This is a genomic window from Ruegeria sp. C12 (assembly GCF_056537745.1).
Genome location: NZ_JBQFSA010000002.1, coordinates 223,878 through 279,884, shown reverse-complemented (window position 1 = coordinate 279,884; position 56,007 = coordinate 223,878). Strand labels below are relative to the sequence as shown.

The 56,007-nt window shown below is 59.9% G+C and carries 52 protein-coding genes and 2 tRNA genes (2 of these 54 running past the window's edge); 28 read left to right on the top strand and 26 right to left on the bottom strand.

The genetic code is table 11. The features are described from left to right. Positions 1–1,007, bottom strand: the 5' portion of a protein-coding gene (trpD, locus tag ACR0C9_RS06570; protein WP_170734831.1) for an anthranilate phosphoribosyltransferase. The gene continues 13 nt to the left of window position 1, outside the view; only the first 1,007 of its 1,020 coding nucleotides appear in the window; its start codon is at positions 1,005–1,007; the stop codon falls past the left edge of the window. Beyond that, positions 1,004–1,585 (bottom strand): aminodeoxychorismate/anthranilate synthase component II, encoded by a 582-nt coding sequence (locus ACR0C9_RS06565; RefSeq protein WP_170450369.1) that lies wholly within the window; start codon positions 1,583–1,585, stop codon positions 1,004–1,006. The genes trpD and ACR0C9_RS06565 overlap by 4 nt, the downstream gene beginning before the upstream one ends. Before the next feature lie 160 nt (positions 1,586–1,745). Here ACR0C9_RS06565 and ACR0C9_RS06560 point away from each other — a divergent pair, with 160 nt between their 5' ends. Next, positions 1,746–3,215 carry a divergent polysaccharide deacetylase family protein gene (locus tag ACR0C9_RS06560; protein WP_480626050.1) on the top strand — a complete coding sequence of 490 codons (1,470 nt, stop codon included), beginning with the start codon at positions 1,746–1,748 and terminating at the stop codon, positions 3,213–3,215. Between the two features lie 42 nt (positions 3,216–3,257). Here ACR0C9_RS06560 and trpE read toward each other — a convergent pair whose 3' ends face one another. The 5 genes from trpE to fabI form a co-directional block, all read right to left on the bottom strand. Further along, the gene (gene trpE / locus ACR0C9_RS06555; RefSeq protein ID WP_480780631.1) at positions 3,258–4,766 is read right to left on the bottom strand and encodes an anthranilate synthase component I; all 1,509 of its coding nucleotides are present in this window, start codon (positions 4,764–4,766) and stop codon (positions 3,258–3,260) included. Positions 4,767–4,777: 11 nt separating this feature from the next. Then, positions 4,778–6,619 carry a peptidyl-prolyl cis-trans isomerase gene (locus ACR0C9_RS06550; RefSeq protein ID WP_480780630.1) on the bottom strand — a complete coding sequence of 614 codons (1,842 nt, stop codon included), beginning with the start codon at positions 6,617–6,619 and terminating at the stop codon, positions 4,778–4,780. An 81-nt stretch (positions 6,620–6,700) separates the two neighbouring features. Further along, positions 6,701–7,876, bottom strand: coding sequence for an aminotransferase (locus ACR0C9_RS06545; RefSeq protein WP_170621856.1), 1,176 nt, complete (start codon positions 7,874–7,876; stop codon positions 6,701–6,703). Positions 7,877–7,940: 64 nt separating this feature from the next. Then, positions 7,941–8,450 (bottom strand): xanthine phosphoribosyltransferase, encoded by a 510-nt coding sequence (gpt, locus tag ACR0C9_RS06540; protein WP_170450379.1) that lies wholly within the window; start codon positions 8,448–8,450, stop codon positions 7,941–7,943. A gap of 4 nt (positions 8,451–8,454) precedes the next feature. After that, on the bottom strand, positions 8,455–9,261 hold the full coding sequence (gene fabI / locus ACR0C9_RS06535; RefSeq protein ID WP_170450381.1) for an enoyl-ACP reductase FabI: 807 nt from the start codon (positions 9,259–9,261) through the stop codon (positions 8,455–8,457). Positions 9,262–9,396: 135 nt separating this feature from the next. Between fabI and pdxH the strand changes: the two genes are divergently transcribed. The 4 genes from pdxH to ACR0C9_RS06515 all read left to right on the top strand — a co-directional run bounded on the left by pdxH (position 9,397) and on the right by ACR0C9_RS06515 (position 11,246). Then, positions 9,397–10,002: a pyridoxamine 5'-phosphate oxidase gene (gene pdxH / locus ACR0C9_RS06530; protein WP_170450383.1), complete on the top strand. Its 606-nt coding sequence runs from the start codon at positions 9,397–9,399 to the stop codon at positions 10,000–10,002. Positions 10,003–10,144: 142 nt separating this feature from the next. Then, positions 10,145–10,651 (top strand): cold-shock protein, encoded by a 507-nt coding sequence (locus ACR0C9_RS06525; protein ID WP_480626273.1) that lies wholly within the window; start codon positions 10,145–10,147, stop codon positions 10,649–10,651. Positions 10,652–10,658: 7 nt separating this feature from the next. Then, on the top strand, positions 10,659–11,126 hold the full coding sequence (locus tag ACR0C9_RS06520; RefSeq protein ID WP_480708233.1) for a DUF192 domain-containing protein: 468 nt from the start codon (positions 10,659–10,661) through the stop codon (positions 11,124–11,126). Positions 11,127–11,169: 43 nt separating this feature from the next. After that, a tRNA-Pro gene (locus tag ACR0C9_RS06515) sits at positions 11,170–11,246 on the top strand. Between the two features lie 11 nt (positions 11,247–11,257). On the opposite strand, the gene ACR0C9_RS06510 is transcribed toward ACR0C9_RS06515, so the two are convergent. Next, positions 11,258–11,692: a hypothetical protein gene (locus ACR0C9_RS06510; RefSeq protein ID WP_170450388.1), complete on the bottom strand. Its 435-nt coding sequence runs from the start codon at positions 11,690–11,692 to the stop codon at positions 11,258–11,260. Positions 11,693–12,223: 531 nt separating this feature from the next. Here ACR0C9_RS06510 and ACR0C9_RS06505 point away from each other — a divergent pair. Continuing rightward, the gene (locus ACR0C9_RS06505) at positions 12,224–15,844 is read left to right on the top strand and encodes a vitamin B12-dependent ribonucleotide reductase (RefSeq protein WP_480780629.1); all 3,621 of its coding nucleotides are present in this window, start codon (positions 12,224–12,226) and stop codon (positions 15,842–15,844) included. Positions 15,845–16,385: 541 nt separating this feature from the next. Beyond that, positions 16,386–16,628: an EF-hand domain-containing protein gene (locus ACR0C9_RS06500; protein ID WP_170450391.1), complete on the top strand. Its 243-nt coding sequence runs from the start codon at positions 16,386–16,388 to the stop codon at positions 16,626–16,628. Positions 16,629–16,682: 54 nt separating this feature from the next. Here the strand turns inward: ACR0C9_RS06500 and ACR0C9_RS06495 are convergent, their stop codons facing one another. Further along, the gene (locus ACR0C9_RS06495; RefSeq protein WP_480780628.1) at positions 16,683–18,227 is read right to left on the bottom strand and encodes a trimethylamine methyltransferase family protein; all 1,545 of its coding nucleotides are present in this window, start codon (positions 18,225–18,227) and stop codon (positions 16,683–16,685) included. Between the two features lie 403 nt (positions 18,228–18,630). On the opposite strand from ACR0C9_RS06495, the gene ACR0C9_RS06490 reads away from it, so the two are divergent. Continuing rightward, the gene (locus ACR0C9_RS06490; RefSeq protein ID WP_480581036.1) at positions 18,631–19,158 is read left to right on the top strand and encodes an outer membrane protein; all 528 of its coding nucleotides are present in this window, start codon (positions 18,631–18,633) and stop codon (positions 19,156–19,158) included. 5 nt (positions 19,159–19,163) lie between these two features. On the opposite strand, the gene ACR0C9_RS06485 is transcribed toward ACR0C9_RS06490, so the two are convergent. Beyond that, complete coding sequence (locus tag ACR0C9_RS06485) at positions 19,164–20,351, bottom strand: pyridoxal phosphate-dependent aminotransferase (protein ID WP_170450394.1); 1,188 nt, start codon at positions 20,349–20,351, stop codon at positions 19,164–19,166. A gap of 56 nt (positions 20,352–20,407) precedes the next feature. Next, on the bottom strand, positions 20,408–20,752 hold the full coding sequence (locus tag ACR0C9_RS06480) for an MmcQ/YjbR family DNA-binding protein (RefSeq protein ID WP_170450396.1): 345 nt from the start codon (positions 20,750–20,752) through the stop codon (positions 20,408–20,410). Between the two features lie 207 nt (positions 20,753–20,959). On the opposite strand from ACR0C9_RS06480, the gene cysS reads away from it, so the two are divergent. From cysS to ACR0C9_RS06465, 3 genes are all read left to right on the top strand, one after another. Next, entirely contained in the window at positions 20,960–22,357 is a 1,398-nt protein-coding gene (gene cysS, locus ACR0C9_RS06475) for a cysteine--tRNA ligase (RefSeq protein ID WP_480780627.1), read from the top strand. 90 nt (positions 22,358–22,447) lie between these two features. Next, a complete protein-coding gene (gene cimA / locus ACR0C9_RS06470) occupies positions 22,448–24,082 on the top strand; it encodes a citramalate synthase (RefSeq protein WP_170450400.1) in 1,635 nt (544 codons plus the stop codon). After that, complete coding sequence (locus tag ACR0C9_RS06465; protein ID WP_170450402.1) at positions 24,079–24,861, top strand: squalene/phytoene synthase family protein; 783 nt, start codon at positions 24,079–24,081, stop codon at positions 24,859–24,861. Before cimA ends, ACR0C9_RS06465 begins: the two co-directional genes overlap by 4 nt. On the opposite strand, the gene ACR0C9_RS06460 is transcribed toward ACR0C9_RS06465, so the two are convergent. Next, positions 24,862–26,088: an MFS transporter gene (locus ACR0C9_RS06460; RefSeq protein WP_480780626.1), complete on the bottom strand. Its 1,227-nt coding sequence runs from the start codon at positions 26,086–26,088 to the stop codon at positions 24,862–24,864. Between the two features lie 97 nt (positions 26,089–26,185). On the opposite strand from ACR0C9_RS06460, the gene ACR0C9_RS06455 reads away from it, so the two are divergent. From ACR0C9_RS06455 to ACR0C9_RS06440, 4 genes are read left to right on the top strand one after another with little or no spacing between them, the layout of a single operon-like run. Then, positions 26,186–26,818 carry a DNA-3-methyladenine glycosylase family protein gene (locus ACR0C9_RS06455; protein WP_480581050.1) on the top strand — a complete coding sequence of 211 codons (633 nt, stop codon included), beginning with the start codon at positions 26,186–26,188 and terminating at the stop codon, positions 26,816–26,818. Then, entirely contained in the window at positions 26,815–27,480 is a 666-nt protein-coding gene (locus tag ACR0C9_RS06450; RefSeq protein WP_480780625.1) for an alpha/beta hydrolase, read from the top strand. Before ACR0C9_RS06455 ends, ACR0C9_RS06450 begins: the two co-directional genes overlap by 4 nt. Positions 27,481–27,482: 2 nt before the next feature. Then, on the top strand, positions 27,483–27,980 hold the full coding sequence (locus ACR0C9_RS06445) for a GNAT family N-acetyltransferase (protein WP_170518780.1): 498 nt from the start codon (positions 27,483–27,485) through the stop codon (positions 27,978–27,980). Beyond that, on the top strand, positions 27,980–28,282 hold the full coding sequence (locus tag ACR0C9_RS06440; RefSeq protein ID WP_170518777.1) for a putative quinol monooxygenase: 303 nt from the start codon (positions 27,980–27,982) through the stop codon (positions 28,280–28,282). Before ACR0C9_RS06445 ends, ACR0C9_RS06440 begins: the two co-directional genes overlap by 1 nt. Positions 28,283–28,288: 6 nt before the next feature. On the opposite strand, the gene ACR0C9_RS06435 is transcribed toward ACR0C9_RS06440, so the two are convergent. Together ACR0C9_RS06435 and ACR0C9_RS06430 are read right to left on the bottom strand one after the other, a co-directional pair. After that, complete coding sequence (locus ACR0C9_RS06435; RefSeq protein ID WP_170518774.1) at positions 28,289–28,714, bottom strand: VOC family protein; 426 nt, start codon at positions 28,712–28,714, stop codon at positions 28,289–28,291. Between the two features lie 32 nt (positions 28,715–28,746). Next, positions 28,747–29,352, bottom strand: a complete 606-nt coding sequence (locus tag ACR0C9_RS06430; RefSeq protein ID WP_170621846.1) for an rRNA large subunit pseudouridine synthase E — start codon at positions 29,350–29,352, stop codon at positions 28,747–28,749. Positions 29,353–29,565: 213 nt separating this feature from the next. On the opposite strand from ACR0C9_RS06430, the gene ACR0C9_RS06425 reads away from it, so the two are divergent. Next, on the top strand, positions 29,566–30,153 hold the full coding sequence (locus ACR0C9_RS06425) for an HNH endonuclease (protein ID WP_480780624.1): 588 nt from the start codon (positions 29,566–29,568) through the stop codon (positions 30,151–30,153). Here the strand turns inward: ACR0C9_RS06425 and ACR0C9_RS06420 are convergent. Together ACR0C9_RS06420 and ACR0C9_RS06415 are read right to left on the bottom strand one after the other, a co-directional pair. Continuing rightward, positions 30,150–30,617: a disulfide bond formation protein B gene (locus ACR0C9_RS06420; protein ID WP_480780623.1), complete on the bottom strand. Its 468-nt coding sequence runs from the start codon at positions 30,615–30,617 to the stop codon at positions 30,150–30,152. The two genes, ACR0C9_RS06425 and ACR0C9_RS06420, sit on opposite strands and share 4 nt — an antisense overlap. After that, on the bottom strand, positions 30,614–31,192 hold the full coding sequence (locus tag ACR0C9_RS06415) for a YqaA family protein (RefSeq protein ID WP_480780622.1): 579 nt from the start codon (positions 31,190–31,192) through the stop codon (positions 30,614–30,616). The genes ACR0C9_RS06420 and ACR0C9_RS06415 overlap by 4 nt, the downstream gene beginning before the upstream one ends. A 145-nt stretch (positions 31,193–31,337) precedes the next feature. On the opposite strand from ACR0C9_RS06415, the gene ACR0C9_RS06410 reads away from it, so the two are divergent. After that, positions 31,338–31,423: transfer RNA gene (locus tag ACR0C9_RS06410), tRNA-Leu, on the top strand. 5 nt (positions 31,424–31,428) lie between these two features. Here ACR0C9_RS06410 and ACR0C9_RS06405 read toward each other — a convergent pair. Continuing rightward, entirely contained in the window at positions 31,429–32,502 is a 1,074-nt protein-coding gene (locus ACR0C9_RS06405; protein WP_480780621.1) for a Hint domain-containing protein, read from the bottom strand. 340 nt (positions 32,503–32,842) lie between these two features. On the opposite strand from ACR0C9_RS06405, the gene ACR0C9_RS06400 reads away from it, so the two are divergent. From ACR0C9_RS06400 to ACR0C9_RS06390, 3 genes are all read left to right on the top strand, one after another. Next, the gene (locus tag ACR0C9_RS06400) at positions 32,843–33,811 is read left to right on the top strand and encodes a TAXI family TRAP transporter solute-binding subunit (protein ID WP_170450535.1); all 969 of its coding nucleotides are present in this window, start codon (positions 32,843–32,845) and stop codon (positions 33,809–33,811) included. Between the two features lie 103 nt (positions 33,812–33,914). Then, on the top strand, positions 33,915–36,527 hold the full coding sequence (locus ACR0C9_RS06395) for a TRAP transporter permease (RefSeq protein ID WP_480780620.1): 2,613 nt from the start codon (positions 33,915–33,917) through the stop codon (positions 36,525–36,527). Beyond that, positions 36,524–36,955 carry a universal stress protein gene (locus ACR0C9_RS06390; RefSeq protein ID WP_170450539.1) on the top strand — a complete coding sequence of 144 codons (432 nt, stop codon included), beginning with the start codon at positions 36,524–36,526 and terminating at the stop codon, positions 36,953–36,955. Before ACR0C9_RS06395 ends, ACR0C9_RS06390 begins: the two co-directional genes overlap by 4 nt. 105 nt (positions 36,956–37,060) lie before the next feature. On the opposite strand, the gene ACR0C9_RS06385 is transcribed toward ACR0C9_RS06390, so the two are convergent. The 3 genes from ACR0C9_RS06385 to ACR0C9_RS06375 are packed head-to-tail and all read right to left on the bottom strand — an operon-like array spanning position 37,061 to position 41,149. Beyond that, positions 37,061–38,101 (bottom strand): lipocalin-like domain-containing protein, encoded by a 1,041-nt coding sequence (locus ACR0C9_RS06385; RefSeq protein ID WP_480780619.1) that lies wholly within the window; start codon positions 38,099–38,101, stop codon positions 37,061–37,063. Beyond that, positions 38,091–40,505 (bottom strand): FtsX-like permease family protein, encoded by a 2,415-nt coding sequence (locus ACR0C9_RS06380; RefSeq protein ID WP_480780618.1) that lies wholly within the window; start codon positions 40,503–40,505, stop codon positions 38,091–38,093. The genes ACR0C9_RS06385 and ACR0C9_RS06380 overlap by 11 nt, the downstream gene beginning before the upstream one ends. Then, a complete protein-coding gene (locus tag ACR0C9_RS06375; protein ID WP_480780617.1) occupies positions 40,502–41,149 on the bottom strand; it encodes an ABC transporter ATP-binding protein in 648 nt (215 codons plus the stop codon). The genes ACR0C9_RS06380 and ACR0C9_RS06375 overlap by 4 nt, the downstream gene beginning before the upstream one ends. Before the next feature lie 175 nt (positions 41,150–41,324). Here ACR0C9_RS06375 and ACR0C9_RS06370 point away from each other — a divergent pair, with 175 nt between their 5' ends. Further along, positions 41,325–41,759 (top strand): potassium channel family protein, encoded by a 435-nt coding sequence (locus tag ACR0C9_RS06370; protein WP_170621838.1) that lies wholly within the window; start codon positions 41,325–41,327, stop codon positions 41,757–41,759. On the opposite strand, the gene cls is transcribed toward ACR0C9_RS06370, so the two are convergent. From cls to ACR0C9_RS06355, 3 genes are all read right to left on the bottom strand, one after another. Next, positions 41,756–43,168: a cardiolipin synthase gene (gene cls / locus ACR0C9_RS06365; protein ID WP_480780616.1), complete on the bottom strand. Its 1,413-nt coding sequence runs from the start codon at positions 43,166–43,168 to the stop codon at positions 41,756–41,758. The genes ACR0C9_RS06370 and cls overlap by 4 nt on opposite strands. 24 nt (positions 43,169–43,192) lie before the next feature. Next, the gene (locus ACR0C9_RS06360) at positions 43,193–44,167 is read right to left on the bottom strand and encodes an HAD family hydrolase (protein WP_480780615.1); all 975 of its coding nucleotides are present in this window, start codon (positions 44,165–44,167) and stop codon (positions 43,193–43,195) included. A gap of 66 nt (positions 44,168–44,233) precedes the next feature. Next, on the bottom strand, positions 44,234–45,844 hold the full coding sequence (locus ACR0C9_RS06355) for an arylsulfatase (protein WP_170450554.1): 1,611 nt from the start codon (positions 45,842–45,844) through the stop codon (positions 44,234–44,236). Between the two features lie 224 nt (positions 45,845–46,068). Between ACR0C9_RS06355 and ACR0C9_RS06350 the strand changes: the two genes are divergently transcribed. Beyond that, on the top strand, positions 46,069–46,719 hold the full coding sequence (locus ACR0C9_RS06350) for a Crp/Fnr family transcriptional regulator (protein ID WP_480581070.1): 651 nt from the start codon (positions 46,069–46,071) through the stop codon (positions 46,717–46,719). 2 nt (positions 46,720–46,721) lie between these two features. Here the strand turns inward: ACR0C9_RS06350 and ACR0C9_RS06345 are convergent, their stop codons facing one another. Continuing rightward, positions 46,722–47,792: an AI-2E family transporter gene (locus tag ACR0C9_RS06345; protein WP_170621836.1), complete on the bottom strand. Its 1,071-nt coding sequence runs from the start codon at positions 47,790–47,792 to the stop codon at positions 46,722–46,724. Between the two features lie 162 nt (positions 47,793–47,954). Between ACR0C9_RS06345 and ACR0C9_RS06340 the strand changes: the two genes are divergently transcribed. From ACR0C9_RS06340 to ACR0C9_RS06330, 3 genes are all read left to right on the top strand, one after another. Beyond that, entirely contained in the window at positions 47,955–48,815 is an 861-nt protein-coding gene (locus ACR0C9_RS06340; RefSeq protein ID WP_480780614.1) for a YihY/virulence factor BrkB family protein, read from the top strand. Then, entirely contained in the window at positions 48,812–50,713 is a 1,902-nt protein-coding gene (locus ACR0C9_RS06335; RefSeq protein WP_480780613.1) for a cytochrome c3 family protein, read from the top strand. Before ACR0C9_RS06340 ends, ACR0C9_RS06335 begins: the two co-directional genes overlap by 4 nt. A gap of 102 nt (positions 50,714–50,815) precedes the next feature. Next, entirely contained in the window at positions 50,816–51,004 is a 189-nt protein-coding gene (locus ACR0C9_RS06330; protein WP_170450564.1) for a hypothetical protein, read from the top strand. Positions 51,005–51,006: 2 nt separating this feature from the next. Here the strand turns inward: ACR0C9_RS06330 and ACR0C9_RS06325 are convergent, their stop codons facing one another. Together ACR0C9_RS06325 and ACR0C9_RS06320 are read right to left on the bottom strand one after the other, a co-directional pair. Next, on the bottom strand, positions 51,007–51,723 hold the full coding sequence (locus ACR0C9_RS06325) for an RlmE family RNA methyltransferase (protein WP_170450566.1): 717 nt from the start codon (positions 51,721–51,723) through the stop codon (positions 51,007–51,009). After that, a complete protein-coding gene (locus tag ACR0C9_RS06320; protein WP_170518736.1) occupies positions 51,723–52,835 on the bottom strand; it encodes a Ppx/GppA phosphatase family protein in 1,113 nt (370 codons plus the stop codon). Before ACR0C9_RS06320 ends, ACR0C9_RS06325 begins: the two co-directional genes overlap by 1 nt. Before the next feature lie 181 nt (positions 52,836–53,016). Here ACR0C9_RS06320 and ACR0C9_RS06315 point away from each other — a divergent pair, with 181 nt between their 5' ends. The 3 genes from ACR0C9_RS06315 to ACR0C9_RS06305 all read left to right on the top strand — a co-directional run. After that, a complete protein-coding gene (locus ACR0C9_RS06315) occupies positions 53,017–54,903 on the top strand; it encodes a PhoX family protein (RefSeq protein ID WP_480780612.1) in 1,887 nt (628 codons plus the stop codon). Between the two features lie 246 nt (positions 54,904–55,149). Further along, positions 55,150–55,446 carry a virulence factor gene (locus ACR0C9_RS06310; RefSeq protein ID WP_170373668.1) on the top strand — a complete coding sequence of 99 codons (297 nt, stop codon included), beginning with the start codon at positions 55,150–55,152 and terminating at the stop codon, positions 55,444–55,446. Between the two features lie 26 nt (positions 55,447–55,472). Then, positions 55,473–56,007, top strand: the 5' portion of a protein-coding gene (locus ACR0C9_RS06305) for a methylenetetrahydrofolate reductase (RefSeq protein ID WP_170450572.1). 392 nt of this gene lie beyond the right edge of the window; the window shows 535 of its 927 coding nt (coding positions 1–535); its start codon is at positions 55,473–55,475; its stop codon lies off the right edge, out of view.

The window sequence follows — 56,007 nt, the reverse complement described above, 5'->3', positions numbered from 1 at the left end:
TGTGTGATCCGCGCCAGGGCGGTTATTTTCTCTTTTGCTTTGCCACTGTCGATGCTTTCGGCAGCCTTTTCAACGCCTTCGCGCAGGTCCGAGGCCGCCTCGGCCACGACCAGAGCAGCCGCCGAATTCAGCAGAACGGCGTCGCGATAGGCCGACGGCGCGCCATCCAGCAAGGCGCGGAAGGCTGTGGCGTTTTCTTCGGGGGTGCCGCCGATGATGTCCTCGAACGGGTGCACAGGCAGGCCCGCGTCTTCGGGGTGCAGTTCGACCTCTTTGACGGTATCGTCTTCCAACGCGGCAACCCAGCTGACGCCGGTGATGGTCAATTCATCCGTGCCGTCCGAGCCATGGACCAGCCATGCACGGTCGGAGCCCAACAGACCCAGCGTTTCCGCCATCGGTCGGATCAACTCGCGCGAGAACGCGCCGGTCAACTGGCGCTTGACGCCCGCCGGGTTGGTCAGCGGGCCAAGAATGTTGAAGATCGTGCGCGTCCCAAGTTCCTGTCGCGAGGGCATGACATGGGCAATCGCCGGGTGGTGCATCGGAGCCATCATGAAGCAGATACCGGCCTCATTCAGCGCCTTTTCAACCACTTGCGGGCCGACCATCACGTTGATTCCCATCTGCCCCAATGCGTCCGCCGCGCCGGATTTGGAACTGAGGTTCCGGTTGCCGTGCTTGGCCACGGTGACACCGGCCCCCGCCACGACAAAGGCCGTCGCGGTCGAGATGTTCAGGGTTCCCTTACCATCACCACCCGTGCCTACAATATCCATTGCACCCGCAGGTGCGGATACGGCGTTGCACTTGGCGCGCATCACAGCGGCGGCGGCGGCGTATTCGTCCACGGTTTCGCCCCGCGTGCGCATCGCCATCAGCAGCCCGCCGATCTGGCTGGGGGTGGCTTCGCCGTCGAACAGAATGCCAAAGGCTTGTTCCGCCTCGGCACGGGTCAAAGGCCGATCAGCCGACGCGCCGATCAGCGGTTTCAATGCGTCGCTCATGCGGGGACTTTCAGTTCTTGCAGGAAGTTCTTGAGCAGGGCGTGGCCATGCTCGGATGCGATGGATTCCGGGTGGAACTGGACGCCGTGAATGGGCAGTTCCTTGTGTTGCAGCCCCATGATGGTGCCGTCTTCCAGTTCCGCCGTGATCTCAAGGCAGTCCGGCAGCGTCTCACGCTCGACGATCAGGGAATGGTAGCGGGTCGCTTCAAAGGGTGAGGGCAGTCCGGCAAAGACGCCTTTGCCGGTATGTTTCATCGTGCCCATCTTGCCGTGCACGATCTCATGGCAGCGCACGACCCTACCGCCAAAGACCTGTCCGATAGTCTGATGGCCCAGACACACACCCATAAGGGGTGTCTTTGTCTCGGCAGCGGCTTCGGTCAGGGCCAGGCAAATCCCGGCCTGATCCGGGTCGCAGGGGCCGGGGCTGAGCAGGATGCCGGCGGGGTTCATCGCCATGGCTTCCTGCACATCCAGCGCATCGTTGCGGCGAATGACCATTTCGGCCCCAAGTTCGCCCAGATAATGCACCAGGTTGTAGGTAAACGAGTCGTAGTTGTCGATCAGCAGCAGCATTTGGGCACTTATCTTCGCTTGGGCATTTCAGGCTGGCGATGCAGCCCCCGGCCACGGTATAATGTCGGGACATACATGCTCAGGCTTGTGCGGCAGCGTCAAGAGGACATCCCGTTCCCGGCGCGTCATCAGGCCAAGCGTCGCAGCAGACGGCGTCGGGATGGGCAAAGCAGTAAACAGGCGAAAGGCACTGGTCATGGGCGGATTTATCGGGGGAATGGTCGCGGGCGCGGTCGTTGTTTTGATTCTGGGCACGGTACTGTCGTTGCAGGCGCCGTTGGCTCAGCGAACCGCGGTCACGACCGAAGCGCCGCAACCCGAAGACGTGGCGACATCCGAGGCCCCGGAAGGTGTGGCCGAGACCGGATCGGATGCGGATCTGGTCGAAGTGCCCCCCGCTGCGCCAAATGTTGCCGAGTACCAAGAAGAGGACGCAGCCGATCTGTCAGGTCTTGAGGCCGAGGCAGATGCCCAACCTGTGATCACGGATCCGGCGCAACAGGCCGAACAGCCTGATCCTGCGGTGTCCGAGGACGTCGCGGTGCTGACGGATCCGCCCGCCGCGCCACAACTGCCGGGGGCAGCGCCGCAGGCCCCTCAGGACGATAGCCAACCGCTGGTGATCGATGAGACACCCGCGCCGCCTGCAAACGAAGATGTGGCTGGACTGGAACCCCAGCCAGAACCGGCGCAATTGCCGGGCACGTCCAACGAGGACACCGAAGAGAACCCGTTTGAAAACAGCCCGATTGCCGTTGAAGGCGATGAGGATGTTTTGCCCCGGACCTTGCCGCGTCTTGCAGCGCTGCCTCAGATCGGGGGGGAGGGTGAGACCAGCACCAGCTCAATCATTGGTAAACGCGTTGTTCCCCTGACTGAACGGGACGATCCGCCAGCGACGGATACACCAAGCACGGACGCGGCAGGTACGGATGGATCGATTGCCATCGCGGTCGGAAAGCCCATCGAGGCGTACGCCGCGTCGTTCGATAACCCCGAGGCCAAACCGCTGATGTCGATCATTCTGATCGATGACGAGGACGCATTTGGAGCCGAGGCGCTGCAGGATTTTCCCTATCCGATCAGCTTCGCCGTCAGCCCGTCCGACCCGAATGCAGCCGAGAAGATGGCCCGCCACCGAGCCGCCGGGTTCGAGGTGATGGCCTTGGTTGATCTGCATGAGGCGGCCAGCGCACAGGATGCCGAGGTTTCGATGGCCGTGTGGCTTGAAGCGCTGCCGGAAACCGTGGGTATTCTGGAAGGGGTCGATACCGGCATTCAGGGCAATCGCAAACTGGCCGATCAGGTGGCCGAGATTGCGGGTGTGACGGGCCGGGGGCTGATCACGCAGGATAACGGGTTGAACACGGTCCAGAAGATCGCGGCCCGCAACGGTGTGCCGTCGGGCGTGGTGTTCCGCGATATCGACGGGGCGCGTCAGGACCCCAAGATCATGCGTCGGTTCCTGGACCAGGCCGTGTTCCGCGCCGGACAGGAAGGCACGGTTGTGATGCTGGGTCGCGTGCGGCCCGAGACGATCTCGGCCCTGTTGCTTTGGGGATTGGAAGATCGCGGCAATCGGGTTGCGATGGCCCCGATCTCGGCCGTCATGATGCGCGAAGTGCAGTAAGATAAAGAAAGGCGGCTGATCCGGGATCGCCGCCTTTTCTTATTAGTTGCCGCTGCCGGTGAACCGGGCAGAATCTGCCGCAGCCCGTCGGATCGCATTGGATTTGTGGACTGTCTCCATATACTCAGCCTCTGGGTCGCTGTCGTAAACAACGCCGCCACCGGCCTGAATATAAAGCTTCTGATCCTTCACGATCGCTGTGCGCAGGGCGATGCACATATCCATATCGCCGCCCGCGCTGAAATAGCCGACACCGCCGCCATAGACGCCGCGCTTTTCCGGCTCCAGCTCGTCGATGATCTCCATCGCGCGGACCTTGGGCGCGCCCGAGACGGTCCCCGCAGGCATCCCGGCAAAGAAGGCATCCAGCGCGTCTTTGTCCTCGGCCAGTTCGCCAACCACGTTCGAGACGATGTGCATCACGTGGCTGTAGCGTTCGATGATGAACTCTTCGGTTGGACGTACGGTGCCGATCTTGGCAACGCGGCCTGTATCGTTGCGGCCCAGATCCAGCAGCATCAGATGCTCTGCCAGTTCTTTCTTGTCAGCCAGCAGATCGACCTCGTTTGCCTTGTCTTCTTCGGGCGTCGCGCCGCGTGGGCGGGTGCCTGCGATGGGGCGAATGGTGACTTCGTCGCCGAAGACGCGCACCAGAATCTCCGGGCTTGCGCCCACAACCTGAAAGCCGCCGAAGTTGAAGTAAAACATGAAGGGCGAGGGGTTGGTGCGGCGCAGCGAGCGATAAAGCGCAAAGGGCGGCTGGGGAAAATCCTGCGTCCAGCGCTGCGCCGGGACGACCTGAAAAATGTCGCCCGCGCGAATGTATTCCTTGGCCTTTTCAACGGCTTCCATATAGCCGGATTTGGTGAAGTTCGACACGGGCGGCGCAACCTCGGACGCGTCCCCCAGATCGCGGGTCTCGGCAGGCATGGCGCGTTCCAGATCGCGGACCGCGTCCATCACACGCTCAGCCGCTTGGGCATAGGCGGCCTTGGCGGATTGCCCCTCACTGACCCAGGCGGGCGAGACAACGGTGACCTCGCCCTTCACACCGTCCAGCACCGCGATGACCGACGGGCGCAGCATGATGGCGTCCGGCAGACCCAGCGGGTCGGGGTTCACGTCCGGCAGATATTCGACCAGACGCACCATGTCGTAACCCAGATAGCCGAACAGCCCGGCGGCGGCCTGCGGCAGATCGTCGGGCAGGGCGATACGGCTTTCCGCTAGCAACGCGCGCAGGTTGTCCATCGGGTTGCCGTCCTGAGGCGTAAACGACTCGGCATCGAATCGCGCCGAGCGGTTCAGTTCAGACACTTCACCCTGGCAGCGCCAGATCAGATCCGGCTTCATCCCGATGATCGAATAGCGCCCGCGCACCTCTCCGCCAGTGACGGATTCCAGCATGAACGCGTCTTTCTGCGCGCCGGTCAGTTTCAGCATCAGCGAGACCGGCGTATCCAGATCAGCGGCGAGCCGAGTGTAGACGACCTGGTTTTCGCCCGCTTCATAGGCGCGGGCGAAACTATCGAAATCGGGGGTCAATGCCATCTTGGTCTCGTTTAATAGCTTGCCTGCACGGCGTTCAGGGCTTGCTGATCGACCACAGGGCGGGCCCGTGTTTGCGCATCGCGCACATAGGCGTCAAAGATATTCTGGGCCAGTGCCTGATCCAGTTGAGCGGTCAGTGCTTCCTGCACCTGACGCAGTTCGTCGGTCTCGGCCGGGGGCAGAATCTCATCCAGACGCACGATCATGGCCGCTTCGTTGCCGCTGATCACGCGCAGCTCACCTGGTTCCATTTCGAACACTTCGGCCATGAAGCTGGGCGGCACATCGTCCAGAAACGCGGTGCGGGTCAGGGCGTTTTCGACGCGGAACGGCAAGCCGGTTGCAGTGAAATCGCCGTCGGTAGCCAATTCCACCAGGACCGAGGCCGCCTGATCCAGCAGTGCCTTGTTGGTTTCTGCAGCAGTCCAAGCAGCGGCGACGCGATCACGCGCGCTGTCCAGCGGTTCAGGGCGCGGCGGCAGTTCTTCATCCAATCGCAGGGCAAAGATCGAGCCGTCCTCAAGAAAGCCGATCTCGGGGAAGTCGCCTTCGCGCACGGCTTCGGCGGCGGTGCGGAACCCGTCATAGGCGGCAACGCTTTCGTCGCTGTCGCCGGTCCAGTTGATCTGGCCCAATTCCATCTCGGTCTCGGCAACCAGTTCTTCTAGTGTCGCACCACCGGCCAGCATGTCGTTGATGTCTTCCGACTGCGCCTCGATCAGACGGCGGGCGCGGTCCGAGGCGATTTCTTCGCGCAGGGCCGGTTCGGCGTCTTCAAACGGAGTGTTGTTTGCGGCCAGTGATCCGTTGATGCGGAACAGGGCAGGGCCGAAGACCGACGGCAACGGGCCGACAACCGCGTCCAGTTCGGCGGCAAACACCGCATCGGCGGCTTCGCCCAGATCATCGCGTGTGACGTCGCCCAGATCAATATCGCTCAGCTCCAACTCGCGGTCGCGAACCAGTTGTTCGAAAGTCGTACCGCCGACTTCAAGCTGCGCCTTGGCATCATTTGCGGCTTCTTCGCTGGGGAAGTTCAGACGCTCGACCAGACGGCGTTCGGGTTGCTGGAACTCGTCCGCGCGCTGATCGTAGAGGCGGCGCAGCGTGTCCTCGTCAACCTCGACCGTGTCCACCAGCATCTCGGGCGACAGGATGGCATAGGTCAGGCTTTTGGTACGAGGCAGGGTGAACTGATCCGTGTTCTCATCGTAGTAAGACTGAACCTGATCTTCGCTCGGCTCGGCGACCGGCGTGGTCAGCGTGTCAACGCCAAGCGTGGCCACGGTAAAGCTGCGGCGCGCGCCGATATAGTCGACCATGGTTTCGGTCAGGGTTGCGGGCATCTTCACGCCACCAGTCACAGCGGCTTGAATGATCGTGCGCGAGGACTCCTTGCGCAGATCGTCTTCGAACTCGGTATCGGTCATGCCGATCTGTTCCAGCTGGAACCGATAGGCTTCGCGGTCAAACGTGCCGTTCACGCCCTGAAAGGCCGGGATCGACACGATCTCTTCCTGCAGGTTTTCATCCCCGATCGAGATGCCAAGCTGAGCGACCTCGTTGTCCAAAGCGGCCAGCGCAGTCAGGCGCGACAGGGCCAGTTGGTCCAGCCCAAATTCACGGGCCTGAGACATTTGCAGCGGCTGACCGGTCTGCGCCTCGACGGCGCGGATTTCGCGCTGAAGCTCGCGCACATAAGCCTCGACCGAGACGCTTTCGTCGCCCACTTGCGCCACGGTCCGCACCGTACCGCTGAGATTGGTTGCGCCAAAGCCTGCGAGACCTACGAACAGAAGGCCCATCAGTATCCAGACAAAGGTTTTTGAAAAACTGTTCTTGCCTGCAGCCATAATGCCCTCTTGGTGTTTTTGGCAGGTCTCTGCCCTGTTGGTCGGGGCCCTGAATACGACGCGTGCCGCCGGGGGGCAAGCTTAGAAGGAAAGCGCCTGCAAACGATCGAACAACCGGCCGATTCCGGCCCGGTCCAGATTGGCAAAAGCCACACGGACCTGCCGTTCCCCGGCAGGGTCGCCTGCGGGCATGAACATGGTGCCCGGCAACAGCAGAATACCTGCTTCGGGGACCAGACGACGGGCCAATTCATCCGAGGGCATGTCGAACGGATGTTCGAGATAGGCGAAATAAGCGCCCAGCCCCAAAAGCCGCCAGCCTTTTGCCGTCAGTGCCTGCATCCCCTCAGCGATGGCAGCGCGGCGGTCGAGGATTTCGTCGCGCTCACCTGCCAGCCACTGGTTCAGGTTCTGCATCCCCCATAGGGCCGCAAACTGGCCGATCTGGCCGGGGCAAATCGCAACGGTGTCCAGAAATTTCTCGATCTCGGCCAGCAAGGCCGCGCTGGTCGCAATGGCGCCAACTCTGTGCCCGGTCAGGCGGTAGGCTTTCGAGAAGGAATAGAGATGCACCAGCGTCTCGTCCCAGCCGGTCTGTTGGAACAACTCATGCGGCGGGCCATTGCGGCTGTCGAAATCGCGATAGGTTTCGTCGACCAGAAGGTAGATGCCAGCCTCGCGCGCCAGATCATAGAAGGCGCGGACCAGATCAGCCGGGTACTCGACCCCGCCGGGATTGTTGGGCGTGACCAGGGAAATCGCGCGCGTCTTGTCGGTGATCAGAGCGCGCGCCTGATCCGGGTCGGGCAGCAGATCCTCACCGGTGGGCAGATCGATAGCTTGCACGCCTGCCATGTCCAGCCACATTTTGTGGTTGAAATACCAGGGGGTTGGCAGGATCACCTCATCCCCCTGATCGGTGATGGCCGAGATGACGGCTGAGAAGGCCTGATTGCAGCCCGAGGTGATCGCAACCTGTTCCGGCATCACAGTGGCGTCGTAATGATCTCCGATCTGGTTGGCCAGTTCGGTGCGCAGATCGTCATTGCCCAAAACGGGTCCGTAGAGATGCGCGCTGTCCTGCTGCACCGTGAAGTCGGCCATGGCCTGCCGCAGGGCCAGCGGCGGAGGATCCACCGGCGCGGCCTGGCTGACATTGATCAGAGGGTGATCATCGGGAAATGTGACGCCGTCCAGCCAACGCCGCGCCTCCATCACCGGGGGTGGGAAGGTGGCGCTGGTGCGGGTCTGGGTCATGGCGTGCCGATCTTTTGCGAGGCTCTGCCTCGCGCTCCGAGGTATTTTTAAACAGAAGAAGGGATCAGTCGGTGCCGCGATAGGGCTCGACATATTGCAGGGCCATATCCCACGGGAAGAAAATCCAGGTGTCCTGGCTGACCTCGGTGATGAACGTGTCCACCATTGGGCGGCCTTTGGGCTTGGCGTAAACGGTGGCGAAATGCGCCTTGGGATACATGGCGCGTACCAGTTCCAAGGTTTTGCCGCTGTCGACCAGATCGTCGATGATCAGAACACCTTCGCCATCTCCCATAAGCGCCGCATCTGGGGCTTTCAGAACTTCGGCCTCGCCCTGTTCCTGATGGTGGTACGAGCGGACGCTGATTGTATCGACGGTGCGAATATCAAGCTCGCGGCTGACGATCATTGCCGGGGCCATGCCGCCACGGGTGATCGCAACAACCGCGCGCCATGCGCCGTCATCGGGGCCTTGCCCGTCCAGCCGCCACGCCAAAGCGCGCGAATCGCGGTGGATCTGATCCCAGCTGATGTGAAATCCCTTTTCGTGGGGCAGGCGGTCCTTGGCGCTCATGTCTTTAGCCTTTCTCGACGTCCGGGGCATCGACGGCCTTCATGCCGACAATGTGATAACCCGAATCCACGTGCAGGTTTTCCCCGGTCACACCGCCGGACAGGTTCGACAGCAGATACAGCGCCGAATTGCCCACATCGTCGATGGTCACGTTGCGGCGCAGGGGCGAGTTATACTCGTTCCACTTCATGATATAGCGGAAGTCGCCGATGCCGCTGGCGGCCAGCGTCTTGATCGGACCGGCCGAGATCGAGTTCACGCGGATGCCGTCCTTGCCCAGATCTTCGGCCAGGTATTTGACCGATGCCTCAAGCGCCGCTTTGGCTACGCCCATCACGTTATAGTGTGGCATCACCTGTTCTGCGCCGTAATAGGTCAGCGTGATCGCGCTGCCGCCTTCGGACATCATCTTTTCGGCCCGTTGCATCACAGCGGTAAAGGAATAAACCGACACATCCATGGTCAGTTTGAAATTCGCCCGGCTGGTGTCGACATAGCGACCGCGCAATTCGTTCTTGTCGGAAAATCCGATGGCATGAACGACGAAATCCAGCTTGCCCCATTTTTCTTCCAGCGCGGTGAACAGCGCATCGATCGATGCTTCGTCACTTACGTCGCAGGGCAGGACAACCTCGCTTCCCAACTGAGCCGCCAATGGATCGACGCGCTTTTTCAGAGCATCGCCCTGATAGGAAAAGGCCAGCTCGGCCCCGGCGTCGGACAAGGCGCGGGCGATTCCCCATGCGATTGATTTGTCATTGGCCAGTCCCATGATGAGGCCGCGTTTTCCGGCCATCAACTGATTTGACATGTTTGGTTCTCCGCCTGTCTTCGCGATGTGTTGCGTTGGTTTATGCCATTGGGTGCGCTGCATCAAGGCCGTGCACCCTTGCCCGCAGCAGGTTCTCGCCTTAGGTTCGGGGACAATACTTTCCAGGGGATGGAAATGACCGAGCGTGATGGCATCTTTGCTGGCTCCGATCCGTTTGAAATAGCGGCTCGGTGGTTAGGCGAGGCTGAAAAGACTGAATCAAACGACCCCAATGCAATTGCCCTGGCAACTGTCGATGCGGATGGCATGCCCAACTCGCGCATGGTTCTGTTGAAAGATATTGAACCGAACGGTTTTGTTTTCTACACAAACTATGAAAGCAAAAAGGCGTCCGAGTTGGACGGTGCAGGGAAGGCCGCTTTTGTCATGCACTGGAAATCATTGCGGCGTCAGATCCGAGTTCGTGGTACAATCACCCGCGAAGATGGGCCGAAAGCGGATGAATATTATGCATCCAGGTCACTGAAAAGCCGGTTGGGGGCTTGGGCATCGCGGCAATCACAACCGCTCAGCAGTCGGGCCGCGCTGATGGCCGAGGTCGCCAAGGTGACGGCAAAGCACGGTCCTAATCCAGCAAGGCCACCGTTTTGGGGAGGGTACAGATTAGCGCCAACCGAAATCGAATTCTGGGCTGACGGGGCGTTTCGTCTGCACGACAGATTCAGGTGGCAACGGGAAAAGCCGGATTCGGCGTGGCATGTGGAAAGGTTGAATCCATGACGTTCACGTGTCGCGAAATGCAACAGTCAGAAAATAAACGACTTTTTCAGCTTGAAATTGTGGGTCATTCCCATAAACAACAAACCCTTAACGAACTGCTAAAATTCGCGATGGGAAAACAGTGCCAGAAGATCTGAACAACATGTATCGCGTCCGGGGACACGTAAAATGGTTCGATCCCGCAAAGGGATACGGATTTGTTGTGTCTGACGAAGGCGGTCCGGATATTCTGTTGCACGTGAACGTGTTGCGCAATTTCGGTCAAAGCTCGGTCGCGGACGGGGCAGGGATCGAGATCATGACCCATCGCACCGATCGCGGCGTTCAGGCGGTCGAGGTGATCAGTGTTGATCCGCCTGCACGCACGGACTCGATGCTGCTGGCTGATTTTGCCGAACTTGATCCTGACGTGATCTCTGACGCCCCGCTGGTGGCGGCGCGGGTCAAATGGTTCGACAAGGGCAAGGGCTTTGGTTTTGCCAATGTCTTTGGTCGCGGCGAAGATGTGTTCCTGCATATCGAGGTTCTGCGCCGCTCGGGCCTTGCGGATCTGCAGCCGGGCGAGGCGCTGGCCATGCGGGTGATCGATGGCAAGCGCGGGCGCATGGCGGCACAGGTCCTTGCCTGGGAAGCCGCGCTGGACGACTGACCCTTTCATGATGCGCTGCCTTACCGTTCCTGCCGTGATCCTTACGATGTGGGCCGGAAACGTGTTTGCCGAATGCCGGCCTGACCGAGTCGAATTGAAAAACGATCAGGCGCAGATTCGGTTCGACGTCGAGCTTGCCGTTACCCCGCAAGAACGATCCCGCGGCCTTATGTTCCGCGAACACCTTGCGAACCGGTCGGGCATGTTGTTCGTGTTCGATCCGCCGCAGCCGGTTGTGTTCTGGATGAAGAATACTCTGATACCGCTCGACATCATCTTTCTGGACAAGACCGGAGCCGTGACGCGCGTGCATCAAGGGGCCATTCCGGGCGATTTGACCCCGATTGAAGGGGGCGATGCCGTGTTTGCGGTGTTGGAAATCAACGCCGGTTTGTCCGCACGATACGGGATCGAGGCGGGAACCCAGATGCGGCACGAAATTTTTTCGCAGGGCCCCGCAATTTGGCCCTGTTAGGGCTTTTCAAATCAGATCGGCATCGTTAGGAAGGCGCACGGTCCGGGGCGTGGCGCAGTCTGGTAGCGCACCTGTTTTGGGTACAGGGGGTCGTAGGTTCGAATCCTGCCGCCCCGACCACTTTCTTCCGTTCAGGTCGGCGAGCCACCCAACGCGCGGTAAAGCGTGCTCATCGTCTTGTCCAATTCTTCGCTTTCCACCGGAACCTCAACTTTTGATCCGTTTTTCTGCGGCACTTCAAATACCAAGGACGCATCGACCCTGTAGCCGCCCGAGGTTTTGGTCGGGATCAGCCGCATGATGCTTTTGGGCAGGTCCTGAGGATCCCCGTCGTAGTTCAGAATCAGGAACGCGGTCGCTTCGGGCGGCAAAAACTCGCTGCACGCAAAACCGCGATCCCCGAGTTTTTGAAAGGTTTCGCCGGGGCCGGAACAGCTGGCTTCGAAGGTTTCGAACAGGCGCGTGGGGTAGGTTTCGAACTGCGCGCTGCGTGACGCATCGGGCACATCTTGTTGTGTGCAGGCCACGATCAGGGCCAGTGCCGGGAGAAAGCGAAACGGCTGCATCTTCTTGTAAGCCCTCAATCATTTGCGTTTTTGTCACGCGCCGGATTTGCCGGATTGCAAAGGCGCGGGATGATTCTGTTTCAACCTAGCCAGTCGGGCGTTGGTTGATCAAACGCTGATAACTGTGCTGGTAAAAACAACAATTCCATTTTGAGAGATTTGGGTTCGGCGGAATTTCGCCGTGGATCATTCTGTGGAGGAATCGCAGCACCGGGTCCCGAGGCCTTTGTCGGGGATCGGGTCAACACAAAAGATTTCAAAAATGACCCAAAAATGCCGTTGACGATCTATGGTGAGATACGTCAGATTGTATGAGCCGAACAAGACGCCACTACATCTGGTATGAAATCCGGGGACGGCGCGGGCGAGGGACGGAACGCACACCAAAGAAATGTGCAACCGCTAAGACGGTTATGTGTTGCCACGGGCAACGCCTGATCTTCTGCGTCTGTCAGGTTCGGCATGGTGGTGGGCCCGGTATTTCATGGGTCTGACGCTGGGTAGACGGTCATTAATTCGAAGGCAGCGGACATGAAAATTGAAAGAAAATTCACCAAACCGGGGCAGGACGCATACGCAGATCTTGATTTCGTGTCTGCAACATCAGAGATCCGGAACCCCGACGGAACCATCGTTTTTCGGTTGGACAACATCGAAGTTCCGTCAAGCTGGAGCCAGGTGGCCAGCGACGTCATTGCGCAGAAATACTTCCGCAAGGCCGGTGTTCCGTCCAAGTTGAAGAAAGTAAAAGAGAAAGACGTCCCCGAATTCCTGTGGCGCTCGGTTCCTGCCGATGGCGCTGAATTTGATGGTGAGACGTCCTCGAAGCAAGTGTTCGACCGTCTGGCAGGCGCGTGGGCCTATTGGGGCTGGAAGGGCGGCTATTTCTCGGATGAAGAGGATGCGCGCGCGTATTTCGACGAGATGCGCTATATGCTGGCGACCCAGCGTGCCGCGCCGAACTCGCCGCAGTGGTTCAACACCGGTCTGCACTGGGCCTATGGCATCGATGGCCCGGCGCAGGGGCACCATTATGTCGATTACAAAACCGGCAAGCTGACCAAATCGAAATCCGCTTATGAACACCCGCAGCCGCATGCCTGCTTCATCCAGTCCGTCGATGATGATCTGGTGAACGAAGGCGGCATCATGGATCTGTGGGTGCGTGAAGCGCGCTTGTTTAAATACGGCTCGGGCACCGGCACCAACTTCAGCCATCTGCGGGCCGAAGGCGAGGCGCTGTCGGGTGGCGGCAAATCCTCGGGCTTGATGGGCTTCCTCAAGATCGGCGACCGCGCTGCGGGTGCGATCAAATCAGGCGGGACAACCCGTCGGGCAGCGAAGATGGTGATCGTCGATGCGGATCACCCGGATATCGAGCAGTTTATCGAATGGAAGGTGATCGAAGAGCAGAAAGTGGCCTCGATCGTTGCCGGATCGAAGATGCACGAGAAGATGCTGAACGGCATTTTCGAGGCCATCCGGTCCTGGGACGGGGCTGCCGATGACGCCTATGATCCGAACGCAAACGACGCCCTGAAAAAGGCGGTGCGTGAGGCTAAAAAGGTCGCGATCCCCGAGACTTATATCAAGCGCGTGCTGGATTACGCCAAGCAGGGCCACGACAGTATCGAGTTCCCGACCTACGACACCGACTGGGATTCCGAAGCCTATAGCTCGGTCTCGGGCCAGAACTCGAACAACTCGATCCGCGTGACCAACGCGTTCCTGACCGCCGTTGAAAAAGACGCCGATTGGGAGTTGATCAACCGCACCGACGGCAAGGTCGCCCGAACCGTGAAAGCGCGTGATCTGTGGGAAAAGGTCGGCCATGCCGCATGGGCCTGTGCTGATCCGGGCATCCAGTTCCACGACACCGTTAACGAGTGGCACACTTGCCCCGAAGATGGTGAGATTCGCGGCTCGAACCCGTGTTCGGAATATATGTTCCTGGATGACACGGCTTGTAACCTGGCCTCGATGAACCTGCTGACCTTCCTGAAAGACGGTGAGTTCCAGGCGGAGGATTATATGCACGCCTCGCGTCTGTGGACCCTGACGCTGGAAATCTCGGTAACCATGGCGCAGTTCCCGTCGAAGGAAATCGCGCAACTGTCGTATGACTTCCGTACCTTGGGTCTGGGCTATGCCAATATCGGCGGCCTGCTGATGAACATGGGCTACAGCTACGACTCGGACGAGGGCCGGGCGATCTGTGGTGCGCTGACCGCGATCATGACCGGTGTGGCCTACGCGACCTCGGCCGAGATCGCCGGAGAGCTGGGTCCGTTCAAAGGGTACGAACGCAACGCAGATCACATGCTGCGCGTCATCCGCAACCACCGCCGCGCGGCGCAAGGTGTGACGGATGGCTATGAGAAGCTGGCGGTCAAGCCGGTGCCTCTGGACCACGGCAACTGTCCCGATAAACGTCTGGTCGATCTGGCCATGTCCGCCTGGGATGAGGCGCTGAGCCTTGGTGAGCAGAACGGCTATCGCAACGCACAGGCTACCGTGATCGCGCCCACCGGCACCATCGGTCTGGTGATGGATTGCGACACCACGGGGATCGAGCCGGACTTTGCGCTGGTCAAGTTCAAGAAGCTTGCGGGCGGCGGTTACTTCAAGATCATCAACCGCTCGGTGCCCTCGGCGCTGGAGAAGCTGGGCTATTCCTCGTCTCAGATCGAAGAGATCGTGGGCTACGCGGTTGGTCACGGCACCATCGGCAACGCGCCGGGGATCAACCACACCTCGCTGACCGGTCACGGCTTTGGCCCCAATGAACTGGCCAAGGTGGATGCCGCGCTGGAAAGCGCCTTTGATATCCGGTTTGTCTTCAACCAGTGGACACTGGGTGAGGATTTCTGCACCGGCGTTCTGGGCATCCCGGCGACCAAGCTGAACGACCCGACCTTCGACCTGCTGCGCCATCTGGGTTTCACCCGCGCGGATATCGACGCGGCGAACGATCACGTCTGCGGAACCATGACGCTGGAAGGCGCGCCGCACCTGAAAGAGGAACACTATTCGATCTTCGACTGCGCCAACCCATGCGGCAAGAAAGGCAGGCGTTTCCTTGGGGTTGACAGCCACATCACCATGATGGCGGCGGCGCAGAGCTTTATCTCGGGCGCGATCAGCAAAACGATCAACATGCCGAATGACGCGACCATCGAGGATTGCCAGAAGGCTTACGAGCTGTCGTGGTCGCTGGGTGTGAAGGCCAACGCGCTCTATCGTGACGGCTCGAAACTGTCGCAACCGCTGGCTGCGGCGCTGGTCGAAGATGACGATGAGGCGGCGGAAGTGCTGGAAAGCGGATCGACGCAGGAAAAAGCCGTCGTTCTGGCCGAGAAGGTGATCGAGAAGGTTGTGGTCAAGGAAATGATCCGCAGCCATCGCGAGAAACTGCCGCATCGCCGCAAGGGTTATACCCAGAAGGCGATCGTGGGTGGCCACAAGGTCTATCTGCGTACCGGCGAGTTCGAAGACGGCAAGCTGGGCGAGATTTTCATCGATATGCACAAGGAAGGCGCTGGCTTCCGGGCGATGATGAACAACTTTGCCATCGCGGTCTCGGTTGGCCTGCAATACGGCGTGCCGCTGGAGGAATTTGTCGACGCCTTCACCTTCACCAAGTTCGAACCGGCGGGGATGGTGCAGGGCAACGACTCGATCAAGAATGCGACGTCGATCCTGGATTACATCTTCCGCGAACTGGCCGTGTCCTATCTGGACCGCACCGATCTGGCCCATGTGAAACCCGAAGGCGCCAGCTTTGACGATCTGGGTCGCGGCGAGGAAGAAGGCGTCTCGAACGTCTCGGAAATCAGCGACAGTGCTGCGTCCAAGTCCTTGGAAGTGCTGAAACAAATCAGCTCGACCGGGTATCTGCGCAAGCGTTTGCCGCAGGATCTGGCGGTGTTCAACGCGGGTCAGGCCGAACTGAACGGCATGGCGGAAACTGCAGCGGCCTTCGATACCCCGGTGGCGGAAACAGCCGTGGCAACCGGCATGGACGCCCGCACCAAAGCCAAGATGCAAGGTTACGAGGGCGACCCGTGCGGCGAATGCGGAAACTACACGCTGGTGCGCAACGGTACCTGCATGAAGTGCAACACCTGCGGCGCGACAAGCGGGTGTAGCTGAGTTCAGCGCCCCGGCACCCCGGGGCGCAGGGGTCGGATAGCTGCCACAGGTACCGACCCCGACGAATACGGAGAATGGTCGCAAGACTTACCAAAGACCTTTCTCCACTTGGCCGACATGCCCGTGTTGGCCGCAAACAGGGTGGGGCGGAATATTTGCTCCCTCCCACTCTTTCACGGGGCGGGTGCGCTCGCCCCATGCGCAGTCCAGGCCGCAGGCAAAAAATACCGGGCGGTCAACGAAATGAGCCTGGAAGGCGAAACTGACAGGGGGCTTCGGCCCCCTTTCTTTTTTGCTGCGCCGAGTCGCCTCTTATCAGCAAGCCCTTGCCGGATCGGCTGCATTTTGTCGGGCAAGAATCGCCGACGGGCGGGTTGCGCGTTTCGTCCAGCAAGGGATTGCGGACCCGACTCGGGGAAAGTCGCAAAGAATGGCGCGAAATCCCGCAGTTCAGGTCAATGGGGTGACCAGAACCGGGTTGAAGGTGTTTGTAAAACCTGTCCGGACGCAAACACGAAAAACTCACTCAGGAGGCACTAACATGAAACCGCAAAATCTGGCCGTTATTTCGGCAATCGCACTCGGGCTGCCCGCGCTGGCATTGGCGCAATCGGCGGCGGACACGAACGGGGATGGCGTGCTGACCATCGACGAAGTGCAGGCCGTCGTGCCCGAGGTGGACGCCGATACCTTCTCGGCTATGGATGCCAACGGCGACGGCGCGTTGGATCAGGACGAAGTCGCAATCGCACAAGAGGCCGGACTGCTGCCCAACAACGGGTAATCCGGTATGATAAAAGGCGGTCCGATCCCCATCGGGCCGCCTGTTTTCAATATGTTACGCGGGCAAGTGAATGTTGAACTTGTTGCGCAGTTCCGCATCCAGAAGCGGATCAAAGCGGGCAGGCGAAGGCATCCCGAGGATTTCTTCCTTCCGCGCAGTGGCCTTGTCCAGCAAATCCGGCTTGCCCAGTTCAGCCCATTCTTTTGGCGACGTCCGATCCCCGAAGGTGGGGTAGACGTAATCGACCTGCATCCGGCTAAGCGTGGCGTCGGTTCCAAGATAATGCCCGGGGCCGCCCATGCAGACCTGAGCAATCTGGTCCAGAGCGAGCGTTTCGTCATTGACTTCGATCCCGCGAACACAGCGCTGCGCCTGTCCGATCAGATCGTCGCTGAGGATAAGGCTTTCGAAACAGAACCCCAGCAGCGAGGCGTGCATACCGGCGGATTCATACACCATGTTTAGCCCGGACAATCCGGCCATGACGTTCGAGCACATCTGCTCCCACCCGGCCTGCATGTCGGGCATTTTCGAATCCGAGGCACCCGCAGCAGCGCCGCCCGGCAGGTCGTAGAACTGATGCATCTGGGCGCAGCCTGCGCTTAGCAATGCCTGCTCTCCGGACCCGATGGACATGGCACCGGTCCGCAGGTCCAGACCGAAAGGCCAGGTGCCAAAAATCGCGGGTGCGCTTGGCTTTACGGCATTTACATAAACCAAACCAGCAAGACATTCTGCCGTTGCCTGAGTGATGGCGCCAGCGATGGTCGAAGGCGCGGTGGCCCCGGCCATGCCTGCGGACAGCAACAAAACCGGCATTCCGGCCTTGATGCATTCCTCCATCACTTCGCAGCTTTCGGTGGCGAATTTCATTGGAGGAACGACAAAGCAGTTTGAATTGGAAACAAAAGGCCGCTCGCGCCACTTGTCCTCACCACCTGCAATCATGTGCAGCATCTCCATGGCCGGGGCCACGTGCGACGGCTCGGTAAACGAGGTGCCGATATGCTTGTAAGTCCCTGAACAGGCAGCATAAACCGTGTTGTAGTCCATTTCCATGTTGTCGAGAATGTCGCGACACACCATCGGACGCTGGACAAAGTGGATGTTGTCGAGCTGCTGGCAAATCCGCGCCGCGTCATGCAGATCCTGCACGGTTGAATCGCGGTATTCGCGGCCATGGACGTCAACCATGCTGACAGCGGCCCCGGCGGTGCCATAGTGGACCTTGGTCCCGGTCAGATCCAGATCGTGCTGCCCGTCGCGGCTATATAGGGTGATCGAACGGTTTGCCTTGGCGATCGTATCCTCGACCAACGCGCGGGGAAAACGGATGCGCCCATCATCGCCCAGCGTACATCCTGCACCAACCAGATAGTCGATCCCGCTTTGCGGGGCGTCGGCAAGGCCAATGGTTTCAAGGGCTTGCAGCGCAGCGTTGTGAATTTTCTCGATCTGCGCCTGGGTCAGGGGCTTGTAGGTTCCACCCTCCATGCCAGGGCGGATCGGGCGCAGATGCTCGGGCAGAGCCGAGGCACGGGCAGCTCGGCGCGCAGAGCGCCCACCGCTGCGAGAGGTGTTACGGGGTTGGTCATTCATGTCAGGGGTCCGGTCTTTGGAATCAGTCTTGAGTGTGAAGGATCAAGACAGCTGCGGACGCCCGCGCGCCGCACGCCCGCGATCCGCACCGATGGTGCGGCTGATCAGACGTATTTTCCAAATTTCGTTCGGCATGGAACCCCGCTATTCGTGATCGCAATAGTTGCAGCGAAGGGCGACGCGATCTGTCCCGTTTGCGACGCGGTGGTAAAAAACCGGCAGGTTTCGAAGCGGGCCTCGCGAGATAGGTGTCAGAGTCAGATTTTCTCCCGTTAGGGAAGAAATCTGTTATAGTTTATTAACTTATTGCTGAATAACTCGTGAAGTGAATTGAATTCTGGTCCCTGTAGACCACCTGTTATGTTAAGCCTGTTGCCGCTTATTTTGGATTGAGCGTGTCCTGATGACGGAGATGAAATCGCTTTCGGCCCTGATTGTCTGGATGACAATCGCCAGCGTCGGTCCCGCCTTTGCGCAGGACTGGACAGGGGCCTATGCCGGTTTCAGTTTCGGATACGCCGAGGCGGATGGCCCGGCTGGGTCCAGCGGCGACAACACCGTCTTTGGGGCGCATATCGGGTACGATCAGGATTTTGGCAATTTCGTATTGGGCGGCGAACTGGAATATAACCGTTTGTCACTGAACCTGAGTCAGGATCAGGGCAGTCTGGACAGCATGACCAGCGTCAAGCTGCGCGGTGGATACGATTTTGGTGGTGCGTTGGGATATGTTGTTGTCGGCGCCGCCCGCGCAGAGACCTCAGCCGACAGCGATACGGCAGCTGTCTATGGGATTGGCGTAGCCTATCCGATTGGCGAGAATTTTATCATCAGCGGTGAGGCATTGCGCCAGAACTTTGACGATGTGACCCGGTCCGAAGGGGGTCTTGGGTCGAACGTTTTCAATCTGCGCACAACTTTCCGGTTCTAGGCCGGTTACTCTGCCGCCCGTTGATCCGCCAGGTTGGCCGCACACTCACATAGGATCTGCAAGGCCGAAGCAAACCGATCATCATCCACCGTCATGGCAACACGAATGTGACCAGCAGCAGCGCGTCCAAAGCTTTCACCCGGCATCACGGCAATCGCGTGTTGATCCAGCAGGGCATTCGCAAACTCTTCGCCGCTCAGCCCGGTCGCGCGCACGTCCAGCATCAGGTACATCGCGCCTTGTGCAGGGACGAGGCCCACTGTTTGCTGCCGCGCCAAAATCTCTTTGGCGAGCGCTCGGCGACGGCGGAAAGGGGCGGCGATTTCGGCCTCTAACTCGGTTCCCGCATTCAGGGCAAAACTGGCGGCGTCCTGAACGAAACCGGGCACCCCGTAAGTGGTATGTGTTGCCAGATTGATCAGATGTGAAATCACCTGTTCCGGGCCCACGATCCAGCCACAGCGCGAGCCGGTCATGGCATGAGATTTCGACATCGAGCCAACGACCAGCGTCCGCTCGACCATGCCGGGCAGGGCGCGGGGCGAAATGTGCTCACCTTCCCAAATCTGCGTATCATAGACCTCGTCCGAGATCAGCCACAGGTCGCGGCGGGTGCATAATTCGGAAATGTTTTCAATCGTTTCGCGGGAATAGACAACGCCAGTGGGATTGTTGGGTGAGTTGATCAGCAAGGACACGGCCCCATCTGCGACCGCATCAATATCTTCAGCGCGGGGCTGAAAGGCATTGTCGGCCGACGTTTGAACGGCGCGCGCAATGGCTCCGGCACCGCGGATCGTGCCGGGGTAGGTCGCGTAGTAGGGATCAAGGTAAAGACCCAAATCCCCCGGATCACAGACTGCGGTATGCGCCGCGAACAGGGCGGCTTGTCCGCCGGGGGTGATCAGCACGTTGTTGCGGGACGTGGGCACGCCGGTCCGCATCTGAACCCGTGCTGCCACCGTGTCGCGCAAAAGATCGGTGCCAGGCACCATGGCATAGCCGGTATGGCCGGACCGCGCCGAAAGATCCATGGCTTGCAGGATCGAGGCATCGGTGCGGATGTCATGCTCGCCAATCGTCAGTTCGGTTACAGCGTGACCCTCGCTGATCATGCGACGCGCGCGGTAGAACACGTCCCACCCGTCGCTGCCGCCGCCGGTAAGATGCGTGATGCGATTTGACAGTTTCATGCAATGCCCCTGTTTGTCTTGACGCTGAATGGGGCAGAGCCGTCAGCGAAAGTCAATCAGCTTCGCGCGGGCAGGGTGGCCTGAAGTTTCTTGGTGAGCGATGCGCGCACCAGATCGTACGAAGCGGCCAACCGATGCCGCATCTCTTCCTTATCCGCATCAAAGGGCAGGCGCACCCAACTGCGGTGAAAATACGGAGCCTTTACCCCGACACCCGCATCGATCAGCATCTGCGCCGTTTCGATGTCCGGTGTCTTGACCGAGACACCGTCATTTGCGGTGCCGATGCAGGCAAACATCTTGCCGCCCACCTTCCAGGCGTCATGGCCGCCGCCCCAGGGGTCCGACCATTCGGCCCCCGGCAGGTCGCGGCATACGGAGTTGACGAAATCCCGGCTCATGGTCGCAGAGTGCAGGGGAAGGTCCGCAAACTCAAGCCTTGGCTTGGCGCGTGACGCGTGTTATGCCAAGCGCCATGAACCGGATGAACTGCATCATTATCTGCTGCATTACCTGCTGATTTATCAAGCGGGCCGGTTTCTTTCGTTTTCATCTCTGAGACAAGTTGCTAAGCCCGCGCCAACGCGCAAGCTTTAGGAGCCCGAGTGATGACGACAATCAAGCTGCACAACACACGGACGCGGACGAAGGAAGATTTCGTTCCGATCGATGCCGAAAACGTGCGGATGTATGTCTGTGGACCCACCGTCTATGACCGGGCCCATCTGGGCAACGCGCGGCCGGTGGTGGTGTTCGACACGCTGTATCGGGTGTTGCGTCATGTCTATGGCTCGGATCATGTGACTTACGTGCGCAATTTCACCGACGTAGACGATAAGATCAACGTGACCGCGCTGAAGCGCAAACAGGCCGGGGCCGAAGGGTCTCTGGAGCAGTTGGTCCACGAACGCTCGGATGAGACCATCCGGTGGTATCTGCACGATATGGGCGCGCTTGGGACGCTGGAACCGAACCAGATGCCACGCGCAACTGAGTTTATCCCTCAGATGATCGAGATGATCGAAGACCTGATCGCCAAAGGCCACGCCTATGCGGCCGAAGGTCATGTGCTGTTCGCGGTGGACTCGTGGAAGGACAACTATGGCAAGCTGTCGGGCCGGTCGGTCGATGACATGATCGCGGGCGCACGGGTCGAGGTTGCGCCTTACAAGAAAAATCCGATGGATTTCGTGCTGTGGAAGCCCTCGACCGATGAGCTGCCGGGGTGGGAGTCGCCCTGGGGCAGGGGTCGTCCGGGCTGGCATATAGAATGCTCGGCCATGAGCTATGAGTTGCTGGGCGACAGTTTTGACATCCATGGTGGCGGCAACGATCTGATGTTCCCGCACCATGAAAACGAGATCGCGCAAAGCTGCTGCGCGCACCCCGAGGGTGAGTTCGCTCGGGTCTGGATGCACAATGAGATGCTGCAGGTCGAAGGTAAGAAAATGTCCAAGTCGCTGGGCAATTTCTTCACCGTGCATGACCTGTTGGAACAGGGCGTGCCGGGTGAGGTGATCCGCTTTGTGTTCCTGCAGACCCATTATCGCAAGCCGATGGACTGGACCGAGAAGAAAGCGCGTGAGGCCGAAGCAACGCTGCGCAAGTGGCGGGCGCTGACAGCGGGCATCGAGCCCGCCGCCAGCGCGGCACCCTCGGTGGTCGCAGCACTTGCGGATGATCTGAATACAGCGGGTGCCATCACCGAGTTGCATCGTCTGGCATCGGAAGGCGACGCGCCGGCCTTGCTGGCGAGTGCGCAGTTGCTTGGTCTGTTGACGGATGATCTGGGCGCGTGGGCAACTTCGGAGGCGATGGACTTTTCCGCCTATGAAGAACTGCTCGCCTCGGCGCGCGCGGCGGCCATGGCCAGCAAGGATTTTGCCGAGGTTGACCGGTTGAAATCCCTATTCATCGCCGCTGGTCTTGAGGTGCGCATGAGCAAAGAAGCCGTTGAGTTGGTTCCCGGTTCGGAATTTGATCCATCGAAACTGGAGAGCATCTAACAAAGCGTACCGCCCGACCGCCCCCACGGGCGGGCGCTTCGCATCCACCCTCGGTCGGGCACAGCCCGAACAAGCCAAAGAGCCAGAATAATGACCAAGGAACGCCTCTACCTCTACGACACGACCCTGCGCGACGGGCAGCAGACGCAGGGGGTGCAGTTCTCGACCGCTGAGAAGGTGCAGATCGCGCAGGCGCTGGATGAGTTGGGGGTCGATTATATCGAAGGCGGCTGGCCCGGCGCGAACCCGACCGACAGCGCGTTTTTTGAGGTCGCACCAAAGACCTCGGCCCGTTTGACCGCATTTGGGATGACCAAGCGCTCGGGTCGATCGACCGAGAACGACGACGTGCTGGCGGCGGTGATGAATGCGGGCACGCAGGCGGTTTGTCTGGTCGGCAAGTCGCATGATTACCACGTGACCCACGCGCTTGGGATTTCGCTGGAGGAGAATGTCGAGAACGTCCGCGCCTCGGTCGCGCATCTGGTCGCTCAGGGGCGCGAGGCGCTGTTCGATGCCGAGCATTTCTTTGACGGCTACAAGGACAACCCCGGCTATGCGACCGAGGTGTGCCGTGCCGCGCTGGAGGCTGGCGCGCGCTGGGTTGTGCTGTGTGACACCAATGGCGGCGCTTTGCCTGCCGAAGTTGGGCGCATTGTGTCCGACCTGATTGCTGCGGGGCTACCGGGGGATCGGTTGGGCATTCACACCCATAACGATACCGAGAATGCGGTGGCCTGTTCTCTGGCCGCGGTCGATGCGGGGGCGCGCCAGATTCAGGGCACGCTAAACGGGCTTGGAGAGCGTTGTGGCAATGCGAACCTGACGGCACTGATCCCGACCTTGTTGCTGAAAGAGCCTTACGCCTCGCAATTCGAGGTCGGCGTCAGCCTTGACGCTCTGGCCGGTCTGACGCGGATCAGCCGGATGCTGGACGACATCCTGAACCGGGTGCCCAGCAAGCAGTCGGCCTATGTGGGCGCGTCTGCCTTTGCGCATAAGGCCGGGTTGCATGCCAGCGCGATTCTCAAGGATCCCTCGACTTATGAACATGTCGACCCGGCAACGGTTGGCAATGCGCGGATCATCCCGATGTCGAACCAGGCCGGGCAGTCGAACCTGCGCAAGCGCCTGACCGAGGCTGGTCTGACCGTTGAAAAGGGCGACCCGGCTTTGGGGCGCATTCTTGAGCGGATCAAACAGCGCGAGGCCGAGGGTTATTCCTATGACACCGCGCAGGCCAGTTTCGAACTGCTGGCTCGGGATGAACTGGGGCAGTTGCGCGAGTTCTTCGAGGTAAAGCGCTACAAGGTCACCGTCGAGCGGCGCAAGAACAAGTACAACAACATGGTCAGCCTGTCCGAGGCCGTGGTTGTGGTGAAAGTAGATGGCGAAAAGAAACTGTCGGTCAGCGAGTCTCTGGACGAGCAAGGCAGTGACCGGGGGCCGGTGAACGCGCTGGCCAAGGCGCTGGCCAAGGATCTGGGGCAATATTCGCAGGTATTGGCGGATATGCGGCTGGTCGACTTCAAAGTGCGGATCACCCAAGGCGGGACCGAGGCCGTTACGCGCGTCATCATCGACAGCGAAGACGGGCGCGGCCGGCGGTGGTCTACCGTTGGGGTCAGCGCGAACATAGTCGACGCGTCCTTCGAGGCGCTGTTGGACGCGATCCAGTGGAAGCTGGTGCGGGACTGTGACCCTCAGCAGGCGGCGGCAGAGTGACGGCGACGTTTGACGAGGATGTCAAAGCCTGTGCCGCTTTGGTGCACAAAGCCGATCCCGATCGGTTTCTGGCGACAATGGCTGCCCCCGTCCCGGCGCGGGCGGTTCTGTTTCCGATCTACGCGCTGAATGTCGAGGTCGCGCGCGCTCCCTGGGTCACGCAAGAGCCGATGATTGCCGAGATGCGCTTGCAATGGTGGCGCGATGCCTTGCAGGAGATTGCGCAGGGTCCGACTGTGCGGCGGCACGAAGTTGTGACGCCATTGTCCCGTGTCCTGTCGCCCCATCTGGCCGGGATGCTGGACGAATATGTGGCGGTGCGGCGGTGGGATATCTATCGCGACCCGTTCGAGGATCAGGACCACTTTGACGCCTATATCAATCACAGTTCCGGTTCGCTGCTGGTGGCCGCGGCACAGGCCCTTGGGGCTGCGGATGAGGGTGTGCTGCGCGATTTCGGCTATGGCGTAGGCGTTGCGAACTGGTTCCGCGCGATCCCCGAGCTTGAGGCGCGCGGGCGCATTCCTTTACTGGATGGCACGCCCGATGGGGTGAAAACGCTGGCAGAGGCAGCTTTGGTGCGTCTAACGCGGGCCCGATCTAACCGCGATGCGGTATCGGCAGACGCCCGTCCGGCGCTTTATGTCGGATGGCAGGCCGAATGGACTTTGAAACGGGTGATCGCACGCCCGGATCGTGTCGCGGCGGGTGCTTTGGCGCAAGGTGAGGCGCGGCGGCGGCTGTCTCTGATGTGGACCGCTGCGACGGGTCGGTGGTGATCAGGCTGTTTTCGGATCGGCCGGTCTGAGGACCAGCCACAGCAGCGCTCCGCCTGCCAGGGTCAGAAACGGGATCATGGCGAGGTTCACGGCCGTCCAGCCTTCGACCGGCGAGCCACCGGAACAGTTCATCAACCCGCCCGAGGCCAGCGAGGCAATCGTCACGCCTCCGAACACCAGCAGGTCGTTGAGGCCCTGCATCCGGCCTCGTTCGTGCACTTCGTGCGAGGCGGCGAGCATACTGGTTGCGCCGATAAAACCAAAATTCCAGCCGATGCCCAACAGGATCAAGGCGATGAAGAAATTGCCCAGTTCGACCCCTTGCAGGGCGACGACTCCGGCGCCTGCAAGGATGGCAAGACCAAGGGCCACGATCTTTTCGACGCCGAAACGTGCGATCAGGTGGCCGGTGAAGAAGCTGGGGACATACATGGCCAGCACGTGGCTGGTGACCACATCCGCCGCGTCATTGGCCGAGAACCCGCAGCCGACAACCGCCAGAGGGGTCGAGGTCATCACAAGGTTCATCAGCGCGTAAGACACCATGGCGCAGATGATCGCAACGGCGATGCGCGGGGTTTTCAGCAACTCTAGCCGCGACCGGCCTTTAGGTGCGTCTGCGTTGGGTTTTGGCGGCGTCGGGATGTCCAGAAAGAAGAACAGGGCCGAGCCAATGACGTTGACGGCAATCACCGCGATATATGTGCCCAGAAACGGAATGACATAGGCCTGCGATGTCAGTTTGACGATTTGCGGGCCGATGATCGCGGCGGCCAGACCGCCCGCCATGACATAGGAAATCGCCTTGGGCCGGAACGCGTCCGAGGCGGTATCGGCTGCGGCAAAACGGTAAAACCCGTGCGCGCTCATGTAGATGCCCGTCAGCAGGCTTCCCAGCAGAAAGATCGGGAACGAGCCGAGATAGAGCCCATATGCCCCGACCAGACCGCCCAACGCTCCGGCTGTTGCGCCGACCAGAAAGCCCGCACGACGGCCCCAACGCTGCATGATAGCCGAGATCGGCGTAGCGGCCAGCATTGAACCCAGAACAATCAGCGAAATCGGCAGTGTCGCAAGGCAGGGGTTGCTGGCCAGCGATTGCCCGGCCAAGCCACCAACGATGAAAATCATCGGCATCTGCGCACCTAGAATCGATTGCGCGGCGACCAGAACAGCAACATTGCGTTTGGCTTGCGAGTCGTCCGGGGTGGCTGTAGTCATCGTCATGCGCCAATGCGTATCGGTGAAAACGCTGACGCACAAGCGGCTTGCATATGCGGCTGTGGCCCCTAACGTGCGAAGCGTGTCACAAAGCAGAGATCCCATGGCCGTAGGGCGCATCATTGAAACCCCCGACTGCGTGACGGAAGGGGCCGAGTGGCTGGCCAATGCGTGCCCGCGCATGGCTTATGCGATGGAGCAGACCGGTCCTTTGCCCCTGCGGCGTAAGCCCGACGGCTTTGCCCAACTGCTCAGCGCGATTGTCAGTCAGCAGGTCAGCGTGGCCTCGGCCAACGCGATCTGGAAGCGGATGCAGGACGCAAAACTGACCGGGCCGCGCAAGATCATGTGGGCTACGGATGATGATTTGCGGGCTGTTGGATTGAGCCGTCAGAAGATCCGATACGCCCGTGCTCTGGCTGAGGCGCGTATTGATTACAAAGCGTTACGAGACGTCCCTGATGCAGATGTCATTGCCACGCTGACGCAGGTTCCGGGCATCGGCGTCTGGACCGCCGAGATATACGCCATGTTTTCACTGGGGCGCGCGGACGTCATCGCGCCGGGCGATCTGGCCCTGCAGGAAGCCGCGCGCGTTCTCTACGATCTGCCCAAGCGCCCGACCGACAAGGAGCTTCGCCAGATGGCCGAGGCGTGGTCGCCCTGGCGCTCGGTTGCGGCCCGGGTTTTGTGGGCCTATTACCGGGTGGCCAAGAAAAGAGAAGGGATCAGATGACTCGGGTTTTGAACGCGCTCAGGAAAGAGCCGGTTTCGGGCGATACACGCTCGGTCGTGGTGTTCGTGCACGGCTATGGGGCCAACGGGGCCGATTTGCTGGGCCTTGCCGACCCGCTGGGTGAACACCTGCCGGATACGCTGTTCGTGGCCCCCGACGCGCCCGAGCAGATCCCGGGAATGCCGAACGGCTTTCAATGGTTTCCGATCCCGTGGATCGATGGCTCGTCCGAAGAAGAGGCGCGTCGTGGGATGGAAATGGCGGTCGAGGATTTCAACGCTTTCCTCGACGCGCTGATGGTAGATGAGGACGTGCTGCCCGAGCAGGTCGTTCTGTTCGGCTTCAGCCAGGGCACGATGATGAGCCTGCATGTGGCCCCCCGCCGCGAAGACCCGGTTGCCGGGATCGTGGCGTTTTCGGGCCGGTTGCTGGAGCCTGAACTGCTGGCCGACGAAACCGTTAGCCGAATGCCCATCCTGCTGGTCCATGGCGATGCCGACGATGTGGTCCCACCGCAATCACTGCCCCAGGCCGCGGAAGCGCTGCAAGCTGCTGATTTCAAAGAAATCTATGCTCATGTGATGAAGGGCACGGGCCATGGCATCGCACCCGACGGTCTGAGTGTCGCCTTGGCCTTCATGCGCGACAAGCTGAGCCTGTAGCGATGATCGCCATCCGCCCGATGATGCCCGAGGATGTGGCCGAGGCCTGCCGCATCCTCAACCACATCATCGCGGCGGGTGGTACGACCGCATTTGAAATCCCGTTTTCAGAGGCATTGTTCGCGCAAAGCTATCTGAATGGCGCTGATAAGATCTGTTGCCATGTTGCCTTGGACGACCAAGGCGGGGTTGCCGGGTTTCAGTGGTTGGGCACCTATGACGCGTTGCCCGATGAATGCGCCGATATCGCAACCTTCACCCGCCGCAACCCGGTGCTGCGCGGCGCGGGCCGGACCTTGTTTGACGAGACGGAGAAGACGGCCCGCGCGCTGGGGTTTTCTGCGATCAATGCCACGATCCGGGCGGATAACCTTCTTGGCCTAAGGTATTACGAAAAAATGGGTTTCCGGGACTACTCGGTCGCGTACGGCGTACCGCTGCGCGACGGTACCCCGGTCAATCGAATCTCGAAACGTTATGATCTGAGGAAGGGAGCGTAATGCTGGTTGTCACAGGAATTGTCGAAGTGAACGAGGCCGGGGTTGAACAGGCCCGCGAGGCCGCTCAGGCGATGGTTGCAGAAACCGTGAAAGAGCCCGGCTGTTTGGTCTATGAATTCAGTCAGGTGCTGGGACACCCCAACCGCTTCCGCGTCTACGAGGAATGGCAGGATCAGGCCGCGTTAGAGGCACATTTTGCGACACCGCATATGGCCGTGTTCCGCGCGGCCTTGGGTGAGGTTGGCCTGACCTCTCGCGAACTCTACACGATTACAGGTGGGCAGAAGCAGCCGCTTGGTTAATTGGGTTCAACCCCACAAGTGACCTTCGGCAAACTCCACCGAATTGCCCGCCGGGTCGCGGATATAGAGGGATCGCGCACCGCTGGGCCAATCGAACTCGGCGTCGATGGGGACGTTCCAGTCCAACAGGTGCTTGCGCATGGCGGAGATTTCATCGCGGGTCAGCACAAGGCAGACATGCCCCGGACCCCGCGCGCCATGCGGCGGAACGGGGAGGTCCGGGTTCAGGGGCGGTTGCTCGGTCTGATCCGGGTTGAACAGCAACAGGACGGACCCGCCGACGCGGTAGAACACATGCCGGTCGCTGATCCGCTGAATGCGCTCCAGCCCCAGAACCTCACCATAAAACTGTTCTGCCGCGTCCAGATCGTCGACGTAAAGCGCGGCCTCCAGAATGGCCGATGGGGCAGGTATGTCCGGCGTGAGTTTCATACCCGCATTTTAGCAGAGATGAGCCGCCCGTGTCACCGCCGCGTGCGGCGGTCGCGTTTGCGCTGCGGGGCTGTGTTGAGGTCGGGCAGGGGCAGGCTGTCCCATTGGCCGGGCTCCAGATCATCCAGCGTCCAGTCGCCGATGCGATAGCGTATCAGGCGCAAGGTCGGCAGCCCAACCGCCGCCGTCATCCGGCGCACCTGCCGGTTCTTGCCTTCGCGGATCGTCAGTTCGATCCAACTGTCCGGCACGGACTTGCGTTCGCGGATCGGTGGCGTGCGGGGCCAAAGGCCATCCGGCTCGTCCATCTCACGCGCTTTGGCAGGGCGGGTCAGGCCGTCTTTCAATTCGACCCCATCGCGCAGCGCCTTCAGTGCGGCTGCATCGGGCTCGCCTTCGACCTGAACCCAATAGGTCTTGGCCATCTTGTGCTTGGGGTCCGAGATCTGCGCCTGAAGCCGCCCATGATCGGTCAACAGCATCAACCCCTCGCTGTCCCGATCCAGCCGCCCTGCCGGGTAGACCCCCGGCAGATCGATGAAATCGGACAGTGTTCGACGTGGCGACTCGGCGCTGCCGCGATCGGTGAACTGCGGCAGCACGTCAAAAGGTTTGTTGAATCGAATGAACCACGACATGCCTCCGCCATAGCCTGCAAAACATGCTGTGTGCAACCTGTGGATAACTGTCATGTGCCTGTTACGGAACAGGCTTACCCAGTCTTCGAGATATTGTGGAAACTCAGGGCTTGTCAGAGATTTACCACGATATATAGTTATCTTAAGGCCGGGGCGGGTGCTCCCCGCTCTGGTGTCACAAACGGGCAGCTGAGAGCGAGGAGCGATTCTGTTATGGACGGAGACTTCAGGACCGAGTTTGTAAGAGAGCCGGGGACGCTCAAGCATCACCCGGCGCTGGTTTTGAATGCCGATTACCGCCCCTTGTCCTATTACCCGCTGTCGCTGTGGCCCTGGCAAGAGGCGGTCAAGGCTGCCTGGCTGGACAGGGTGGACATCGTGGCCGAATACGACGAAGTCGTCCGAAGCCCGAGCACCGAGATCCGAATACCCTCGGTCGTTGTTTTGAAAGATTATGTAAAACCCAGAAAGCGCGTGGCCTTCACGCGCTTTAATTTATTTTTGAGGGATGAGTTCCGCTGTCAGTATTGCGGCAGTCGCGACAACCTGACCTTTGACCATGTGGTGCCGCGCGCTGCGGGTGGGGTGACAAGCTGGCAGAATGTGGTTGCGGCGTGCAGTCCGTGCAACCTGCGCAAAGGGTCCAAATCTCTGCGCCAGGCAGGCATGACCCTGCGCAAACCGCCGCGTCAGCCCGATGCCGAGGCGCTGCGCAATATTGGGCGAAAGTTTCCGCCGAACCACCTGCACGAAAGCTGGATCGATTTCCTGTACTGGGATGCCGAACTGGACGAGATCTAAGCCTTCGCGCGCCAGGCGGCGAGCCAGAACAGAACCAGCACCGCCGAGATTACCGCGTTCCAACCGGCCATGGACAGGCCCAGCATCTGCCATGGGATCTCATCACAGCGCACCAGCGGGGCGGACATGATCTGATCCATCAGCTCTTGCGCCGATAGCCCCCCAATATCGCCCGAGGTGCAGCTGGTCGGGCCTTCCCACCAGCCTTGCTCGACGCCCGCATGAAAAAGACCGATGGCGGCGGTTGTCAATGCGGCCAGAGCACCGGCCAGGGGCAGCAAGCGAACAGTTGGCAGGGCCAACGCCAATGCGCCGATCACAATGGCCAGGCCGTGGGGGTAGCGCTGCCAGATGCACATTTTGCACGGTGCCAACCCACCCACATACTGAAAGGCCCAGGCCCCCAGCAACAGGGCGGCTGATCCGCCAGCCGCCAGCACCACATAGGTTGCGCGTTTCGTCATAGGTATCGCACCGCAAGAAAGCCGCCGAACAGCAGGATGATGAACAGCGTGAACATCAGGCCCAGACGCTTTTCAATGAAGTCCCGGATCGGCTCGCCAAATTTCCAAAGAAGGCCTGCCACCAGAAAGAACCGCAACGCGCGCGCCAGAATCGAGGTCGCGACGAAGGTTCCAAGCGGCATGCCCGTCCAGCCCGACATAATGGTGATGACCTTGTAAGGGAAGGGCGTCACCCCCGCCGCCAGCACAGCCCAGAAGCCGAAATCGTTGAAGCGGGTGTTGAACTCTTCCATTGCGTGGGCTTTGCCCATCGCCTCCAGAATGGGTTGACCGATGCTTTCATAGGCAAAGGCTCCGATCGCATAGCCCAGCAGACCGCCCAAAACCGAGGCCACCAGAGCAACGCCGGCAATCAGCCAAGCACGTGAGGGGCGGGCCAGAATCATCGGGATCATAAGCACATCAGGCGGGATCGGAAAAAATGAGCTTTCGACAAAGGCGACAATCGCCAGCGCCCAAATCGCCCGAGGATGCTCGGCCAGTCGAATGGTCCAGTCGTAAAGCGATCGTAACATGGTTTACTCAGATTCCGGTCTTTGACCGTGCCAGCCAAATCACGCACCCGTGGACCCGTCAACCGCTGGGGTGCAAACAATCGCTACGAAGGTTGATTTTTGCCTCTGGACCTTCCCCGCTCTGGGCGCTAATCCAGTGTCCGTGGCCCAAGTGGCGGAATGGTAGACGCAGGGGATTCAAAATCCCCCGCCTTCACGGGCGTGAGAGTTCGAGTCTCTCCTTGGGCACCACATTTTTATCCCTGATACATGCTGAGAAACGGTTTGTTGTTCTTCATGTGGCGGCTGATCAGTGTTTTTTGCTGTTTGCCGTTTGGAACAATGCAGGCGGGTTCGATCTGTGCTGTTGAATGTGCCAGCTCTGGAAACAATGTCAGAATTTCTTCGCGCAGGGCGGCGGGGAACATTCTTAGGGCTTCAGGGCCTGTGAACAGGCTTTCGGTTGGTGCGCCGTCGGCAAAGATCACCTCGTGAGAGTCAAGCAAGATGTGGAAATACTCAACGTTGTCAACGCTGTTGTCCACGTAGATGCCCGGCCATTCGGTCATCTTGACGGCGGCAACCAGCGCCTCGGTTTGCCCGAACATCCGTTTGGCGATTTGCGAGGAGATGAGCATTCTGTGCTGGCGTGAAACCAGCAGGTCCCGGTTTGGTAAACCATTGCCTAACGCGCCCTGAGTGATGCGAACCGGCCGGAGCTTCGGGTTTCGGGACAAGGCGCTTGCATCCAGCTTGCAAGACCCAATCCAACGGATGGGCTTGGCACCGTTTCGGGTTTCGACCAGATCACCTTCTTTGAGCATTTCCACCGGAATCAGCCCACCCGGCGTGGCAATCCCCGCGCCCCGCGTCAGGCAAACAGCCCCTTCAATGTCGTCATATTGAGGCGAGTTGCCGGGGATCGTGTTCGACACGGTGATTGTATAAACAACGCCCGGGGCAAGAGGTTCGGACGGCAGATACCCGGCAAGTATCCCAGCGCCAGCGGTAGAGTTCGGGTTCGAGTCAACTTCGATCTGATACAGCGTGATGGTGCTGCCATCGGGTGCCGTCAGGGTATATTGCTGTTCTGAATATACCGTAGTTGTCGGACCACCCAAAACCGTGCCGTCCGCAAAAGTGGCGGTTCCGAACTGGTTGGTGTCGTTGCCGTCTTCGTTGCGAAACAGGTCCCCATCCAGCACGTCATCGTCATCGTCAACGACCAGAATGACATCGTTGCTGCCATCATAGCCCCCAACCAACGAGACCGTATTGCCGGAAAACACCAGATCGGTACTCAGGTAGAGTTCATAGGTGGTGATCGGCATGTTTCAGATGCTCGGTAAAATAGTAATCACAAACTTTTGATCACGTTAGATCAACGTTCCAGGCTGTCAAGTCATGGTCCCGCCACCTAAAGGCCGGTTCGTTTCCCACGGGGAAAGTTACAAAAGACGCGTCACATCTGAGCGAATGGGCGAAGTATCGACAAGGCGCACTTGACAACTTGCGTCTCGGAATGAAACCTCGAAATTGTTGGGAGACATTGGAAAAATTCAAAAGTTGCACGGGTTGCATGACGAACTGATCTGACGTATCGGCGCGTCCCTCGCATTCGCGGGGCTTTTGTTCTTTCCCGCTCACACAATAAAAAATGGGAGTTCTTACATGAAAAACAGCAGCAAGCTTAGCCTCGGCGCATTTGTCACCGCGGCGATGATGGCACCGGCAGCCTATGCCGAAGAGTTCATCACAATCGGTACCGGCGGCGTGACCGGAGTTTACTATCCGACCGGTGGCGCGATCTGCCGTCTGGTGAACAAGGGCCGCAAGGAACATGGCGTGCGCTGCTCGGTAGAATCGACCGGCGGATCGGTCTACAACATCAACACCATCCGCGAGGGCGAGTTGGAGTTCGGTGTGGCGCAGTCCGACTGGCAGTACCATGCGTATAATGGCTCTTCGAAATTCGAAGAGGCTGGTCCGTTCGAAAACCTGCGCGCGGTCTTCTCGGTTCACCCCGAGCCGTTCACCGTTGTGGCCCGTGCCGATGCCGGCATCACCAACTTCGAGGACCTGAAAGGCAAGCGCGTCAATATCGGCAACCCCGGTTCCGGTCAGCGCGGCACCATGGAAGTCCTGTTGGGCGAAATGGGCTGGACCACCGATGATTTCGAACTGGCGACCGAACTGAAGGCGGCTGAACAGTCGGCGGCCCTTTGCGACAACCAGATCGATGCGATGGTCTATACAGTCGGCCACCCCTCGGGTTCGATTCAGGAAGCAACCACAGCCTGCGATTCCGTTCTGGTGAATGTCAGCGGTGACGCGGTCAGCAAGCTGGTCGACGACAACTCGTTTTACCGGACCGCGACCATCCCGGGCGGCATGTATCGCGGATCGGACGGTGACACCGCGACCTTTGGTGTTGGCGCAACCTTCGTGACCTCGGCGGATGTGTCGGAAGACGCGGTTTATGCGGTTGTCAGCTCGGTCTTCGAGAACTTCGATGACTTCAAAAAGCTGCACCCGGCATTTGCCAACCTCAAGCCCGAAGAGATGATCGCGGACGGCCTGTCGGCCCCGCTGCATCCGGGTGCCGAGAAGTACTACAAAGAAAAAGGCTGGATCCAGTAATCCGGACCTGAAAGCAGGGCGCCTGTCCGGGCGCCCTGTCGCAAACCCGTAGTAAACGGGTGATTCAGAAGGCCGCAAAAGGCCGCGACGGGGAGACATTTGCATGAGTTCCGACACACAATCCAATCGTCCGCTATCCGAAGAAGAGCTACAGGAATTAGTTGCTTCCTCCGATGCGGGTGGGCGCAACCCGGTCGGTAATGTCGGGATATTCCTGGCCATTGTGGCAGCGATCTGGTCGATCTTTCAGGTGGTTCTGGCCTCGCCGCTGGCGAATTACATATTGCCCGGCAGTATCGTGAACAATTCGCGGCAGTTCCATCTGGCCTTTGCCATGTTTCTGGCCTTTGCGGCCTATCCGGCGCTGAAGTCAAGCCCTCGGAACTATATTCCGGTTCAGGACTGGATCATGGGCCTGCTGGGCGCGTTTGTCGCGCTGTACGGCTATTTCTTCTATCAAAAGATCGTCGATGCGGGCGGTTTGGCCGATGACACGGACAAATGGGTCGCTCTGGGCGGTCTGCTGTTGCTGTTTGAGGCGGCGCGCCGCGCGCTTGGCCCCGCAATGGCGATTATCGCGACGATCTTTCTGGCCTATGTGTTCTTCGGCTCTTCCGAATGGGTGCCCGAGGTGATCCGCTGGAAGGGTGCCAGCTTGAAAAAGGCCATGAGCCATATGTGGATCACGTCCGAGGGCGTGTTTGGCATCGCGCTTGGGGTTTCGACCAAATTCGTGTTCCTGTTCGTGCTGTTCGGCGCGTTGTTGGATAAGGCAGGGGCTGGGAACTACTTTATCAAAATGGCCTTTGGCGCGCTTGGCCACCTGCGCGGTGGTCCGGCCAAAGCGGCGGTTGTTGGTTCGGCGGCGACCGGCCTGATCTCGGGCTCGTCCATCGCCAATGTTGTGACCACCGGCACCTTCACCATCCCGCTGATGAAACGCGTGGGTTTTTCCAGCGAACAGGCGGGCTCGGTCGAGGTTGCTTCATCCGTGAATGGCCAGATCATGCCGCCCGTGATGGGCGCTGCGGCCTTCCTGATGGTTGAATATGTGGGCATCTCATATGTCGAGGTGATCACCCACGCCTTCCTGCCTGCGGCGATTTCCTACATCGCGCTGGTCTATATCGTGCATCTGGAGGCGGTGAAGCGGAACATGCCCACGCTGGGCGACCGTGACGTGCATCTGGCGCGGACCGTTGTGGGGATGTTGTCTTTCTTCATCGTCTTTGCCGGGCTCTGCTATGGCTCGCAATTCCCGGTCGATGCGGTGACCGCATGGGTTCCGTCGGCGGCTGGTCTGGTGCTGAGCCTGATTGTCTTTGCGGTCTATGTTGCGCTGCTGTATCTGGCCGCTCAGGTGCCCGATCTGGAACCGGATGATCCCAACGCCAAAGAGGTGACGCTGCCCGTCATCGCGGACATCTACAAGGCCGGTCTGCACTACCTGCTGCCGATCATCGTGCTGGTCTACTTCCTGATGATCGAGCAGAAATCGCCGGGCCTGTCAGCCTTCTGGGCGACTGCTTTGCTGTTTGTGATCCTGCTGACGCAGAAGCCGCTCAAGGCGATCTTCCGCGGTGAAAGCGATGTCTACAATCGCTTTATCGATGGTGTTGCCGATCTGTGGCAGGGCCTGATCGATGGTGCGCGCAACATGATCGGGATCGCCTTGGCCACGGCCACGGCGGGTGTGATCGTGGGGACCGTAACGCTGACCGGTGTCGGGCAGGTGATGGCCGATCTGGTCGAGTTCCTGTCGGGCGGCAACCTGATCCTGATGCTGATCATGGTCGGTATCCTCAGCCTGATCCTGGGCATGGGCCTGCCGACCACGGCGAACTATATCGTTGTCAGTTCGCTAATGGCCGGTGTGGTTGTGGAACTGGGCGCGCAAAGCGGGCTGATCGTGCCGCTGATCGCGGTGCACCTGTTCGTGTTCTACTTTGGGATCATGGCGGATGTGACGCCTCCGGTCGGGTTGGCAAGCTTTGCTGCGGCCGCCGTATCGGGTGGCGATGCGATCAAGACCGGGTTTACCGCGTTCTTCTACAGCTTGCGCACCGTGGCGCTGCCGTTTGTGTTCATCTTCAACACCGACTTGCTGCTGATCGATGTGACATGGGTCGAAGGCATAATCGTCGCCATCTTCGCGACCATCGCCATTCTGGTCTTCACCGCCGGAACCATGGGCTATTTTCTGACTCACAGCCGGATTTACGAAAGCGTTGCGCTGATCTTTGTCGCCTTTGCGCTGTTCCGACCGGATTTCTTCATGGACCGGATCTCACCTCCTTTCCAGTCGGTGGAACCTGCCGCGTTTGAAGAAACGATCGGGCAGACGCCACCAGGGTCCGAGGTGCGCCTGGTCGTGTCCGGCCCCGATTTCGACACGTTGGAGATGGTCGACACGACGGTCGTCGTCACTGTGGGTGAAGAAGAGGGCGGAGCGGCCCGGGTCGAGGCGATGGGTCTGCTGCTGATCCCCGAAGACGGGCTGATCAAACTGGAAGAGCCGCTGTTTGGCGCGCCGGTCGCGGATGAGCTTGGCATCTTCGACTATTACGGGGATGAGGCCGTGCGCTTGACCTCGGTCAGCCTGCCGTCCAGCCAACCGCCCAAGCAATTGATCTACCTTCCGGCGATGCTCTTGCTGGGTCTGATCGCCTTCCTGCAACGTGGCCGTGCCGCCAGACAAGAAGAGGTGCCCGCATGACAAAGTCAGTTCTTTGCGCCGTCGATATCAGTAACGGAGATCTGGACAGCCCGGTCCTGAAACAGGCCGCAGCGTTGGCGGATTTGGATGGGGCCCAGTTGGATGTGGTGACAGTTCTGCCCGATTTCGGGGAAAGCTGGGTGTCGGGCTTTTTCGAGCCCGACTTCCACGACAAGGCATTGGAAGAGGCCCATAACAAACTGACCGCGCTGTGTGTCTCGGCGTTGGGCTCGGACCGCAATGCCTCGATCCGTCATGTGGTTGCAACTGGTACGGCCTATCAGGAAATCCTGAAAACCGCCGACAGCGCCGGGTCGGACCTGATCGTGATAGGGGCGCACAAGCCGGATTTCAAGGATTACCTGCTGGGCCCCAACGCTGCGCGCGTAGTGCGGCACGCGGCGGTTTCGGTCTACGTCGTCCGCTGATCCAGAGTGTGCGACCTTTGAGCTGAAGTATCATGCGACAGGAATAGCCCGAGAGCGCCGTAGGCGTGGCAGGGTATTCCTGTCTCAGAATTAAGGTCGCACGCTTTAATACCCGGTCATCTCAAGGTAGCCGCGCCCTGCGTGGCTGCCTGAGACCGTGACAGGGCCTTCCCAATATTCAAATCGCGTCGTCATCCAGGCGTCAGGGATCAGGGCCGAAACCTCGACGTTTATGTCGCGGTCAGGCAGGGTGACGTTCCATCGAATTGGCACATCCCGACCCGCAACGCGTGCGGTTTCAAGTGGTGTGAACTGGGCCGATCCATCAGGCAGTGTCTGGCTGCTGCCATCCGCATTGATCCACGTGGCCGCCGTGAAATCACCCCGTGCTCCGCGCAGGCGAAACGCCATCAGCTTGTCACCATCATCGAAGCTGAGCGAGAACCAGTCCCACCCGCTTTGATCCTCGGCCAAGGGCTGCGACGACCACTCGCGATCCAGCCAGGCCTGACCGGCGACGGCAATGTCCCGGTCCGGCAGATGCAGGGTGCCTTCGACGGCGTAGAACGGTTGGGAGTAGTAATAGCTCGCCTGACCGTCTGCGGATTTCACGGAATATCCGCCGTCTCCGTGAAAGACCAACGGACCTTGGGCGTTCAGGGACAGGGTATAGCCGAAATCCGCTCCATTCGCGGTCAGCGACAGTGAGTCGAAATCCGGCCCGCTCATGCGCCATTCGTCGATCCATGCGGCAAAGGGTTGGGCGGTTACTCCGGCCTGACCGATGCCGCCGCGCGACAGGCGTTCCGCGAAGTAATGGCGTTCGGGCGTGGTGACGGCTGCGTGACCCATCCAGATCTGCGGGCTTTGCCAGCCGTCGGTGTCAAAGGGTTTCAGGGCGGATCGGAACAGTGTCCACTGGATGCCATAGTCGCGCCCGTCTTTCCCTTTCAGGTTGGCCGTCAGGTACCACCATTCGATGCGATAGCTGGGATGCGCGCCGTGATCTTTGGGAAAGACGAACTGAACGTCTGGCTGTGGCACGTCGAACCCGTCTGCCGAGCCACCCAGACCCGCATAGCCCTGCGCCAACGCGGAAACCGGCAGGCAGAAGAGGAGGGCCAGGATTAAGTCTCTAACGTTCATTTGCAAAAACCCTCAGTAAGCTTGCCGGTGGCAGGCGTAACAGTCGCAGTGCGGGCAGGGCGGCCGCGATCAAGGCGGCCAGCAGCGTCAGCGCGAATAAATACAGCCAATCCCATGGGAACAGGTACATCGGCAGGCGCCATCCAAAGGCCTGGACATTAATGACAGCAAGCAGGACCCAGGCCAGAACCAGCCCCAGCGGCAGCGCAAGACAGGCCGTCAACGCCGCCAGAAGAACACTGCGCAACAGCTCGAATTTCGCCAATTGTGTGCGGTTCAGACCCAAGGCCCAAACCGGCGCGATCTGAGGCAGGCGCTGGGTCCACAAGGTCAGAAGGCTGGTCAAAATGGCGAACCCGGCGACCCCAAGTGTAAGGATGTTGAGTGCGGAGGTCACGACAAAGGTCTTCTCAAAAATCGCCCGCGACTGCGCCTTCATCGCGGCCTGCTGCACCACGTTTCGGGGCGGCAGATCGAAACGCGCGCGTAGCGATTGCGCCATCTCGGTCGCCGCGCCCGCATCCATACGTATCCCAAAGCGCCTTGCCTCTGTCCCCGGCGCGATCTGATCCAGTTTGGTCATGGACACAATCGCCTGACCGGTGGGGTTGCCATAGTCGGAATAGACGCCCGCGATCGGCAATTGATGGTCCGGCGCGATCGTCAAAACATCCCCCGGCCACAACTGCGCGCGGCGGGCCAGTTGCTCGTTGATCAAAATGGCCTCACCCGCCATCACCCTGTTCCAATCGCCATCGGATCGGGCAATCAATGGCCAGCTATTCCGGTAGACCGGATCGTCTACGACCCCATACAAGAACAAAGGCCCGGTGGTGTGAGGCAGTTCGACACTGCGGATCGGCAGGATCGCATTGACCTGAGGGGCCAGCCATTCGGCCATCTCGCTGGCTTGCTGGTCGTCCTTGGCGGTTACATAAATTTCGGCGGTCAGGCGTTGATCGAGCCATCCGATGAAGGTTAGCCGGAAGCTGGAGACCATGGTGCCAACGCCGATATTTGCAGCCAGCGCCAGCAGCAGGGCCATCAGTGCCAGAGAAAGCCCCGGCAATTGCGCCCGCATATCGGCCCAGATCCATTGCGATACAGGGCCGCGCGCTTGTTTAGCACCTACCGATAGGGCGAAGGACAGAAGCAGTGGCAGCAACAGGGCGGCCCCGGTCAACAATCCGGCGAGCAAGACAAACCCGGCAAGCAGGCCACCGAGGCTGGTATAGAAAAGAGTACCGCCGACAATCAGACACACACCGATGATCCCAGGCAATCGGTGTGTCTGCCCCGAGCCGCTCCAGGCCTGCACGCCGGGCCCTTCAAGCAGTGGCATCCGGGCCAAGCGCCACAACGCATGACCGCTGGCCCCCAAGGTGCCCAGCAGCGCCATGGCCAGTCCCGCAAGCGCCCATTCGGGTTGCAGGGTCAACTGTCCCGTCACAGGTGCGCCGTATAGCCCGCGCAATGTTGCGGCCACGTCGGGCAGCAGTGCGCCCGCCAGAAAGAAACCCAGGATCAGTCCCAGTGCGCCGCCGATACAGGCCAGCAGGGTCAACTCGGCCAGGATCAGCCAGACCAGCCGCCGCATCGAAACACCCAGGGCGCGCAACGTTCGGATCATCCCGCGCCGTTGGGCAAAAGCCAGCCCGACCGTGCCATTGACGATGAAGAGGCCAACGGCGAAGGACAGCAGTCCAAAGGCTGTCAGGTTCAGGTGGAAGCTGTCGGTCAGTTGCGCGGTATCGACCTGCGAATCCGGGCTGATCTGTTGCAGTTCCGGTGCGACATCCGACAGTGGCAACCGCCCGCGCGGCTGGTTTGGCAGAACGACAAGGCGCGAGATCGTACCGGGTTGACCCAGCAGAGTCTCGGCCACGCCAATGTCGGTCAGAATGACATCCGGGGGCAGGGACCGGGACAGCAGAATGGGCGGCAGATCGCTCACCGGTTCCAGAACAGGTGCAAGATCGGGATGCACTATGAGACGCCCAGGAGCGGTCAATATATCCGCTGGGTTGGGTGGGTCGGCGCCCTGTTCGGTCTCGGTCACGGCGGGCAGGGCCGGGTAGGCCACCATATCCACGCCCATCAGGCGTATTGTCCGCCCCCCGACACGGAAAGTACCCTCGAGCACAGCTGCAACCTGCCAACCGGCCTGACGCAGTTGGGCATAACGCGCAACGGGGATGGGACCTGTGGGATCGCGCAGTTCATCGAACTGACCAAGTGCCAGTTGTGCGTTTGCGCGGGCATAGCTGGCGCGCGCTTCGGCATTGATCGCCTGCACCGCAGACCACAGACCGGTGGCCAAGGCGATCCCGATCAGCAATGTCGCAAGTTGCAGCCAGTGCGCGCGCCAATGGGACAGCAACGCTTGTATGACCGGTCGCGTCATTGGATCCGGCCACCGGCCAGATGCACGCGCCGTTCTAGCCGCGCAGCAATTTCGGCGGAATGGGTGACCAGCAGCAGCGCCGCGCCTGTATCCGCGACAAGCGACAGCATCAGGTCCAACACAGTGGCGCTGGCGGTTTCATCCAGATTGCCCGTGGGTTCATCTGCCAGCAACAGTTTCGGGCGCGCGCCCATGGCGCGGCCGATGGCGACCCGTTGTTGTTGCCCGCCGGACAGGTTCTCGGGGAAGCGATCCAGAAGATCGGACAATCCCAACCTGTCCGCCAGATGGGCGCTCCAGTTGGGATCATAGCACCCGGCCAGTCGGGCGTGGAACGAGAGGTTCTGCGCAACCGTCAGCGACGGGATCAGGTTAAACTGCTGAAACACCAACGAAACATGCCGGCGGCGCAGGTCGGCCCGTCCAGCATCATCCAGCGAGGACAGGCGCGCTCCGTTCAGCGTGATCTCGCCTCCGTCGAACCGATCCAAAGCGGCTGCGAGGTTCAGCAGCGTGGATTTGCCGCTGCCGCTTTCTCCGGTCAGCGCCAGAGTCTGCCCCTGATCCAGTTCCAGCGACACGTCGCGCAGCACCGGCCGCCCGCCGGGATAGGATTTCTGCACCTTGTCTATTGTCAACAGCATCGACCGACCCACTTTTCCCAGCAGGATGTGCAACAGTTTTGACCTATGTCCAGTGCAGACCGACCCCCGGTGCGTTTCGCCGCAGGGGCAAAATCCGCCAACCGGGCTTGTGCCAAGGCGCGGCACGGGCCATTCTGGCTGACAGAGTCATTACTGCAATTCAGGGTGAAAAAACATGAGCTTGCTGCACCAGATTGTATGGGGCAGTGCCTTTCTGGGGCTCTGCTTTGTGGTCGAGATCTTTTTGCTGACCTGGTGCACTATCGTCATCATGAGGATGGAGCCGAAATGGTCCAAAAGCGGGCTTTTTCTGGCGACTGCTGCACCGATTGCAGTGGCTTTGGTGTTCATTGTTCTGACACACACCATTCAGGTCTGGATCTGGGCGGTTGTTTGGGTCCTGCTTGAGGTGCTGCCCGACTGGAACACGGCCCTTTATTTCTCGTTGGTCACATTCACCACGCTGGGCTATGGCGACATCGTTTTGGGCGAGGCGTTGCGAATTTTCGGCTCGTTCGCGTCAGTCGCGGGGCTTTTGGCCTTTGGCCTGTCCACCGCCTATATGGTGGCCCTGATGACCCGCGTGTTTCAGGAACGGTTCTTTTCCTAAAGGATGGGCGCAAACAGCCTGGCCAGCGGCGCGCCGAACCGGATATGGGCCGGTTGTTGTTGCAAAGACCGGGTGAGTTCATAGCAGTTCTCGAAATCCGCCAGCAGCATCCGTTCAATGGCTTGCGTTGCCCTTTGGTCGAAGAACAGGGCCATCGCCTCAAAATTCAGGCGGAAGGAACGGTTGTCCAGATTTGTTGTTCCAACCGCGGCCAGCGTGTCATCAACGACAAACACCTTCTGGTGCATGAACCCATCGGTATAACGAAACACCCGCGCGCCGCAGTCGCGAACCTCATCGAAATAGGCAAAGGCAGCGAGCCAGGGCAGGCGGTGATCGATCATGTCTGGCACGAGGATTCGCACATCGACGCCGCGCATGGCCGCGTGTTGCAGGGCGGTCATGATGTCGATATCGGGCACGAAATAAGGCGAGGCGATCCACAGCCGTTCCTTCGCCTCGGCGATGGCGGAAAAGAACAGCATCGCCCCGGTTTCGGTATCGTCGCCGGGCCCGGTTGCGACCAGCAGGGCGTTCATATCCTGCTCGGACTCGGTTCCGGCCCAATCCACTTCGTCGATCAGGTCTTCGTCGCGGGCCCAGTGCCAATCCTCGGTAAAGATCAGTTGCAGCTGGCGGACGATGTGCCCGGTCATCTTGATATGCGTATCGCGCCAATGGCCAAAATGCTTGCTTTGGCCAAGATACTCGACCCCGACATTATGCCCGCCGATAAAGCCGATCTCGCCGTCGATCACTACGGTTTTGCGGTGATTGCGGTAGTTGAGTTGGAACCGGAAATTCGGCCCGCGCTGATCCTTGGGATTGGCTACGTCGATCCCGGCAGTCTGCATGGTCTCAAGATACTCGGTCGGCAGCCCGTAACTGCCCACAGCATCGGTCATGAACCGGACATGCACGCCGCGTTTCGCGGCAGCGATCAGCTTTTGCTGCAGTTTCAGACCCAGATCATCGGCGCGTACAATATAGAACTGGATTAGGATGTAGTTTTTGGCCGCATCGATGGCGTCAAAGATCGCATCAAACGTGGCTTCCCCGTCGATCAGCAACTCGGCCCCGTTGCCGCGCGACACCGGGAGGTGGGCCAGAAACTCGAAGGGGCGGGGGTTGATCGACATTGTGGACGGGTCGGGCTTGGAATAATCCGCAAAGCTTTTGATGCCTTCGACCACACGCTCGCTTTCCTGTCGTGCGATGCGATAGCCGCGAAACCGGTGGTGGCCCAGAAACAGGTACATGGGCACGGCAAAGAACGGGGCCGAGACCAGAAAGACCACCCAACCCACCGCACCTTGCGGGGTTCGGGCGGTCTGCGCGGCGCGAACGGAAAACACGACCGCCGTTACGTACAGGGCAAAAACGGCGGTCGAAACAAGCAATGTCCACATAAGGTTCCAGGATCCGGGTGGTTTTTAGTTCGCCCCAGTGTAGACGCGAGACCAGTCCTGCGCCATATCCACGATCACCCATCCCATATCTGGGCCTTTGTCCAACCCATCGACCAGCTTGCCAATTGGGCTTTCGCGGTCATAAGCCCATTCGCGGTCTGCATCCGTGTGATGAATCAGGACACCCAATCTGGGCCCTTCGCCTGCGGTAACCCACTCCATCATCGCGAAATCCCCGTCCGAGTTTCCACCCGCAAGGATCGGTCGCTTGCCGATGGTGCGTTCGATATTGATCGGCTTTCCTTCCTTGTCATCAATGAATGCGATGCCCGGCGTCTTGATCACGGTTGGCACCCCATCGACATGGTCGAAACTGGTGTTGCCATAGGTGCCCAGCACCTGATGAGGGGGAATGCCATAGGCATCCTCGGCAAAGACCCGCATGAAATGGATGCCGCCGCCCGAGACGATATAGGTGGTGAACCCTTCGTCACGCAGATAGCGCAGCAGCTCGACCATCGGCTGATAGGTCATCTGATCGTAAGGCAAGTCAGTATCCGGGTGGCGCGCCGTTTCCAGCCATTGGGCCACAGCGGTCTGAAACTCGGCAACGCTGGTGCCGGAATGCGAGGCATTGACGACCTCGATCAGCGCGTCATGCCCGCCTTGCAGGATCGTGGCCAGATCGCCTTCGGCTGCGGCTTTCAGGGCGGGCGTTGTCAGGATCGACGGATCCTGTTCGGCCATGTCCGCAAGGCGATCCATGGCAAAAATGAACTGAAAATAGACGGGCTGTTCGGCCCAAAGGGTGCCGTCATTGTCGAACACGGCAATTCGGTCGGATGGGGTAACATAGTCGGGGCCATCCGGATCGGTCACGCCCTGGACAAAGTCGATAATCCGGGTGCGGGCATCGGTATCCTGCCAGCTTGGCAGCGGGTCAGCCTGTGCCATCAGGGGCAGGACAAGTGCGGACACAACAGCGGTTAATCGCAGCATGAGAATTACTCCGGTCAATAAAGGAAGGGCCGCCATCATCGGCGGCCCCCTGAGTGGCAGGCGAGCTTAGTTGCCTGTCGGTGTGCTGAGCTTTTCCATCACCTGATCCAGGCTGAAGCTGGCGGCTTTCTGGCGTGGCGGGAATTCCTGGAAGGTGCTCAGGAAGTTGCCCACATATTGCTGCGCCGGCACCAGGAAATACGCCCGGTCGAGGATCCAGTCGTAATAGGTGTTCGACGTGCGATAGCCACGCTCGTACGGGTCGCGGCGCAGGTTGACAATGATCGGCACGCGCAGTTCGGTGAACGGCTCCATCCACGCACGGAAGGTTGCCCATGCTTTCTGCTCAAGGAAGATCAGTTTCCAGTCGTCAAAGCGCAACGCCGACAGATCGCCATCGTCGGTGAAATAGAATATCTCGCGACGGGGGCTTTCTGTGGTCTCACCAGTCAGCAGGGGCAGGATGTTGTAGCCATCCAGATGCACTTTGTAGTCGCGACCCATCGCGGGCGAGGAATAACCTGCTTTCAGCTTGTCCTTGATCTCGGGGTCACCGGCAACGGCCAGATAGGTCGGCAGCCAGTCCATGTGATGCACGATTTCGTTGTTGACCGAACCAGCCTCAATCTGTCCGGGCCAGCGCACCATCGAAGGCACGCGCCAGCCGCCTTCCCAGTTGGTGTTCTTCTCGCCCCAGAACGGGGTCGAGGCGGCGTCGGGCCAGGTATTGTAGTGGGGTCCGTTGTCGGTCGAGTAATGCACGATGGTGTTGTCGGCGATGCCCAGTTCGTCCAACAGGTCAAGCAACTGGCCAACATGCATGTCATGTTCGATCATGCCAGCGGTGTATTCGTCCGCCGGACCGCCAAAGATCTCATTGGCCTGCTGCCGCATCTCGTCTTTCACATGGGTGCGGAAGTGCATCCGCGTCCCGTTCCACCAGACATAGAACGGCGTCCCGTTGGCGTTGGCTTCGCGAATGAACTCAACAGCGGCTTCCAGCGTTTCCTCGTCCACCGTCTCCATCCGTTTGCGGGTCAGGGGACCTGTGTCCTGAATCTCGCCCCCGGCGGAGGAGCGGATTACGCCGCGCGGACCATAGGCTTCGCGGAAGGTGCGTCCGTCAGGCAGGATCGCGTCACCGGGATAGTCTTCGTGTTCGGGTTCTTCTTCGGCGTTCAGGTGGTAGAGATTGCCGAAAAACTCATCAAATCCGTGGTTTGTGGGCAGATGTTCATCCCGGTCACCCAGATGGTTCTTGCCGAACTGACCGGTGACATAGCCATGGTCTTTCAAAAGGCCGGCAATGGTAGGATCTTCGACCTGCATGCCTTCTTTCGCGCCGGGCAGACCAACCTTGGACAGGCCGGTGCGGAAAACCGATTGCCCCATGATGTATGACGACCGCCCGGCGGTGCAGGACTGCTCGCCATAGTAATCCGTAAAGATCATCCCTTCCTTGGCGACACGGTCGATATTGGGTGTGCGATACCCCATCAGGCCCATCGTATAGGCCGAGATATTGGATTGACCGATATCGTCACCCCAGATGACCAGAATGTTTGGCTTTTGATCCTGCGCCCAGGCGGGCAGGGCCAAAAGCACCGAAAGCGCACCGACGGCTGCGCGGCGTATCCCAGTACGCCAGTGTTCCACCAATTGAATAGAAGGTCGCATGTCTTGCTCCTGAATTTGCGGGCAGAACCGCCCGAGAGAATTTTTTGTGCTTTAACGTCGAGAGCCGGATCGACTACTCTGCGGATAGCTGTAAACGTCCTGTTCAAGCCCAGCTTGCGCAGGAATCGCTTGGCACCAAATTAGGCCAACAGCATGGGCCAAAACTTATCACATGATGATTTTCAAATATACCGATGTTAAAAAACAAACCTGATCTCAAGCCGTTGCAAGATTCAAATTGGCTGCAAACCCGGTCTGCCGGGTTCCGAACGGCGTTGATGGCCTGCGCCGTACACCGCAGGTATGAGGCCGGAGAAGCGCTGTATAACCACGGTGATCCGGCAGACGGCATTCATGGCGTGCTGGATGGTGGTGTCAGGCTGACCACCCCTGCGGATGACGGGCAGGAGTACGTTCTGCATCAGGAAGGGCGTGGGTTCTGGGTCGGTGATCTGGCGCTGTTTGCCAACGCGCACCGGCTGGTTGGGGTGGTCGCGACAAAGCACACCGAGGCCTTGTTTTTTCCGTCGGCCATGCTGGACAGGATGGTGCAGCAAAACCCGGAATACCTGCGCGATTTCTATGTGTTGTCACATGAAAACATGCAAAAAGCCCTGCGGATCATTGCCAACCTTGGCGTAACGGGTACGGAAAAGCGTCTGATCCTGCGGTTGCTGCATCTGGAGGAGGTTGCCGCAGACGCCGACGGCTGGCTACAGGTTTCGCAAGAGGAACTGGCCGCGATGATCGCCGTATCCCCGCCGACGCTGCACCGGACGCTGCAACGGCTGATCAAACAGGGCCTGATTGCTGGCGGCTATGGGCGCCTCAAGCTACAGGACCGCCCGGCTCTGATCGCGCTTTGCCAAAGCTGAGGTCAGGGCTGATCATCCCCTAGTCGCCCGTCCAGCGACATCAGGATGGCCACCGGGCGCAAGGCGGGGATGTGGCTGAATACGATCAGGATGCAAACGGTTAACGGCACGCTCAGGAACGCTCCGATAAGGCCCCAGACGGTGGTCCAGAACATCAGGGCCAGAACGACCAGAAACGTGGACATGTTCAGCGACCGGCCCAGCATCGCCGGATCTACGAAATTGCCGATCAGGAACTGGATGGTGCCGCAGCCCAGAACCACCACCAGAAACGGGCCGATGCTTTCGAATTGCACAAGCGCGATCATGGCCGGGAAGACCACGGCAATAATCGACCCTATTGAAGGGATGAAGTTCAGCGCAAAGGTCAGAACCGCCCAAGTCTCGGCATACTCCAGTCCGAGGATGCGGAAGACGGTGTAACTGATGCCCGCCGTGATCAGGCTGATCAGGGTTTTAACCCCGACATAGCGCTGCAGGCTGAATGAAATTGCATCCAGCATCGCTGAAAACTCTTTGCCGGTTTCGGGGTTGCCTGCGGCCAGTTGGATTTTCTTGCGAAAGGCCAGTCGTTCGGCCATCAGGAACGCGACATAAAGGCTGATCAGAAAGAACTGATTCAGCAGCGAGGTCGCGCTGCCCAGCAACAGCCGCGCCAGATAAGACATGTCGATACTGACCAGATTGTCGCGAATGAAGGTCGTGACATCACTGCCCACCAGCCCCGCCACGCGGTTCACCGCATCATCGAACTGGGTCTCATACGTGTTGATGCTGCGGGCGAACTGTGTCGCCTGACTGCCCAGAATATACATGATCATGAACAAACCGGCCAAAACCACAGTTACTCCGGCAATATTGGCCAGCCAGACGGGGGCTCGGGTCACCGCAATGACCCGGTCGCTGAGCGCGATGATCAGAACATTGATCAACAGGGCCATCGTCAACGGAATCAGAAAAGCGGATCCGGCATACAGCCCCAAAACAACCAGAGCTGCGATGATACAGCTGTCGCGTACCACGGACAGGCTGGGGCGATAGCGATCTTTCGGGCTGTTTGGATCAAGGGTCATTCACAAACCTGAACTATGATAGGGCGGGCGCATGCAAAGCGGGTCGGGTTGTCCTGATCCTGCACAGCCGGGTAAGTTTATGCAATGCAGTCAGTTATTTATATATCGGGATTTACGACTTCCCGGGTTCTACCGGGGCTGCGGGCGGGCTAGGGTTTCAGAATGTCGCAACCATCGATTCTACTATCCGGCCGTCTGATCAAAGCGCTGTTTCTGGCGTTTCGGCGGTTCAGCGAGAAAAACGGCTTTGTCATGAGCAGCCATGTCGCCATGTCTATGATGATGGCGCTGTTTCCATTTGTGCTGTTCACCGTGGCGCTGGCAGGGACGTTGTCGCAAGGCTATGTGACGGACGAGTTGATCGACCTGATTTTCGGCGCCTGGCCGCAGGATGTGGCTGGCCCGATTGTGTCCGAATTGCGGGCGGTGCTTCAGGGGTCAAGCTCGGGCGTGATCACGATCGGCGGTTTGCTGGCGGTCTATTTTGCCTCGAACGGGGTGGCGGCGGTACGGGCTGCGATGAATCAGGCCTATCACGACCATGACAGCTGGCCCTTCTGGAAGACGCGGCTGCTGTGTATCGTTCTGGTCATTCTGGGTGGGGCCGCCATTCTGATCGTCGCCGCGGTCGAGGTCGTGCTGCCCGTCTACACAACGCTGGTGTCCGAGCATACGGATGTGGATGTCTCGACCTGGCTTTCGGTGGACCGGCTGCGCTGGACCTTTACCGTGGCCGTGCCCGTGGCGACCATTCTGCTGGCGCATCTTGTTCTGCCGACGCGGCGCCACCGGGTGATGCAGATCCTTCCGGGTGTGGTGCTGACCCTGCTGCTGTTGGGCGGCGGCGGCTGGGCCTTTTCGATCTATATCGCCCAATTCGCCAGCTACAGCGCAACCTATGCTGGTCTGGCCGGGGCCATGGCCGCGCTGATCTTCCTGTACCTTTGCGCGGCGATCCTGATCCTGGGCGCGGAATATAACGGCGCGTTGATGGATCTGCATAGCGAGGATAACGGCGCATGAAGTGGCTCGTCTTTGCGGTTTCCGTGTTGATACCCGGGATCGCCTACGCTCAGACCCCATCATATGTCGGATCCGAGCAATGCGCCGATTGTCATACCGAGGAAACAGTCGCCTGGGCCCAATCCCATCACGCTTTGGCCTGGACCGGGGTTGAAGACGGGGCGCTGGTCGCGGATTTTGACGACACGGTGTTCGAACATGACGGCATGTCGGTCCGTTTTGGCTATCGTGGTGCGACGCCTTATGCGGATGTGACCGAAAAAGATGGCGTAACGAACAGCTATGACGTGCATTCCGTCGTCGGGGTCGAGCCTTTACAGCAATATCTGTTCGAAACCGAACCCGGACGACTGCAGAGCTTTGATGTGGTCTGGAACACCGAAAACAAGCGTTGGTTCCACCTCTATCCCGATCAGGACCTGCCGCCGGATGACGGGCTGCATTGGACCGGGCCGTACAAGAATTGGAACGCACGCTGCGCCGAATGCCACGCGACGGGGTTCGAAAAGAACTATGACGTTCAAAGCCGAGCCTATCAGTCCCGTCAGGTCGAAATCGGTGTGGGGTGCGAGGCCTGCCATGGTCCGGGCTCGGCGCATATCGACTGGGTTGGCGGGAAGTCGGTTGCAGAAGGATTAAGCGACACTGGCTTTCTGATGTCATGGGGCAGGGGCCAGACCGAGGCGGAAATCCAGCAATGCGCCGGGTGCCATTCCCGGCGCGAGGCGCATGAGCAAGGCAACCCTCTGCCCGGCACGCCTTATCACGATGCCTATAATCTGGCCCTGCTGCGGCCCGGAACCTATCACCCGGACGGGCAGATACTGGACGAGGTTTATGTCTACGGCTCGTTCCTGCAATCGAAGATGTATGCGCAGGGCGTTGGCTGTATGAACTGCCACGAACCCCATAGCGCCGAGTTGCGGGCCGATGGCAATGGCGTTTGCACGCAATGCCATTCCCCGGCGGGCAACCCCGATTTTCCGACTTTGGCTCGCAAGGAATACGACACGCCTGCGCATCACCACCACCCCAAGGACAGCGTGGGTGCGCAATGCAAAACCTGTCATATGATCGAACGTGTCTATATGGGCGTCGATGGTCGCCGCGATCACAGTTTCCGCGTGCCGCGCCCGGATTTGGGGCTTGGACAGGACGCCTGCACCGATTGCCATGTGGACAGGGATCAGCCATGGGCAATCGCCCGGATTGAAGAATGGTTTCCGAATTCATCGCATCGCGGCCCGCATTTCGGGTCGGCCTTTGCCCCGGCGATGGCGGGGCAGGCAGACAGCCCCGAAGGGTTGCTGGCCATTGCTCTCGACCCCGCACAGCCGGGCATCGTCCGGGCCACGGCAGCTTATCTTTTGCAACCGTTTGGCTCTGCAGACGTGGCAGAGGCGACAGTTGCGCTGCTGGCGGATGCCGACCCGCTAATACGGGCCAATGCGGTCGCCTTGCAGCGACAGGCATCCCTCGTCGATCAGGTGCAGCGGCTTGAGCCGCTTTTATCTGATCCGTTGCGCAATGTGCGTATATCGGCGGCGAAAGAGTTTCTGAACACTCCGCCCCAAGCCCTGACACCGGATCAGCAGGCCCTGGCCGGGCAGGCGATGTCCGAATGGCAGGGCGCAATTGCCAACCGTCTGGATTTCCCCGAGACCCATATGGTGCTGGGCGGCATGGCCTTGACCTTCCGCAATGCACCTGCCGCCGAACGGGCGTTTCGCGAGGTTGTCACGCTTGATCCGCAACGGGCCGAGGCCTGGCCGATGCTTGTGCAACTGGCGCAGATCAACCGGGGGGCGGATGCAGCACGTGAGGTAGTGAAAGAAGGCCTAGGGCGCATACCGGATGACCCAAACCTGCAAGAATTGTCCAGACAAATCGGGCCATAACATTGGCATCTGCCTGCCCGTATCGCGCCATTTTCCAGGCAAATTCTGACGTTAACCCTTAGATCGAGGGTGTCGGGCTAAGGCGTAGTCAAAGGTGACAATATGTCAGAGCATTCAAAGAAACTGCCCATTCCACGGGGGAAATGGGTCTCGCTTGACCAGCGGATCGCGCAGTTGCGCGAGCAAAAGCCGGTTGATCTGAACCACGGAGAGGGCCTGATGCTGCAAGGCATCGCAACCGCATCGCTGAGAGAGCAGCGTTTGCCCGGCCAGATCTCGCTGGAAGATTAAGTTCAGCCGCGAAACCCGGTTGCCACCACGAATTTTTCGGAACTGTCTGAACGCGATGCGGGCGGTTTGACGTTGGCAACCTTGTCGAATTTCTGCTTCAACAGCTTCTGCAAATCGCCCTCGGCCCCTCCGGCCAGAACCTTGGCAACAAACGTGCCGCCTTCTTCCAGAACGTCAAAGGCGAAATAAGCCGCCGTTTCGCACAGCGCCATGATCCGCAGATGGTCAGTCTGTTTATGGCCCGACGAGGCGGCGGCCATGTCCGACATCACCACATCGGCCTTGCCGCCCAACCAGTCTTTGACCTTTTGATCGGCGTCATCTTCCATGAAATCCAGCACATGCGCTGTGGCTCCGGCCACCGGTTCAACCTCTTGCAGGTCAACGCCCAGAACCGTTCCGATCCGCTTGCCACTTTTCTCGCCCAGCGCGTTCACCCTTTTGACGGCCACTTGCAGCCAGCCGCCGGGCGCGCAGCCCAGATCAACCACACGGGCACCGGGTACCAGGAAGCGGAATTTCTCGTCCAGTTCCAATATCTTGAACGCCGCGCGCCCGCGATAGCCCTCGGCCTGCGCGCGTTTCACATAGGGGTCATTCAACTGCCGCTCGAGCCAGCGGGTCGAGCTGAGCTTGCGCCCGCGCGCAGTCTTCACCTTGACCTTCAGGTCGCGTTGCCCACGGCCTGAAGTGTTTTTGCCACTCGGTGTCTTCGCCATCAGAACGGTCCGTCTTCCAATACACCGTCCGCACTCATCTGCGCATAAAGCAGACCCTCGCGCAGCCCCCGGTCCGCCACGGAAAGGCGGTCGGTGGGCCAGCATCTAAGCAGCGCCTGCAAAATGGCCGAGCCGGACATGATCAGGGCCTGCCGGTCATCCCCGATCCGGGGGTCGCGGCGGCGCCCGTGAGGGCCGAGTTCTAAATACCCGCGTATGACTTTGTCAATCTGATCGCTGGTCATGCGCAGACCGTCCACCTTGGTCCGGTCATAACGTTTCAGCCCCAGATGGGACGCCGCAACTGTGGTCACAGTGCCGCTGGTGCCGACGATCTGAAACCCGGCGCGGGCCTGTTCGTCCTTGTAGGGGGCGAAATCGGCCAGATTTTCTTCGAAAAACCAACTCATCAGGGCGAAACGGGCCGAGTCATCCTCGACATCGTTGAACTGATCGCGCAGCGTGGCGACGCCCAAGGGAACGCTGATCCAATCCACCACCTTGGCGGCGGGAAACGGGCTGTCGGCAGTGTGGAACCCATTGTGGAGGCGCATGATTGCCGCCGGACGGTCGCGGCGCGGAACCGAGGAAATGTCGATCCAAACCAACTCGGTCGAGCCTCCGCCTATGTCGACGACCAGTAATTGCTCGGTCTTGGTCGAAACCAGCGGCGCGCAGGAAATGACAGCCAGACGCGCCTCTTCCTCGGGCTGGATGATCTCAAGCGTCAGGCCGGTTTCGCGCTTCACCTGACGGATGAAATCGCGCGAATTCTTGGCGCGGCGGCACGCTTCGGTGGCGACCAAACGCATGCGTTTGACCTTGTTGCGTTTCAGCTTTTGCTGACAGATGCGCAGCGCCTGAACGGTGCGCGACATCGAGGCCCGGGACAGCCGCCCGGTCCGTTCCAGACCCGCGCCCAACTGCACGGATTTGGAGAAACTGTCGACCACATGGAACCCGCTACCCTTGGGTTGGGCTATCAACATGCGGCAGCTATTTGTCCCCAGATCCAGCGCGGCATACAGCGCATCTGGATCGGGTCTTGCCGGCGCGGGGCTTTCGACCGCCTTCGGGAACGCGCCCGCACCTTTGGGACGCTTGGGCGCCATTCGTCACGCCCTCCGATTTTCGAGTTAATTTGACCCTAGGCGGGGGATCGCCGACGCGCAAGTGATTTCAATTTTGAATTTAACGTGGGTGTCACACAGCGTTCATACTGGAATGCGATCCCCGCGCGGGATCCCCGATACGGGATTCTCTACCAGCTTTCAGCCAGATACGGAGATTGCCATGAAAGACGAACGCACCCTGTCCTTTGATGAATACGATGAGGTCGTAAACCCACGTCCCGAAGAATGTGAATTTGATCGCGTGGTCGAACGCGCCTTGTCGCGTCGCGGATTCCTGGGCGGCGTTCTGGCCATGGGCAGCTTCGCCGCCGTTGGTGGCGCGCTTATTCCTTCTGGCGCGCGCGCAGCGGCGGACCGGTTCTCGTTCGAGGCGATCCCTGTATCCACCGCAGACGACGTGATCGTACCGCCGGGCTACAAGGCCGAGGTCATGGTCCGTTGGGGCGACCCGCTGTGGTCTGATGCGCCCGAATTCGATCACGCGACCCGTGGGACGGCTGCCAGTCAGGAGCGCGCCTTTGGCGACAATACCGATGGTCAGGACGTGTTCTATCACGACGGGCACGTGTTGCTGGTGGTAAACAACGAATACACCAACCGCGACATTCTGTGGGGCAACAACCCCGATGCCAAAGCAGCCTCGGACGACGACGTCGCCAAGGGCATGATGGCCCACGGCGTGACCGTGGTTGAGATCGCCAACACCGACGGTACATGGGGCATCGTCAAGGACAGCCCGTATAACCGCCGCATCACGCCGCAGACCGATATGACGATCACCGGCCCCGCAGCTGCTCATGATTTGATGAAAACCGCTGCTGATCCGACCGGGACCACGTCGAAAGGCACCTGGAACAACTGCGGCAACGGTATGACCCCGTGGGGCACGTACCTGGCCTGCGAAGAGAACTTCAACGGCTACTTCTCGGCAGAAGACGAAAACCACGAGGTCAGCGCTGAGTTGAAGCGCTATGGCGTCTCGGCCAGCGACTGGGGCTATGGCTGGGCCAAGATCGACGACCGTTTTGATGTGTCGAAAAACCCAAACGAGCCGAACCGCGCCGGTTATGTGGTTGAGATCGACCCGACCGATCCCAACTCGACCCCGCGCAAACTGACCGCCCTGGGCCGATTCAAGCATGAAAACGCCGAAGCGGTCGTTAACAATGATGGTCGTGTTGTCGTGTATATGGGCGATGATGAACGCGGCGAGTTCCTGTATCGCTTTGTCTCGGACGGCGTCTATGCCGCTGGCGTGGACACCAACGCCCTGCTGAAAAACGGAACCCTGTCGGTCGCCAAGTTCAATGACGACGGCACCGGTGAGTGGCTGGATCTGACGCCCGAGACAACGGGTCTGGCCTCGCAAGCCGAGATCAGCATCCACACCCGTCAGGCAGGCTCCGCCGTTGGCGCGACCACCATGGACCGCCCGGAATGGGTTGCTGCCAACCCGAACGTGGCCGAGGTGTATTGCTGTCTGACCAACAACAAGAACCGGGGCGTCAAACCGAATGCCGGGGGTGACGACACCTCGGTCAACGGTCCCAACCCGCGCGAGGCCAACAATTACGGCCAGATCGTGCGGTGGCGCCCGGACGGTGGCGATCACACTGCCTCGGGCTTTGCTTGGGATCTATATGTTCTGGCGGGTAACCCCAATGTGCATCAGGATGCCTATGGTGGCTCGGACAACGTCAACGCCGACAATATGTTTAACTCGCCCGATGGTCTGAAATTCGACAGCAACGGCCTGCTGTGGATCCAAACCGACGGCAACTATGGCAACGAAGGCGATTTCGAAGGGCAGGGCAACAACCAGATGCTGGCAGGTGACCCGGTCACCGGTGAAATCCGCCGCTTCCTGGTTGGTCCGAACGAATGCGAAATCACCGGCCTCAGCTGGTCTCCGGATCGCCGCACCATGTTCGTGGGCATCCAGCACCCGGGCGAGGACGGCAACAGCCACTGGCCCGAAGGGGGCGATGCAGTGCCGCGTTCGGCGATCATCGCGGTGACTCGCGAAGATGGCGGGCTGGTGGGTTAACCCCTCTGGACCCTTAAAAACATGCCCCGGACGCGGTTTCCCGTCCGGGGCTTTTTGGTTTTATGAAGCGGTTTCATAGTGAATTGAGGATTATGATATGCGCAATTGCAGGGGCACTGTGTAAAAGCCCGGTACACCACCCTGGGCAAAAACGTCGTTTGGAAAGCGTTGGGTGTCGAAAATCGACTGACCCGAGCCCAGATTGAAGTTTAGAACCGCCCCATCGGGTTAGGAGGAATCACAGCAATGCCTGACGTCACCATCGTTTACTGGCGCGACATTCCCGCTCAGGTCATCGTCGGCAAGGGCCGTCGTGGGGCCAAGCGGCAGTTGGAAGAACGGTTCGAGCAAGCCATCGACCGGGCTGCCATGAAGGTGAACGCCAAGGACAGTGATGCCTATCTGGCCGAATGGCGCAAGGCCGAGCCTTTCGCGGTTGAGGGCGACCCGTCCGAGATTGCCGAGGCGCAGGCCGTGCGTCTGGAAACGGAATACGATCAGGACCGCATCAAAGCGCTGATCGCCAATGACGGTTGGGCATGAGCCCGAGACAGCTATGGGAGGCCGCAATGGCTTTGCTGAACTTCAAGAAACGTGATGCGGTCGAAAACGGGCCGGTGAATCCGACCGTCGAAGCCTTCTTGCAGGGCTATTCGATCGAGGTGATGCCCCGCACCGCCGAAAAGGTCGAAGATTTCCGCGCGCTGCTGCCCGAAGGCACGCGCGTCTACATCGCCCATATCGAGGGCACGCCCATCGAAGACATGGTGAAGACCGCCAAGCGTATCGCCGCTGAAGGCTACCCGGTCATGCCGCATTTCCCGGCGCGTATCATCAAGGACGCGGCGACGCTGGAGAACTGGATCTCCATGTATCAGGGCGAAGCGGGCGTCGAGCAGGCGCTGCTGCTGGCTGGTGGCGTTGCCAATCCGCATGGTGATTTTGACAGCTCGATGCAGTTGCTGGAATCCGGTCTGTTCGACAAGGCGGGTTTCAAGCGCCTGCATGTTGCCGGTCACCCGGAGGGCAACAAGGACATCGACCCGGACGGCTCGACCAAGAATGTCGACGATGCGCTGCGCTGGAAACAGAAGTTCAGCGAAA

Coding starts and splice junctions, on each gene's coding strand:
- ACR0C9_RS06315 (WP_480780612.1), top strand. CDS start 53,017: ATGAAAGACGAACGCACCCTGTCCTTTGATGAATACGATGAGGTCGTA.
- ACR0C9_RS06405 (WP_480780621.1), bottom strand. CDS start 32,502: ATGCCGATCACCACCTATGAACTCTACCTGAGTACCGATCTGGTGTTT.
- ACR0C9_RS06340 (WP_480780614.1), top strand. CDS start 47,955: ATGTCGCAACCATCGATTCTACTATCCGGCCGTCTGATCAAAGCGCTG.
- ACR0C9_RS06430 (WP_170621846.1), bottom strand. CDS start 29,352: ATGTCGTGGTTCATTCGATTCAACAAACCTTTTGACGTGCTGCCGCAG.
- ACR0C9_RS06390 (WP_170450539.1), top strand. CDS start 36,524: ATGACAAAGTCAGTTCTTTGCGCCGTCGATATCAGTAACGGAGATCTG.
- ACR0C9_RS06360 (WP_480780615.1), bottom strand. CDS start 44,167: ATGCTGCGATTAACCGCTGTTGTGTCCGCACTTGTCCTGCCCCTGATG.
- ACR0C9_RS06460 (WP_480780626.1), bottom strand. CDS start 26,088: ATGACGATGACTACAGCCACCCCGGACGACTCGCAAGCCAAACGCAAT.
- ACR0C9_RS06565 (WP_170450369.1), bottom strand. CDS start 1,585: ATGCTGCTGCTGATCGACAACTACGACTCGTTTACCTACAACCTGGTG.
- ACR0C9_RS06335 (WP_480780613.1), top strand. CDS start 48,812: ATGAAGTGGCTCGTCTTTGCGGTTTCCGTGTTGATACCCGGGATCGCC.
- cls (WP_480780616.1), bottom strand. CDS start 43,168: ATGTGGACATTGCTTGTTTCGACCGCCGTTTTTGCCCTGTACGTAACG.
- ACR0C9_RS06435 (WP_170518774.1), bottom strand. CDS start 28,714: ATGAAACTCACGCCGGACATACCTGCCCCATCGGCCATTCTGGAGGCC.
- ACR0C9_RS06520 (WP_480708233.1), top strand. CDS start 10,659: ATGATGCGCTGCCTTACCGTTCCTGCCGTGATCCTTACGATGTGGGCC.
- ACR0C9_RS06560 (WP_480626050.1), top strand. CDS start 1,746: ATGGGCAAAGCAGTAAACAGGCGAAAGGCACTGGTCATGGGCGGATTT.
- ACR0C9_RS06400 (WP_170450535.1), top strand. CDS start 32,843: ATGAAAAACAGCAGCAAGCTTAGCCTCGGCGCATTTGTCACCGCGGCG.
- ACR0C9_RS06510 (WP_170450388.1), bottom strand. CDS start 11,692: ATGCAGCCGTTTCGCTTTCTCCCGGCACTGGCCCTGATCGTGGCCTGC.
- gpt (WP_170450379.1), bottom strand. CDS start 8,450: ATGAGCGCCAAGGACCGCCTGCCCCACGAAAAGGGATTTCACATCAGC.
- ACR0C9_RS06345 (WP_170621836.1), bottom strand. CDS start 47,792: ATGACCCTTGATCCAAACAGCCCGAAAGATCGCTATCGCCCCAGCCTG.
- ACR0C9_RS06320 (WP_170518736.1), bottom strand. CDS start 52,835: ATGGCGCCCAAGCGTCCCAAAGGTGCGGGCGCGTTCCCGAAGGCGGTC.
- ACR0C9_RS06415 (WP_480780622.1), bottom strand. CDS start 31,192: ATGTTACGATCGCTTTACGACTGGACCATTCGACTGGCCGAGCATCCT.
- ACR0C9_RS06490 (WP_480581036.1), top strand. CDS start 18,631: ATGACGGAGATGAAATCGCTTTCGGCCCTGATTGTCTGGATGACAATC.
- ACR0C9_RS06330 (WP_170450564.1), top strand. CDS start 50,816: ATGTCAGAGCATTCAAAGAAACTGCCCATTCCACGGGGGAAATGGGTC.
- ACR0C9_RS06425 (WP_480780624.1), top strand. CDS start 29,566: ATGGACGGAGACTTCAGGACCGAGTTTGTAAGAGAGCCGGGGACGCTC.
- ACR0C9_RS06505 (WP_480780629.1), top strand. CDS start 12,224: ATGAAAATTGAAAGAAAATTCACCAAACCGGGGCAGGACGCATACGCA.
- ACR0C9_RS06500 (WP_170450391.1), top strand. CDS start 16,386: ATGAAACCGCAAAATCTGGCCGTTATTTCGGCAATCGCACTCGGGCTG.
- ACR0C9_RS06380 (WP_480780618.1), bottom strand. CDS start 40,505: ATGACGCGACCGGTCATACAAGCGTTGCTGTCCCATTGGCGCGCGCAC.
- ACR0C9_RS06545 (WP_170621856.1), bottom strand. CDS start 7,876: ATGACCCAGACCCGCACCAGCGCCACCTTCCCACCCCCGGTGATGGAG.
- cimA (WP_170450400.1), top strand. CDS start 22,448: ATGACCAAGGAACGCCTCTACCTCTACGACACGACCCTGCGCGACGGG.
- ACR0C9_RS06325 (WP_170450566.1), bottom strand. CDS start 51,723: ATGGCGAAGACACCGAGTGGCAAAAACACTTCAGGCCGTGGGCAACGC.
- ACR0C9_RS06550 (WP_480780630.1), bottom strand. CDS start 6,619: ATGGCTGCAGGCAAGAACAGTTTTTCAAAAACCTTTGTCTGGATACTG.
- pdxH (WP_170450383.1), top strand. CDS start 9,397: ATGACCGAGCGTGATGGCATCTTTGCTGGCTCCGATCCGTTTGAAATA.
- ACR0C9_RS06485 (WP_170450394.1), bottom strand. CDS start 20,351: ATGAAACTGTCAAATCGCATCACGCATCTTACCGGCGGCGGCAGCGAC.
- ACR0C9_RS06355 (WP_170450554.1), bottom strand. CDS start 45,844: ATGCGACCTTCTATTCAATTGGTGGAACACTGGCGTACTGGGATACGC.
- ACR0C9_RS06310 (WP_170373668.1), top strand. CDS start 55,150: ATGCCTGACGTCACCATCGTTTACTGGCGCGACATTCCCGCTCAGGTC.
- ACR0C9_RS06495 (WP_480780628.1), bottom strand. CDS start 18,227: ATGAATGACCAACCCCGTAACACCTCTCGCAGCGGTGGGCGCTCTGCG.
- ACR0C9_RS06420 (WP_480780623.1), bottom strand. CDS start 30,617: ATGACGAAACGCGCAACCTATGTGGTGCTGGCGGCTGGCGGATCAGCC.
- ACR0C9_RS06385 (WP_480780619.1), bottom strand. CDS start 38,101: ATGAACGTTAGAGACTTAATCCTGGCCCTCCTCTTCTGCCTGCCGGTT.
- trpE (WP_480780631.1), bottom strand. CDS start 4,766: ATGGCATTGACCCCCGATTTCGATAGTTTCGCCCGCGCCTATGAAGCG.
- fabI (WP_170450381.1), bottom strand. CDS start 9,261: ATGTCAAATCAGTTGATGGCCGGAAAACGCGGCCTCATCATGGGACTG.
- ACR0C9_RS06370 (WP_170621838.1), top strand. CDS start 41,325: ATGAGCTTGCTGCACCAGATTGTATGGGGCAGTGCCTTTCTGGGGCTC.
- ACR0C9_RS06440 (WP_170518777.1), top strand. CDS start 27,980: ATGCTGGTTGTCACAGGAATTGTCGAAGTGAACGAGGCCGGGGTTGAA.
- ACR0C9_RS06395 (WP_480780620.1), top strand. CDS start 33,915: ATGAGTTCCGACACACAATCCAATCGTCCGCTATCCGAAGAAGAGCTA.
- cysS (WP_480780627.1), top strand. CDS start 20,960: ATGACGACAATCAAGCTGCACAACACACGGACGCGGACGAAGGAAGAT.
- ACR0C9_RS06375 (WP_480780617.1), bottom strand. CDS start 41,149: ATGCTGTTGACAATAGACAAGGTGCAGAAATCCTATCCCGGCGGGCGG.
- ACR0C9_RS06480 (WP_170450396.1), bottom strand. CDS start 20,752: ATGAGCCGGGATTTCGTCAACTCCGTATGCCGCGACCTGCCGGGGGCC.
- ACR0C9_RS06445 (WP_170518780.1), top strand. CDS start 27,483: ATGATCGCCATCCGCCCGATGATGCCCGAGGATGTGGCCGAGGCCTGC.
- ACR0C9_RS06450 (WP_480780625.1), top strand. CDS start 26,815: ATGACTCGGGTTTTGAACGCGCTCAGGAAAGAGCCGGTTTCGGGCGAT.
- ACR0C9_RS06525 (WP_480626273.1), top strand. CDS start 10,145: ATGTATCGCGTCCGGGGACACGTAAAATGGTTCGATCCCGCAAAGGGA.
- ACR0C9_RS06455 (WP_480581050.1), top strand. CDS start 26,186: ATGGCCGTAGGGCGCATCATTGAAACCCCCGACTGCGTGACGGAAGGG.